The 53352-nt window shown below is 68.4% G+C and carries 54 protein-coding genes; 28 read left to right on the forward strand and 26 right to left on the reverse strand.

Going from position 1 to position 53352, the window contains the following annotated elements:
• Positions 1-324, reverse strand: a 324-nt coding sequence (locus VF536_RS05835) for a hypothetical protein (RefSeq protein WP_331613870.1), incomplete at its 3' end; no start/stop codon positions are given.
• Positions 325-357: 33 nt separating this feature from the next.
• On the opposite strand from VF536_RS05835, the gene VF536_RS05840 reads away from it, so the two are divergent.
• From VF536_RS05840 to VF536_RS05875, 8 genes are all read left to right on the forward strand, one after another.
• Entirely contained in the window at positions 358-744 is a 387-nt protein-coding gene (locus VF536_RS05840; protein ID WP_331613871.1) for a 2Fe-2S iron-sulfur cluster-binding protein, read from the forward strand.
• 322 nt (positions 745-1066) lie between these two features.
• On the forward strand, positions 1067-2611 hold the full coding sequence (locus VF536_RS05845; protein ID WP_331613872.1) for a methyl-accepting chemotaxis protein: 1545 nt from the start codon (positions 1067-1069) through the stop codon (positions 2609-2611).
• Positions 2612-2663: 52 nt separating this feature from the next.
• Positions 2664-4211: a protein adenylyltransferase SelO gene (locus VF536_RS05850; protein WP_331613873.1), complete on the forward strand. Its 1548-nt coding sequence runs from the start codon at positions 2664-2666 to the stop codon at positions 4209-4211.
• The gene (gene msrB, locus VF536_RS05855) at positions 4208-4663 is read left to right on the forward strand and encodes a peptide-methionine (R)-S-oxide reductase MsrB (protein ID WP_088409021.1); all 456 of its coding nucleotides are present in this window, start codon (positions 4208-4210) and stop codon (positions 4661-4663) included. Before VF536_RS05850 ends, msrB begins: the two co-directional genes overlap by 4 nt.
• Before the next feature lie 25 nt (positions 4664-4688).
• The gene (locus tag VF536_RS05860) at positions 4689-5336 is read left to right on the forward strand and encodes a septation protein A (RefSeq protein ID WP_331613874.1); all 648 of its coding nucleotides are present in this window, start codon (positions 4689-4691) and stop codon (positions 5334-5336) included.
• Between the two features lie 77 nt (positions 5337-5413).
• Positions 5414-5674: a BolA family protein gene (locus VF536_RS05865; protein WP_331613918.1), complete on the forward strand. Its 261-nt coding sequence runs from the start codon at positions 5414-5416 to the stop codon at positions 5672-5674.
• A 72-nt stretch (positions 5675-5746) separates the two neighbouring features.
• Positions 5747-6544 carry a peptidylprolyl isomerase gene (locus tag VF536_RS05870; RefSeq protein WP_331613875.1) on the forward strand — a complete coding sequence of 266 codons (798 nt, stop codon included), beginning with the start codon at positions 5747-5749 and terminating at the stop codon, positions 6542-6544.
• A 104-nt stretch (positions 6545-6648) separates the two neighbouring features.
• Entirely contained in the window at positions 6649-7209 is a 561-nt protein-coding gene (locus VF536_RS05875) for a DUF2062 domain-containing protein (protein WP_331613876.1), read from the forward strand.
• A 3-nt stretch (positions 7210-7212) separates the two neighbouring features.
• On the opposite strand, the gene VF536_RS05880 is transcribed toward VF536_RS05875, so the two are convergent.
• Positions 7213-7908 carry an ABC transporter ATP-binding protein gene (locus VF536_RS05880; RefSeq protein WP_331613877.1) on the reverse strand — a complete coding sequence of 232 codons (696 nt, stop codon included), beginning with the start codon at positions 7906-7908 and terminating at the stop codon, positions 7213-7215.
• On the opposite strand from VF536_RS05880, the gene VF536_RS05885 reads away from it, so the two are divergent.
• The 5 genes from VF536_RS05885 (at position 7907) to VF536_RS05905 (ending at position 13725) form a co-directional block, all read left to right on the forward strand.
• The gene (locus VF536_RS05885) at positions 7907-8611 is read left to right on the forward strand and encodes an arylesterase (protein ID WP_331613879.1); all 705 of its coding nucleotides are present in this window, start codon (positions 7907-7909) and stop codon (positions 8609-8611) included. The genes VF536_RS05880 and VF536_RS05885 overlap by 2 nt on opposite strands.
• Before the next feature lie 43 nt (positions 8612-8654).
• Positions 8655-10298, forward strand: a complete 1644-nt coding sequence (locus VF536_RS05890; protein WP_331613880.1) for a phosphoethanolamine transferase — start codon at positions 8655-8657, stop codon at positions 10296-10298.
• Positions 10299-10346: 48 nt separating this feature from the next.
• Positions 10347-11669: a divalent metal cation transporter gene (locus VF536_RS05895; protein WP_331613881.1), complete on the forward strand. Its 1323-nt coding sequence runs from the start codon at positions 10347-10349 to the stop codon at positions 11667-11669.
• 9 nt (positions 11670-11678) lie between these two features.
• On the forward strand, positions 11679-12779 hold the full coding sequence (locus tag VF536_RS05900) for a tetratricopeptide repeat protein (protein ID WP_331613882.1): 1101 nt from the start codon (positions 11679-11681) through the stop codon (positions 12777-12779).
• A gap of 157 nt (positions 12780-12936) precedes the next feature.
• Positions 12937-13725, forward strand: a complete 789-nt coding sequence (locus tag VF536_RS05905; protein WP_331613883.1) for a tellurite resistance TerB family protein — start codon at positions 12937-12939, stop codon at positions 13723-13725.
• Positions 13726-13743: 18 nt separating this feature from the next.
• On the opposite strand, the gene VF536_RS05910 is transcribed toward VF536_RS05905, so the two are convergent.
• Positions 13744-14598, reverse strand: a complete 855-nt coding sequence (locus VF536_RS05910) for an SPFH domain-containing protein (RefSeq protein WP_331613884.1) — start codon at positions 14596-14598, stop codon at positions 13744-13746.
• Between the two features lie 11 nt (positions 14599-14609).
• On the reverse strand, positions 14610-14792 hold the full coding sequence (locus VF536_RS05915; protein ID WP_331613885.1) for a hypothetical protein: 183 nt from the start codon (positions 14790-14792) through the stop codon (positions 14610-14612).
• Positions 14793-15331: 539 nt separating this feature from the next.
• Between VF536_RS05915 and VF536_RS05920 the strand changes: the two genes are divergently transcribed.
• The 4 genes from VF536_RS05920 to VF536_RS05935 all read left to right on the forward strand — a co-directional run bounded on the left by VF536_RS05920 (position 15332) and on the right by VF536_RS05935 (position 18839).
• A complete protein-coding gene (locus VF536_RS05920) occupies positions 15332-15514 on the forward strand; it encodes a hypothetical protein (RefSeq protein WP_331613886.1) in 183 nt (60 codons plus the stop codon).
• Positions 15507-17483, forward strand: coding sequence for an AAA family ATPase (locus VF536_RS05925; RefSeq protein WP_331613887.1), 1977 nt, complete (start codon positions 15507-15509; stop codon positions 17481-17483). Before VF536_RS05920 ends, VF536_RS05925 begins: the two co-directional genes overlap by 8 nt.
• A gap of 35 nt (positions 17484-17518) precedes the next feature.
• Positions 17519-17917 carry a GFA family protein gene (locus tag VF536_RS05930; RefSeq protein ID WP_331613888.1) on the forward strand — a complete coding sequence of 133 codons (399 nt, stop codon included), beginning with the start codon at positions 17519-17521 and terminating at the stop codon, positions 17915-17917.
• Between the two features lie 151 nt (positions 17918-18068).
• A complete protein-coding gene (locus VF536_RS05935) occupies positions 18069-18839 on the forward strand; it encodes a hypothetical protein (RefSeq protein WP_331613889.1) in 771 nt (256 codons plus the stop codon).
• A 39-nt stretch (positions 18840-18878) separates the two neighbouring features.
• On the opposite strand, the gene VF536_RS05940 is transcribed toward VF536_RS05935, so the two are convergent.
• Positions 18879-19763, reverse strand: a complete 885-nt coding sequence (locus VF536_RS05940; protein ID WP_331613890.1) for an IclR family transcriptional regulator — start codon at positions 19761-19763, stop codon at positions 18879-18881.
• Positions 19764-19891: 128 nt separating this feature from the next.
• Here VF536_RS05940 and VF536_RS05945 point away from each other — a divergent pair, with 128 nt between their 5' ends.
• From VF536_RS05945 to VF536_RS05970, 6 genes are all read left to right on the forward strand, one after another.
• A complete protein-coding gene (locus VF536_RS05945) occupies positions 19892-20845 on the forward strand; it encodes an MBL fold metallo-hydrolase (protein WP_331613891.1) in 954 nt (317 codons plus the stop codon).
• Between the two features lie 15 nt (positions 20846-20860).
• Positions 20861-22585, forward strand: coding sequence for an FAD-dependent oxidoreductase (locus VF536_RS05950; RefSeq protein ID WP_331613892.1), 1725 nt, complete (start codon positions 20861-20863; stop codon positions 22583-22585).
• Positions 22576-22821, forward strand: coding sequence for a DUF2783 domain-containing protein (locus tag VF536_RS05955; protein ID WP_331613893.1), 246 nt, complete (start codon positions 22576-22578; stop codon positions 22819-22821). Before VF536_RS05950 ends, VF536_RS05955 begins: the two co-directional genes overlap by 10 nt.
• Positions 22818-24182, forward strand: coding sequence for a homogentisate 1,2-dioxygenase (gene hmgA, locus VF536_RS05960; RefSeq protein ID WP_331613894.1), 1365 nt, complete (start codon positions 22818-22820; stop codon positions 24180-24182). The genes VF536_RS05955 and hmgA overlap by 4 nt, the downstream gene beginning before the upstream one ends.
• Before the next feature lie 55 nt (positions 24183-24237).
• Complete coding sequence (gene fahA, locus VF536_RS05965; RefSeq protein WP_331613895.1) at positions 24238-25560, forward strand: fumarylacetoacetase; 1323 nt, start codon at positions 24238-24240, stop codon at positions 25558-25560.
• Between the two features lie 82 nt (positions 25561-25642).
• Entirely contained in the window at positions 25643-26413 is a 771-nt protein-coding gene (locus VF536_RS05970; RefSeq protein WP_331613896.1) for a DUF481 domain-containing protein, read from the forward strand.
• 42 nt (positions 26414-26455) lie between these two features.
• Here the strand turns inward: VF536_RS05970 and VF536_RS05975 are convergent, their stop codons facing one another.
• Positions 26456-28522, reverse strand: a complete 2067-nt coding sequence (locus VF536_RS05975; RefSeq protein ID WP_331613897.1) for a DUF6600 domain-containing protein — start codon at positions 28520-28522, stop codon at positions 26456-26458.
• 206 nt (positions 28523-28728) lie between these two features.
• Positions 28729-29265, reverse strand: a complete 537-nt coding sequence (gene def / locus VF536_RS05980) for a peptide deformylase (protein ID WP_331613898.1) — start codon at positions 29263-29265, stop codon at positions 28729-28731.
• A gap of 54 nt (positions 29266-29319) precedes the next feature.
• On the opposite strand from def, the gene VF536_RS05985 reads away from it, so the two are divergent.
• Positions 29320-30327 carry an MBL fold metallo-hydrolase gene (locus tag VF536_RS05985; RefSeq protein ID WP_331613899.1) on the forward strand — a complete coding sequence of 336 codons (1008 nt, stop codon included), beginning with the start codon at positions 29320-29322 and terminating at the stop codon, positions 30325-30327.
• Positions 30328-30378: 51 nt separating this feature from the next.
• Here VF536_RS05985 and ntrC read toward each other — a convergent pair whose 3' ends face one another.
• From ntrC to VF536_RS06035, 10 genes are all read right to left on the reverse strand, one after another.
• On the reverse strand, positions 30379-31875 hold the full coding sequence (gene ntrC, locus VF536_RS05990) for a nitrogen regulation protein NR(I) (RefSeq protein WP_331613900.1): 1497 nt from the start codon (positions 31873-31875) through the stop codon (positions 30379-30381).
• 42 nt (positions 31876-31917) lie between these two features.
• Positions 31918-33042, reverse strand: coding sequence for a nitrogen regulation protein NR(II) (gene glnL, locus VF536_RS05995; protein ID WP_331613901.1), 1125 nt, complete (start codon positions 33040-33042; stop codon positions 31918-31920).
• 63 nt (positions 33043-33105) lie between these two features.
• Entirely contained in the window at positions 33106-33663 is a 558-nt protein-coding gene (locus VF536_RS06000) for a hypothetical protein (RefSeq protein WP_331613902.1), read from the reverse strand.
• 228 nt (positions 33664-33891) lie between these two features.
• A complete protein-coding gene (gene glnA / locus VF536_RS06005; RefSeq protein WP_331613903.1) occupies positions 33892-35310 on the reverse strand; it encodes a type I glutamate--ammonia ligase in 1419 nt (472 codons plus the stop codon).
• Between the two features lie 243 nt (positions 35311-35553).
• Complete coding sequence (locus VF536_RS06010; RefSeq protein WP_331613904.1) at positions 35554-36348, reverse strand: competence/damage-inducible protein A; 795 nt, start codon at positions 36346-36348, stop codon at positions 35554-35556.
• Between the two features lie 49 nt (positions 36349-36397).
• Positions 36398-37366: an EI24 domain-containing protein gene (locus tag VF536_RS06015; protein WP_331613905.1), complete on the reverse strand. Its 969-nt coding sequence runs from the start codon at positions 37364-37366 to the stop codon at positions 36398-36400.
• Positions 37366-38418, reverse strand: coding sequence for a sterol desaturase family protein (locus VF536_RS06020; protein ID WP_331613906.1), 1053 nt, complete (start codon positions 38416-38418; stop codon positions 37366-37368). Before VF536_RS06020 ends, VF536_RS06015 begins: the two co-directional genes overlap by 1 nt.
• A gap of 17 nt (positions 38419-38435) precedes the next feature.
• Complete coding sequence (locus VF536_RS06025) at positions 38436-39233, reverse strand: polysaccharide deacetylase family protein (RefSeq protein WP_414710293.1); 798 nt, start codon at positions 39231-39233, stop codon at positions 38436-38438.
• A gap of 107 nt (positions 39234-39340) precedes the next feature.
• Positions 39341-40369: a YncE family protein gene (locus VF536_RS06030; RefSeq protein WP_331613907.1), complete on the reverse strand. Its 1029-nt coding sequence runs from the start codon at positions 40367-40369 to the stop codon at positions 39341-39343.
• Positions 40370-40698: 329 nt separating this feature from the next.
• Positions 40699-41511: a TIGR00266 family protein gene (locus VF536_RS06035; RefSeq protein WP_331613920.1), complete on the reverse strand. Its 813-nt coding sequence runs from the start codon at positions 41509-41511 to the stop codon at positions 40699-40701.
• An 83-nt stretch (positions 41512-41594) separates the two neighbouring features.
• Here VF536_RS06035 and VF536_RS06040 point away from each other — a divergent pair, with 83 nt between their 5' ends.
• Positions 41595-42401: an IclR family transcriptional regulator domain-containing protein gene (locus VF536_RS06040; protein ID WP_331613908.1), complete on the forward strand. Its 807-nt coding sequence runs from the start codon at positions 41595-41597 to the stop codon at positions 42399-42401.
• Between the two features lie 147 nt (positions 42402-42548).
• Here VF536_RS06040 and phbB read toward each other — a convergent pair whose 3' ends face one another.
• The 3 genes from phbB to phaC form a co-directional block, all read right to left on the reverse strand.
• Entirely contained in the window at positions 42549-43286 is a 738-nt protein-coding gene (phbB, locus tag VF536_RS06045; protein WP_331613909.1) for an acetoacetyl-CoA reductase, read from the reverse strand.
• A gap of 118 nt (positions 43287-43404) precedes the next feature.
• Positions 43405-44592 carry an acetyl-CoA C-acetyltransferase gene (locus VF536_RS06050; RefSeq protein ID WP_331613910.1) on the reverse strand — a complete coding sequence of 396 codons (1188 nt, stop codon included), beginning with the start codon at positions 44590-44592 and terminating at the stop codon, positions 43405-43407.
• A 141-nt stretch (positions 44593-44733) separates the two neighbouring features.
• Entirely contained in the window at positions 44734-46506 is a 1773-nt protein-coding gene (gene phaC, locus VF536_RS06055; RefSeq protein WP_414710292.1) for a class I poly(R)-hydroxyalkanoic acid synthase, read from the reverse strand.
• A gap of 158 nt (positions 46507-46664) precedes the next feature.
• Between phaC and VF536_RS06060 the strand changes: the two genes are divergently transcribed.
• Positions 46665-47015 carry a hypothetical protein gene (locus VF536_RS06060; RefSeq protein ID WP_331613911.1) on the forward strand — a complete coding sequence of 117 codons (351 nt, stop codon included), beginning with the start codon at positions 46665-46667 and terminating at the stop codon, positions 47013-47015.
• Here VF536_RS06060 and pgeF read toward each other — a convergent pair.
• A complete protein-coding gene (pgeF, locus tag VF536_RS06065) occupies positions 46935-47618 on the reverse strand; it encodes a peptidoglycan editing factor PgeF (protein WP_331613912.1) in 684 nt (227 codons plus the stop codon). The genes VF536_RS06060 and pgeF overlap by 81 nt on opposite strands.
• A gap of 106 nt (positions 47619-47724) precedes the next feature.
• Positions 47725-48363 (reverse strand): maleylacetoacetate isomerase, encoded by a 639-nt coding sequence (maiA, locus tag VF536_RS06070; RefSeq protein ID WP_331613922.1) that lies wholly within the window; start codon positions 48361-48363, stop codon positions 47725-47727.
• 52 nt (positions 48364-48415) lie between these two features.
• Between maiA and VF536_RS06075 the strand changes: the two genes are divergently transcribed.
• Positions 48416-48964 (forward strand): NUDIX hydrolase, encoded by a 549-nt coding sequence (locus tag VF536_RS06075; RefSeq protein ID WP_331613913.1) that lies wholly within the window; start codon positions 48416-48418, stop codon positions 48962-48964.
• Here the strand turns inward: VF536_RS06075 and VF536_RS06080 are convergent, their stop codons facing one another.
• The 4 genes from VF536_RS06080 to VF536_RS06095 all read right to left on the reverse strand — a co-directional run bounded on the left by VF536_RS06080 (position 48965) and on the right by VF536_RS06095 (position 52205).
• A complete protein-coding gene (locus VF536_RS06080) occupies positions 48965-49255 on the reverse strand; it encodes a type II toxin-antitoxin system RelE/ParE family toxin (protein WP_331613914.1) in 291 nt (96 codons plus the stop codon).
• Positions 49252-49521 (reverse strand): hypothetical protein, encoded by a 270-nt coding sequence (locus VF536_RS06085; protein ID WP_331613915.1) that lies wholly within the window; start codon positions 49519-49521, stop codon positions 49252-49254. Before VF536_RS06085 ends, VF536_RS06080 begins: the two co-directional genes overlap by 4 nt.
• A gap of 109 nt (positions 49522-49630) precedes the next feature.
• Positions 49631-51559, reverse strand: a complete 1929-nt coding sequence (locus VF536_RS06090; protein ID WP_331613916.1) for a bifunctional diguanylate cyclase/phosphodiesterase — start codon at positions 51557-51559, stop codon at positions 49631-49633.
• A gap of 22 nt (positions 51560-51581) precedes the next feature.
• Positions 51582-52205: a transglutaminase-like cysteine peptidase gene (locus VF536_RS06095; RefSeq protein WP_331613923.1), complete on the reverse strand. Its 624-nt coding sequence runs from the start codon at positions 52203-52205 to the stop codon at positions 51582-51584.
• 219 nt (positions 52206-52424) lie between these two features.
• Between VF536_RS06095 and VF536_RS06100 the strand changes: the two genes are divergently transcribed.
• Complete coding sequence (locus VF536_RS06100; RefSeq protein ID WP_331613917.1) at positions 52425-53291, forward strand: HDOD domain-containing protein; 867 nt, start codon at positions 52425-52427, stop codon at positions 53289-53291.
• Positions 53292-53352: the final 61 nt, after the last annotated feature.

Consider the following 53352-nt stretch of genomic DNA (forward strand, 5'->3'; position numbering starts at 1 on the left):
GCCGGCGGCGGAGGCGCCCGGCGCGGCGCCAAGGGCGGCCTCGACGGCGGCCAGGTGCGCGCGCGTCGCGCCCAGCTTCTCCGGATCGGAGATGAAGGCCTTGTAGTCGGTCTCGGCGCGGCCGAAGCCCTCGTGGTCCTCGCTGGTGGCCATGTAGGTGGCCCAGAACAGGTCTTCCTTGCGCTTGTGGACCGCGACGTAGTCGCGGTTGAGCTGGTCGAAGAAGGCCTGGGCGGCCTGGACGGCCTGGACGGCTTGATCGGCTTGATCGGCTTGATCGGCGGACGCGCCGTTCCCCGGGGTGGCAGTGGTGACGTGAGGCATCGGGGAAGCTTAGCGCACGGCATGATGGCGACCATGGATCACGCCCATGACGCCGCCGAGGACTCCGGCGCGCCCTCTTCCCCCTCATCCCCCGCCGCCGCCGCGGTCTACGCCGTCGAGCTCCATCCCCAAGGCTGGCGCTTCGACGCGCCCGAGAACGAGACGCTGCTGCTGGCCGCGCTCGACCACGGCCTGCGCCTGCCGCATTCCTGCCGCAACGGCACCTGCCGCGCCTGCATCGCGAAGCTGGTGTCCGGCCGCGTCGACTACCGCATCGAATGGCCCGGTCTGTCCCGGGAGGAGAAGGACGAGGGCTGGATCCTCCCCTGCGTCGCCTGCGCGCGCTCGGACCTGGTGCTGGACCAGCCGCAGACGATCAACCTGTTCGATGTCCCGCCCCCGCCGGGGCCACGTTCCTGACCGCACCCCGGGCGATTTCCAGGCACTTCCCGCGCGATTTCCGGGCGATTTCCGGGCGATGTCGGACCGTCCGCGCATCCCCAGAATCCGACCGCATCTCGCACAAGTCGTGATCCCGCTGAGGCGTTAAACCCACATGCGGGTTCACGAAAACGCCTTCCGCGCTTTTGTTCACGGGGTACCCCGCATATCCACCGATCAGTTTTCACCTTCGACAGGCAGCATCCCGTCCGCGTATCAAACATTTCACTGCTGACATGACCGCCCGCCGGGTTCAAAGCCCTCCGGGGCCGGTCTGCCGCGAAGAAGAAGGACTCCCCACATGCTGAATCTGAATCGTTGGCGGCTGCGTAGCCGCGTCCTGGCCGGCTTCGCGCTGGTGATCGTGCTGATGGCCGTGGCCTCGGCGGTGGGCGTCATCCGCGTGTCGATGCTGCACCAGCGCATCGAGCGCCTGGTCGAGGTCGACATGCACACGCTGGAGATCTCGCGCCAGTGGTCGGGCCTGACCGAAGGCAACATCCAGCGCCGCATCGTGCAGCTGGTCGTCGACGACGAGAACTTCGTCAAGGCCTTCACCTCGCGGTCCAAGGAGCTGTCGGCGCGCATCGACAAGATCCAGAAGGAACTCGACGAGAGCATCACCGAGCCGGTGGGCAACAAGCTGATCGACGAGATCGGCGCAGCCCGCAAGAAGTACCAGGACGCCCGCGAGGCCGCCATCAAGGTCAAGGAAGGCGGCGGCGACATCAAGCCGATCGCCGCGTCGCAGCTGATCCCGGCGATGAACGACTACCTCGCCGCGATCGACAAGTTCGCCGAGCACACCCGCGACCTGCTGCAGGCCGCGCGCAAGGAAGCGCAGGCCGAGGCCGAAAGCACCCGCAACCTGGTCATCGCGCTGATGACGGTGGCGATCGTGCTGGGCGTGGGCATCGCGCTGGTGATCACGCGCTCGGTGACCGAGCCGCTGGCCGAGGCGCAGTCGCTGAGCCAGGCCATCGCCGACGGCGACCTGAGCCGCCGCGGCGCCGACGTGGAGGGCACCGACGAGGTCGCCGCGCTGCGCCGCTCGCTGCAGGAGATGCAGCAGCGCCTGGCAAGCACCATCGCCAGCGTGCGCTCGTCGGCCGACCAGGTCCGCCATGCGTCGTCGGAGATCGCCACCGGCAACGCCGACCTGTCCAACCGGACCGAGCAGGCCGCCAGCAGCCTCGAAGAGACCGGCGCCGCGATGGCGCAGCTCGGCGAAGGCGTGAAGCTCAATGCCGAATCGGCGCGTGAAGCGGACGGTCTGGCGCAGACCGCCTCGCAGGTCGCCGGCCGCGGCGGCGCGATGGTCGAGCAGGTCGTCGCGACCATGAACGAGATCCAGCAGTCGTCCAACCGGATCGCCGACATCATCGGCGTCATCGACGGCATCGCCTTCCAGACCAACATCCTGGCGCTGAACGCCGCGGTGGAAGCGGCGCGCGCCGGCGAACAGGGCCGCGGCTTCGCGGTCGTCGCCAGCGAAGTCCGCTCGCTCGCCCAGCGCAGCGCGGAAGCGGCCAAGGAGATCAAGTCGCTGATCTCGGCCTCGGTCGAACGCGTGGACGGCGGCTCGCGCCTCGTCGGCGAAACCGGCGCCACCATGCGCGAGATCGTCACCAGCGTCGAACGCGTCACCCGCGTCATCGGCGAGATCTCCGCGTCCAGCGCCGCGCAGTCGCTCACCCTCGGGGAAATCGGCCAGGCCGTGCGACAGCTCGACCAGATGACGCAGCAGAACGCGGCGCTCGTCGAGCAGTCGGCCGCCGCGGCTGAGTCGCTGAAGGACCAGTCGGCTCAGTTGGTCGAGACGGTCTCGAGCTTCAAGCTCGGTTGAGGCCCCCACCCCATGGTCCGCAGGGCCATGGGGGGCTCGGTAAACTGCCGCGATGAATGCGCCTCTCAACGCGGGCCTCCACGCGGACTTTCCAGGCGCCGAGCCTGAACGCTGGAGCCATCGCTTCGCTACCCTCGGGCCCGACTTCTTCACCGAACTCCCCGGCACCGGACTGCCCGACCCCCATTGGGTCGCGACCAGCCCGGACTGCGCCGCGCTGCTCGGCTGGCCCGAGGATTGGTCGACGCGCCCCGGTGCGCTCGACGCCTTCAGCGGCAACACCCGTCTCGCCGGCATGAAGCCGCTGGCCACCGTGTACAGCGGCCATCAGTTCGGCGTCTGGGCCGGACAGCTCGGCGACGGGCGAGCGCTGCTGCTCGGCGGCGTCGACGGCCCGAACGGCCACTTCGAACTCCAGCTCAAGGGCGCGGGCCTGACGCCCTACTCGCGTCGCGGCGACGGCCGCGCGGTGCTGCGTTCGTCGATCCGGGAATTCCTCTGCTCCGAAGCCATGGCCGCGTTGGGCATCCCGACGACCCGCGCGCTCGCGATCACCGGATCGACTGCCCTCAAGGTCCAGCGCGAGCGCGTCGAGACCGGCGCCATCGTCACGCGCGTTGCTCCGAGCTTCCTGCGCTTCGGCCACTTCGAGCACTTCACCCATCACGGCATGGAAGCCCGCACGCGCGAGCTGTTCGATTTCTTCCTCCGCCACCACGCGCCGGAATGCGCCGACGCGCCGAATCCGGTGACCGCCGCGCTGTCCAAGGTCGCCACGCAGACGGCCGAACTCGTCGCGCAGTGGCAGGCCGTGGGCTTCATGCACGGCGTGATGAACACCGACAACATGTCGATGCTGGGCCTGACCATCGACTACGGCCCGTTCGGCTTCATGGACGGCTTCGATCCCGGCCACATCTGCAACCACTCGGACCACCAGGGCCGCTACGCCTTCGCGCGGCAGCCGCAGGTCGCGTTCTGGAACCTGCATGCGCTGGCGCAGGCGCTGCTGCCGCTGATGCCCAACATCGAGACCGATGCGGAGGCCGCCGGCGACGAGTTGATCGAAGCGCTCGAGATCTACCGCGAACGCTTCGGCGCCGCGCTGCTCGGCGCGATGCGCGCGAAGCTCGGCCTGACCGCCGAGGTCGACGAACGCGGCGAGGACGGCCCGCTGATCGACGACTGGCTGCGACTGCTGGCCGCGCACCACACCGACTACACGATCGCGCACCGCCGGCTGGCGGGCTTCGATCCGGCGCAAGCACTGGAAGCGACGGCGAATGCGGGCCTCCGCGACCTGTTCCTGGACCGCGCCGGATTCGACGCCTGGGCGACGCGGTACGCAGCACGCTTGAAGATCGAGACGATGGACGCACTTGAGACCCGTGCCCGGCGGATGAACGCGGTCAATCCGGCGGTGGTTCTGAGGAATCACCTGGCCGAGACGGCGATCCAACAGGCGGAGGCCGGCGACTTCAGCGAGGTCCGTCGGCTGCTGGACGTGCTGCGCCGTCCGTTCGATGAGCCCGCGCTGGCATCCGACGCCGGTTTCCCGCCCGACTGGGCCCAAACGCTGGAGGTTTCCTGTTCATCATGAGCCGCTACGACAAGTTCATCCAAGACGCCACCGACCAGGACCGCGACCGCGACACCGCCTACCCCGTCAAGAAGACGGACGCCGAATGGCGCGAACAGCTGGACCCGACGCAGTACCAGGTCGCCCGCCACGCCGCCACCGAGCGCGCCTTCACCGGCAAGTACTGGGACCACTGGGAAGCCGGCAACTACAACTGCGTCGGCTGCGGCACGCCGCTGTTCAAGGCCGACACCAAGTTCGACGCCGGCTGCGGCTGGCCCAGCTACTACGAGCCGATCAACGCCGAGGTCGTGGAGCGCGTCGTCGATTCGACGCACGGCATGGTCCGCGTCGAGGTGCGCTGCAACCACTGCGGCACCCACCTGGGCCACGTCTTTCCCGATGGCCCGGAACCGACGGGCGAGCGTTTCTGCATCAATTCCGCCGCGATAGACTTCGAGCCCCAGCGCTGAGCGCGCCGCACTGATCCCCGACCGAATGAAGCTCCTGCTCGATTTCCTGCCGCTCCTGCTGTTCTTCGTCACGTTCAAGTACGCCGACGGACAGCCGGACTGGGCGGCGGCCTTCGCCACCGAGCACCTGGGTTTCCTGGTCTCCGGCGGCAAGGTCGGCCCGACCGAGGCGCCGGTGCTGCTCGCGACCCTGGTCGTGATGCTGGCGACGATCTCCCAGGTGCTCTTCCTGAAGCTGCGCGGCCGCAAGGTCGACCTGATGCTGTGGATCAGCCTGGGGCTGGTGGTCACGCTCGGTGCGGCCACCGTCTACTTCCATAACGAGACCTTCATCAAGTGGAAGCCGACGATGCTCTATTGGGCGTTCTCCGCGGCCTTCTTCGTGAGCCACGTCTTCCTCGGCAAGAACCTGCTGCGCAAGATGCTGGGCGCCGAACTGCCGCTGCCCGATGCCGCATGGACACGGCTCAACTGGGCCTGGGTGGCCTTCTTCGGACTGATGGGTTTTGCCAATCTTTACGTCGCTTACTCGTTCAGCACCGAGGCCTGGGCCAACTTCAAGGCCTTCGGATCGACCGGCCTGATCCTGCTGTTCACGCTGGGCCAGGGCGTCTACATGAGCCGCCATCTGCCGCACGAGGCCGAGGCGCCCGCCGAGGAACCCAAGCCGTGAGCGGCGACGGCGGACACGGGAATCCCCCGTCGGCATCGAGGGCCGCGCCCAATCCAGCGGCCACGCCCTCGGTCGAGATCGAGGCCCGCCTGCGGGCCGCGCTGGCACCCGAAGTGCTGCGTCTGCGCGACGACAGCGCACACCACGCGGGGCATGCCGGAGCACGCGAAGGAGGCCACTACTACCTCGAAATCGTGAGCGCGCGCTTTGCCGGTTTACCCAGGGTGCATCGGCATCGGCTCGTATATGATGCCCTCGCCGATCTGATGCAGAAGGGCATCCACGCGCTCGCCATCGACGCGCGCGCGCCCGACGAACAGCAGAAACCAGGTCTCTAGTAGCGCCGCCAGTCGGCGCTTTGTTTTGGAGCGCTCACGCTCACCCGAGAGTCGAAAGGCCCTTTACCCATCATGAAGAAGTTTGTGCTCGCCGCCACCGTGGCGGTCATCGGCGCCGTCGCCCTGCCGGCCCTGGCTCAGAACATCGCGATCGTGAACGGCAAGCCCGTGCCGAAGGCTCGCGCCGACCTGCTGATCACCCAGATCACCAAGGGCGGCCAGCCGCGCAGCCCGGAGATGGAAGCCAAGGTGAAGGAAGAGGTCGTCCTGCGCGAGATCTTCCTGCAGGAAGCCGAGAAGCGCGGCCTGAACAAGACCGACGACTACAAGAACCAGATGGAACTGGCGCGCCAGTCGCTGCTGATCCGTGAGCTCTTCGCCGACTACGCGAAGAAGAACCCGATCACCGACGTCGACGCCAAGGCCGAGTACGACAAGTTCAAGGCGCAGGCCTCGGGCACCGAATTCCACGCCCGCCACATCCTGGTGGAGAAGGAAGAAGACGCCAAGGCGCTGGTCAAGCAGCTCAACGGCGGCGCGAAGTTCGAGGACCTCGCGACCAAGAACTCCAAGGACACCGGTTCCGCCCAGAACGGCGGCGACCTGGGCTGGTCCGCGCCGGACGCCTACGTGCCTGAGTTCAGCGCCGCGCTGGCCAAGCTGAAGGCGGGCGAGATGACGCAGGAGCCGGTGAAGTCGCAGTTCGGCTTCCACATCATCAAGCTGGAAGAGACGCGCCCGGCGCAGTTCCCGGCCTTCGACGACGTCAAGGGCCAGATCATCCAGCGCATGCAGCAGCAGAAGGTCGCGGAGTTCCAGGAGGAACTGCGCACCAAGGCCAAGACCGACTTCAAGTTCTCGCAGAACTGATCGCCGAACCGAACAGTCTTTGCTGTACTGTTCAGAGCCCGCGCCGCTGCAGGTCAGCCGCGCGGGCTTTTCACATCTGACGCTTCCCGGATCCTGATGCCCCCATGACGGCTTCCCGACTTGCCCGCCGACTGCTGCCCTCGCCCGAGTCCCTGGAACAGACCAAGGGACTGAAGTGGCTGGGCCTCTACCTGCGGGAGCGGCCGTGGCTGTGGGTGGCGCACCGGCGCCGCGTCGCGCTGGGCGCGGGACTGGGTCTGGCGGTCGGCGTGATCCCCTTGCCGACGCAGATGCTGCTGGCGGCCGTGGTCGCGATCGCGTGCCGCGCCAACGTCGCTGCCGCCATCGCCGCGACCTGGCTGACGAATCCGTTGACCCTGGTGCCGATCTGGACGCTGGCGATCTTCCTGGGCCGCCAAGTGCTGGGCATCCACGGTCCGATCTCGGCCCCCAAGGAGCTGGCGCTGAACTGGAGCGATCCGAGCAGTTGGTGGCACGCCTTGAGCCAATGGCTCTCCGAACTGGGCACGCCACTGCTCGTGGGCCTGCCGCTCGCCGGGGTCATCCTGGGCCTGGCGCTCTATGTGATCGTCTACATCGGCTGGTGGGCCGTGATCCGCTTCGAGCGCAGAAGGCGCCTGCGCGAGCGCGCAGCGCGGGTCTGAGGCTCAGGCAGGCAGATCCGCCATCGTGATGTCCTGCAGGTGTCCTGCGGAGATCTTCAGTTGCCGCTCGCAGCGCGCCGCGATGCCCTGATCGTGGGTGACCATGACGAGCGTCGTCCCCAGTTCCCGGTTGAGTTCGAACATCAGCGCCATGACCTGTTCGCCGGTGGCGTAGTCGAGGCTGCCGGTGGGCTCATCGGCCAGCAGCAGCGCGGGTTGCTGCACGAACGCGCGGGCGAGCGCGACGCGCTGCTGCTCGCCGCCAGACAGCACGCGCGGGTAGTGCGACAAGCGCTGCCCTAATCCCACGCGTTCCAGCATCAGCTTGGCCAGCGCGCGTGCATCGCGTTCGCCGCGCAGCTCCAAGGGCAGCATCACGTTCTCCAACGCCGTCAGGTGCGACAGCAGCTGGAAGCTCTGGAACACGAAACCCAGGTGCGCGCCGCGCAGCGCGGCGCGGCCGTCCTCGTCGAGCGTGAACATGTCCTGCCCGCGCAGGCGCACCGTGCCTTCGGAGGGCGTGTCCAGGCCCGCGAGGATGGACAGCAGCGTGCTCTTGCCGGAGCCCGAGGCGCCGACGATGGCGACCGATTCCCGCGCCTGCAGCTGGAAATTGATGTCATGCAGAATGGTCAGCACGCCGTCGGCATCCTGGACCGACTTGCTGACGTGATCGACTTCGAGGATGTTCTGAACCATGAATCAACCGCAGATGCGCCGCCGTGAATGGATGCTGCACTGTAGCGCCTGTGTCGCGACCCTCGTCGCGGCGGGGGTCCTGGCCGGGCCTGTCGCGGCGCAAGGTCGCACCGAAGGCGGCACCGCGCCGGGCGCACCGGGGACGGCTGCGCGCCGCATCGTCGTGCTGGGCGACAGCCTCTCGGCCGAGTACGGCCTGGCGCGCGGCAGCGGCTGGGTGGCGCTGCTGGACCAGCGGCTGAAGGCGCAGAAGCTCGATGCCGAGGTCGTCAACGCCAGCATCAGCGGCGACACGACCTCGGGCGGACGCTCGCGGCTGCCGGCGCTGCTGAAGCAGCATCGGCCGACGCACCTGATCATCGAGCTCGGCGGCAACGACGCGCTGCGCGGCCTGCCGCTCAAGATGACCCGCGAGAACCTGAAGGCGATGGTGCAGGCCGGCAAGGAGGCGGGCGCGAAGGTGCTGCTGGTCGGCATGCAGATCCCGCCCAACATGGGCGCGAGCTACGCGCGCGATTTCGAGGGCAGCTTCAAGACCGTCGCGCAGGAGGAGAAGGTGCCGCTGCAGCCCTTCCTGCTGGCCGGCGTGGCCGACCGTCCGGACATGGCCGAGTGGTTCCAGGGGGACCGCATCCATCCGCTGGCCAAGGCGCATCCGGTGATGCTGGACAACGTGTGGAAGGTGCTGAAGCCGATGTTGTGAGCGGGTGCGTAGACTCCGCGCCTTCGCTCCCTTCTCCGGTCTGATGTCCGATTCCATTCTCAAGCGCCCCGCGATGCTGCGCTGGGGCGCCCTGGGCCTGCTCGCGCTCGCCTGTGCCGGCGCGGTGCTGGCGGGCCACGACAGCCGTCGTGCGGCCCAGGTCGGGCTGCTCGCCCTTCCCGCCCTGCTCTGGCTGCTGTGGCCCATCGAGCGCCCTGCGTGGCGTCGCGTCCGTTGGGCCGTGGCCTTCGTCGTGATCGGGGCGTTCCTCGTCGACGGCGCGGTGCGCGGCTTCCTGCAGCGCGACTACCAGGCGGCGCCGGACAGCTCGCTGGTGCTCGCCGCGGCAGCCAACACGACGCCGCGCGAGGCGATCGAATTTCTCACCTCGCAGCTGCCCGCGATGGCCTTGGCCGTCGCCGCGTTGATCGGGATGCTTGCGCTCACCGGCGTCGCGATCACGCTCGCCACGCGCGTGACCCGCGATCAGGCGGCGCTCTCGCGACACGCGCGCATCGCGCTGCTGGTGGTGCTCGCGATCTGCGCCCTCGCCCACTTGAGCAAGCCCTGGCGCCGGCATCATCCGCTGCTGTTCTGGCCCGCGTGGACGCAGCAGGTCGCGGCCCTGCGCGCCAACTGGGCCGACCAGCAGGTCCAGCGCGAGCAGTTGATGCGCAACGCCGGTGCCGCGGCACCCACGATGACGACGGACATGTCGTCGACGGTCGTGCTGGTGCTGGGCGAAAGCGTGAACCGCGACAACATGAGTCTCTACGGCTACGCACGCGCCACGACGCCGGAGTTGATCGCGCTGCGCGACGAGGAGCGGTCCCGGCTGCTGACGCTGCGCCACGCCTGGTCGGCGCAGGCGACGACGGTCGCGTCGCTCAGCGGCCTGTTCAGCTTCGGCGAGCGCGACGAGGACGACCCCGCCGGCCGCACGCAGCACCTCATCGCGCTGGCCAAGAGCGCGGGCTACAAGGTCTGGTGGGTGAGCAACCATGACGACGTCGCCGTCGACCAGCAGCATGCGCGACTGGCCGACGTGGTCGAGATGATCAACCGGCAGCCGGGGCGCTCGTCGGGCTCTCTGGACGGCGAGCTGCTCGACGAGGTCGAAGCGGCGCTGGCCGATCCGGCGCCGCGCAAGCTGGTGGTGGTGCATCTGCTGGGCGCGCATCCGCACTACCGGCTGCGCATGCCGCCGGGCGAGCATCCCTTCGACCACGACGACGGCGACGCCGTGGACAGCGCGATGGCGCGCGACGGTCGCGCCGCGTGGGTGCGCGAGTTCCGGCAGGACTACGACTCGGCCATCCACTACCACGACCGCATCGTCGCGCAGACGCTGCGGCTCACGCGCAGCCACCTGCCGGCCGGCGGACGCGGCGCGTGGATGTTCGTGTCGGACCACGGCCAGGAGGTCGGGCACAGCCTCGATCACGCCGGCCACAGCCCCGGCACGGCCTCGGGGTACCGCATCCCCGCGCTGATGTGGCGCAGCGACGCCCGCTTCGACGCGTCGGCCGGCTCCCGGCCGTTCCGGGCCGACTGGGCCGGATGGACGCTGGCCGAGCTGCTGAAGCTCCGCTGGCCGGGGATGCACGACGAGCGCAATGTGCTCCATCCCGCCTATGCGTGGCAGGCGCCGGCGCTGCCGGTGAAGGACCTGCGTTTCGAGCAATAGCCGGCAGGCATTGCGCTTGCCTGTGCTCCTGCAACCCAGGAGCCCGGCATGGATCGACTCGACAGTGACGCCGCGGCGCCCGCCGGAAAGCCGCCGATCAGCGCTCCCTGGTGGAGCAAGCTCGGCCCCGGCCTGATCACCGGCGCGGCCGACGACGATCCGAGCGGCATCGCCACCTATTCGCAGGCCGGCGCTCAATACGGCTACAGCGTCGGCTGGACCATCCTGATCACCTTCCCGCTGATGGTCGGCATCCAGCTCGCCAGCGCGCGCATCGGCCGCATCACCGGCAAGGGCCTGACCGAGAACTTCTCCAGGCTCTGTCCGCGCTGGCTGGTCGTCGGGCTCGTCTCGCTGCTGGTCGTCGCCAACGTCATCAACCTCGGCGCCGATCTGAGTGCCATGGGCGACGCGATGCACCTGGCCGTCGGCGGCCCGCCGGGCGCCTTCGTCGTCGCGATGGCCTTGCTCTCGCTGCTGCTGCAGATCTGGCTGCCCTACGCGCGCTACGTGATGCTGTTGAAGTGGCTGACGCTGACGCTGCTGGCCTACGTCGGCGTGGGCTTCGCGGCGCAGGCGGATTGGGCGCTCGCGCTGAAGTCGCTGGTGATGCCGGCCATGCATTGGGATCGCGAGTACACGACTACAGTCGTCGCGATCCTCGGCACGACGATCAGCCCCTACCTCTTCTTCTGGCAGGCCAGCCAGGAAGCCGAGGAGATCCGCCGCATCGATGCGGACCGACCGCTCGCCGTCGCGCCGGAACAGGCGACGGAACAGTTCCGCCGCTTGCGCACGGACACGCTGGTCGGGATGGGGTTCTCCAACACGATCGCGTTCTTCATGATCGTCGCCACCGCCGCGGCGCTGCACGCCCACGGCGTGCGCGACATCGAGACCACCGCGCAGGCCGCGCAGGCGCTCAAGCCAATCGCCGGCGACCTTGCGTTCGTGCTGTTCGCCGCCGGGATCGTGGGCACCGGTTTCCTGGCGCTGCCCGTGCTGGCGGGCTCGGCCGCGTACGCGGTCGCCACGCTCGCCGGTGTGCGGCGCGGCCTCGACCGCCCCGCCCATTCCGCCAAGGTGTTCTACGCCATCCTCAGCGGCGCGATGCTGATCGGGCTGGCGCTCAGCCTGTCGGGCTTCAATCCGATCAAGGCGCTCTACTGGTCGGCGGTCGTGAACGCGGTGATCTCGGTGCCGATCATGATCGCCGTGATGGTGGCCGCGTCGCACCGCAAGATCGTTGGCGAGCTGCGCATGCCGCCGCTGTGGCGCGTGCTCGGTTGGCTGGCGACAGGGGCGATGGCCGCGGCCACGATCGCGATGATCGTGCTGCAGACTTCCAGCACGTTCTGGGGCAGTCGCTAGACTGCCTCGATGACCGCACCCGCACCGCTCCACGACGCCTGGACCCTGCGCATCGACGATGTCTGGCGACGCGCGCCGGATCTCACCGGCTCGCAGCTGGTCGACGAGATCGACGCGCTCGCCGCCGAGCGCCCCGACGACGATGCCCGCGCCCTCTTCGAGCGGGCCTGCGCGCGCGACACGGCCGGGCTCGAAGCCGAGGCCGAGCTGCTGTACCGCGCCGCGCTCGAATCGGGCAGGCTCGACCCGTATCGCCGCACGCGCGCGGTCATCCAGCTCGGCAGCACGCTGCGCTGGCTCAAGCGTCTCGATGAAAGCGAGGCGCTGCTCGTCGGCGAGCTCGCGCATCACATGCAACCCGGCAACGATCGCCCGCTGCATGACGAAGCGCGATCGATTCTTGCGCTCACCTACGCCGCGCAAGGACGCGGCAACGAAGCCGCGGGACTGGCGCTGGCCGTGCTCGCGCCGCGGCTGTCGCGCTACAACCGCTCGACGATGGCCTGCGCGAAGCAGTTGGCAGGCGAGGTCTGGGATGACGGCGCCGTCGTCTCGCCCGGCACGCCCAGCGTCGAGTTGATCGAAGGCCGCTTCGCGCTGCGCCCCTACCGCCCCGCCGATCTGCCGGACTTCGTCGCCGCGGTCCGCGAGTCGCATGTGTCCATCGGCCGCTGGATGAAGTGGGCGCACGCGGGGTTCTCCGCCGCCGAAGGCGCGGAATGGCTCGACCACTGCGCGCGGGGCTGGCAGAGCGGTACCAGCTACGAGTTCGGCATCTTCGACCGCGAGACCGGCGACTTCGTCGGCGGCGGCGGGCTCAATTCGCTGCACGCGGTGCATCCGTTCTGCAACCTCGGCTACTGGGTGCGCTCGTCCTGGCAGGGTCAGGGAGCGGCGTCGGCGGCGGTGCGCGCGCTCAGCCGGCACGCATTCGGACAGCTCCAGCTGATGCGTGTGGAGATCGTGGTCGCGGATGGCAACGAACCCAGCCTCGCCGTGGCGCGGCGATGCGGCGCGCACTACGAAGGGCTGCTGCGCCATCGCATCCGGGGCGTCGACGGCCAGGCGTGGGATGCGCACATGTTTTCGATGGTGCCGGGCTCGGCGTGATGCTGATGCTGATGCTGATGGCCGCAGCATCGATAGCATCGCCTGCCTCGCCGAACAAGCCGGCCCGACCGAATCCATCGACAGGCCGAACGGACTGGGGATACCGTCCGGCGCCCTCACCTGACAGACTCTTCCACCGTGTTGAAAGGGGCTGGCGATGAGTGCGCATGGACTTCTGGATCAACTGCTGAGATCGGGGCGGGACCTGCTTCAGGGCGGCAGCGTGCCGGGCCGGGGCGGCTCAGGCGGGCTTGGCGGGCTCGGTGGGCTGGGCAATCTCGGCAACCTGGGGAACCTCGGGAATCTCGGCAACCTGGGCGGCCTCGGCAAGATCGGCGCGGGCGCCGGCGTGGCCGGTGTCCTGGGCGCGCTGCTGGGCAGCAAGCGCGGGCGCAGCTACGGCGGGAAGGCGCTGAAGTACGGCAGCATCGCGGCGCTCGGGCTGATGGCCTACAAGGCCTACACGGCCTGGCAAGCGCAGCAGCAGGCGCAAGGGGCGTCGGGTCAGGCGCATGCGCCGGGCTCGGCGCCGGCATCGCAAGCGCATCTCACGGCCGAGCCCCGCACCCTGGACCGCGTGCCGCAGGACGAGGCCGAGGAACACAGCCGCGCCGTGCTGCTGGCGATGATCGCGGCCGCCAAGGCCGACGGCCATCTGGACGACCGCGAGCGCGAGTTGATCGAGCAGGCGCTCAGCCGCGAGGAAGACGACCCCGAGCTGCGCCGCTGGCAGGAGGACGTCCTGCGTCGTCCGCTCGATCCGGCCGCAGTCGCGCAGGCGGCCACCACGCCGGAGATCGCCTCCGAGATGTACCTCGCGAGCCTGCTGATGGTCGACGAGACCAGCTTCATGGAGCGCGCCTACCTCGACGAGCTGGCCCGGCAGCTGAAGCTGCCGGACGGCCTCAAGTCGCAGCTCGAGGCGCAGGCGCTCGCGCAGACCTGACGAATCCGCGCCGACCCGTCAGCGTGCCGGGTTGGCGTTGACGATGCCCTTGAAGTCGTAAGGCACGACGATCGTCTGCACCTTGCCGGCGGCGACGCCTTCGGCGATCTTGAGCTGGGCCTGCGCGTTCATGTACTCGATCGCCTTGCTGTTGGTGTTCAGCGCGGCGATCCGCTCGGCTTCCTTCTTCGCCGTCTCCACCTCGATCTCCTTGGCGCGCAGCGCGTTCTGCGCCGTCACCACGGCATTGGCGGACGCGATGATGTCGTCCGCCGGCATCACCGTCCGCACCTGCACCAGCGAGACCGACAAGGCCGTCGCGAGCCCCTCGGACGCCAGCGTCTCCGTCACGATGCGCTTGATCTCGGACTCGATCTTCTGGCGGTTGTCCGCCACGGACAGCGCCTTGTACTCGCGCACCGCCTTGTAGGCCGCGTTGTTGGTCACCGTCGTCATGTAGCCGTGCATCAGGATCCAGTCGCGGTCGTCGCGGCTGAAGGCATGGAAGGTGCGGCTCTTCGTGGTCCACAGATCCGACACCGCCGACGGATTGATCGAGTAGACCAGCGTCATGTCGAAGTCCTTCAGCGTGCTGTTGTCGGACGTCAGCGGCTGCTTGTTCTCCAGCATGACCGCGATGTCGCGGACCGGGAAGGTCAGCACATCGCCGAACAGCGTCTGGTTGAAGCTGCCGGGCAGCAGTTCGGCGCCGCTGATCTGCTTGTCGACGCCGACGCGCAGGCCGACCTCGCCCGTTTCGATGCGGGTGCAGCCGCCGAGCAACGCGGCCACGGCGAGCACGCCCAGCGACAGGCGCGAAGAACGCGAAGAACGCGACGAACGCGACGAACGCGCGTGGATGGTGGTGTTCATTTTTCTTCTCCTCAGAACAGATAGATGGTGAGTGCCGCCAGCCCCAGCGCGAGCACCGCGCCGCCGGCCGCCCAACGCGCCACCTGGAACCAGGCCAAGGCCTGTCTGCGCGTCAGTGAACGCACCCAGACCACCAGACCCAGACAGGCCAGCCACAACACGATGAGCACCAACCAGGCGCGAATGAGAGCCATGTTTTTCTCCTCGGCGTGGATTGTGGGTCGACACCCATGCGAGACACGCGATTCCGAGGGGGGACACCCCTCGGAGGGAGAGGCGCGCGGCAAGCGCGCCACATCGCGACCGTCGCGCTTCGGTCGATCGAAGCGCCGTGCCAGGACTTGCCTGCTTGCAGCGATCGCGGCCGCATGACCACGCCCGAGCTCGTGGGCATCGTTGGCGCGCCGCAACGCGCCGCGGCATCGCAGACGAATCGCACTTGCGCGACGGGCCCTCGCTCAGCATCATCCGCGTCCACTGCTGAAGGCGCCCACGACAGCGCCCGCATTGACGGAGATCCCTCTTATGTCCTCCCTGTTCCTTTCGACCATCGACTGAACACGGTTCCCGAGCCCCGGCTGAACCGTGTCTGTTCACAGATACGGCCTCAGACCGCGCGGCATGCAAAGCCCCGCCGCCCTTGAGCCGGGGCTTTTGCTTTTCGGAAACCGCAATGAGTGCACAACTCCGTTCCCGCGCCCTCCAGGAGGGGCGGGTCAAGGCCCTGCGCCGCATGAAACAAGCCATGACGCTGGTGCTCGAGACGAGCCCCGGTGCGCGCGACCCCGTGGCGCGCGCGATGGCTCAACGTGGATTGCGCGGCGCAGGCCAGCACATCCAGAGCCGCGGCGCGCAACGCCGCGCCGACCGCGTGGCGCTGCAGGCGCTGCTGCGACGGGAGGATTGGGATGAATGATTCCCACGACCTGCGCGCGCAGCTGGCGCAGAGAAACCAGCAGCTGCACACCGTCGCCGCCCAGCTCAAGACCGAGCTGTTCGGCATCGATCCCATCATCGACCGCGTCATCGACGCGGTGCGCGCCTGGTACGTGATGCCCGAGCTCGTCTCGCGGCCCGTCATCGTCTGCCTCTGGGGCCTGACGGGCACCGGCAAGACGCAGCTCGTGCGCCGCCTGGCGCAGCTGCTGGGCTTCTACGACCGCTTCGTCGAAGTGCAGATGGACGGCTTCTCCAACGGCGCGGGGATGCGCGGCGCGCAGAGCATCTCCGGCATGCTGGCGAAATCCGGCGTGCGCGAGGGCGAGCCGGGCATCCTCGCGCTCGACGAGTTCCAGCGCTTCCGCACGATCAGCGCCAAGCGCGACGATCTGCGCGTGGAGCGCTACCAGGACGTCTGGGCGCTGCTTTCCGACGGCCGTCTGCCGCCGGCGCTCTCGCTGCTGGCCGACATCGAGTCGTCCATCGCGGAGGCGGCCTTCGACGCCGAGCGTGCCGATGCCGACGAGGCCAAGCTGCGCTTCAAGCTGCGCGCCTGGGAGGCGCAGGAGCTGCAGCGCACCCTCAAGCTCGACGAGCCGCTGATGGAGATCATGGCGTGGACGCCGGACCAGGTCCAGGCGCGCCTGCGCTCGTTCCGCGAGAGCGGCCAGCATCACTGGGAGACCGACTACAGCCGGCTGCTCGTCTTCGTCTGCGGCAACCTCGACGAGATGTACGAGGACCTCGCCACCAGCGTGGACGACTGCGACAGCGATGCCGACATCTTCCACGCGATGACCGGCAAGCTCAGCGTCATCGACGTCAAGCAGGCGCTCAACCAGCGTTTCAAGCCGGAGCAGGTGGCGCGGCTGGGCAACGAGCACGTGATCTACCCGTCGCTGTCGCGACGCGCGTACGAGCAGGTGATCGCGCACGGCTGCGCGCGATATGTCCGGGATTCGGAGGCGCGCTGCGGTCTGCGCTTCGAGCTGGCCGACAGCGTGCACGCGCAGATCTACGCGAACGCCGTGTTCCCCGCGCAGGGCACGCGGCCGCTGTTTTCGTCGCTGCACGCGATCCTCGGGACCGGGCTGGCCAAGGCGGCGCTATGGGCGATCGAGCGTGGCGCCGCTGCCGGCGACTGCGTGCGCCTGAGCGCCGATGGTCGCAGCCTGATCGCGCACTGGGGCGGCGCGTCGGGCGCGATCGCCGAGCCCTTCGAGATCAACCGCCTGCGCCAGCGCAGCAACGTCGACTTCCGGGCGCTGCTCGCAGTGCACGAGGCCGGCCACGGCCTGGTGCACGCGCTGCTGTTCGGCCTGGCGCCGCGCGAGATCAAGATCCATGTGGCGAGCTTCGAGGGCGGCTACAACGCGTACACCTCGCGCAAGGTGTGGTCGCGCCGGAACCTGCTCGATTCGATCTGCGCGAGCCTGGCCGGCCGCGCGGCGGAGCTGCTGGTCTTCGGCGCCGACATGAATTCCAGCGGCGCCGCGAGCGACCTGCGCAAGGCCACGCGGACGGCGGCGCGCATGCTCCGCCACCTGGGACACGGTGAGCGCATCGGTCGCACCGATGTGTCGACGGACAGCGATGAGCACGTCTGCACGGATGTGGAGCTCACCAACGCGGCGGTCGAAGCGCTGCTGCAGGCTGAGCACGCGCGCGCCACGGCGCTGATCGAAGCGCACCGCGAGGCGCTGCTGGCGCTGGTCGATGAACTGATCGCCGAAGGACAGGTGACGCCTGAACGCTTCGCGGTCGTGACGGGGCTGCCGCTGGGCAGGGCGGAGGATGCGCTGGATCCGTATGCGGAACGGCTGGCGGCCTTTCGCGCGGCCGGCGTGGCGCAGCTTGGAGCTTCGCGTGGACAGCGTCCGACGCAGACCGAGACACTGCCTCGAAATGGCGTCCTCGTGGGACACCACGCGGCGCAGGAGGCCTAGACTGCCGTGTGTCCGAACTCCGAAGCATTGACGTCATGCGAGTCCACGGTTCCTGCCACTGCGGCGCCATCAAGTTCACCGGCGAGGTCGATCCGACGCAGGTCGTCGTCTGTCATTGCGACGACTGTCAGATCCTGTCCGGCGCGCCCTATCGCGCGGTCATCTCGGCGCCGATGGCGACCTTCGAGATCTCGGGTTCGCCCAAGACCTATGTGAAGGTCGCGCAGAGCGGGAACCGGCGCGCGCAGGTGTTCTGCCCCGACTGCGGCACGGCGCTGTACGGCGCCGCCGCGGAGAACCCGACGCACGCGGTGATCCGGCTGGGCTGCCTGGAAGAGCGCGACCAGCTGCGGCCTTCGCGGCAGATCTGGACGCACTCCGCCGCGGCGTGGACCGGCGGGTTGACCGAGGTGCCCGCTTCGCCGCAGCAATGATCAGACCGGCTTGCCCGTCTGATCGTCTCCACAGCCCCCCGATGGGGTGAGACGCCTGCGCGCCATGCGCATGGACAATCGCGCCGTCCCGGGAGCCAAGAAGCCGCCATCGACGCTTCGCCCCGTCGGACGATCCAGGGAGAGAAACCAGATGTTCAAGAAGCTGTTCGGCGGCGGGGCCAAGACCCCCGCGCCGTCGCCCCGTCCTGCCCCACGTCCGCATTCCAGCGGCGAGCACCCCGCCACGACGGCCCTGGTGAACACCATCCGCGCGCAGAGCGCGACCGACCCGCACATCGGCGCCAAGATCGGCGCGCGCGAGGTCCTGCAACGCCTGCTCGAGGGACTGAGCCAGGGACCGGAACGCCGCGTCCATGCGGAATCGCTGCTCACCGCGCTCGGCGCTCTGGCCGGCTACGCCTGCCAGATGAGCATTCGCGCGCAATCGCTGCGGAAAGGGGCGCCGGAGTTTTCCGCGTTCATCACCATGGAGGCCGGCGGTCAGCGCTACTTCTTCGGTGATCCGCCCAATCAGCTGCTGCTGGAATCGGAGCACTCGGTGTGGAGCCTGGCGGCGGCGCAAGCCCAGTCGCTCGGGCTGGATCCCTTGCCCAAGGCCTCCGAGGTCGCGGGGCATGTGGCGTCGACCATCGGCACGCCGGCCTTCGGCATCCCGCGCCTGCCCGACGGCCATCGGCCAGGTGAGCGTCCGATCGACTACGTGCGCAACCTGTGGCCCGCGCTCTTCCCGACCGTCAAGCTGCTGTGCCCCGAGCCGACCTACTGGCCGCTGCTGTACGCCATCGCGGCGCAGCAGGCCATGGAGATGGCCAAGGCGACGATGACGGCCGACCTGCTGTATGCGCTGGTCATGGAAGCCGCGGCGCCGATGGCGAAGGTCGACCTGGATCGTCACCCCTGAAGCGACCAGCACCTGCGAGAGGACTCGTGCGGTGGGAGCTCACCCGGGAAAGCGCCCGCCGATCTCGCGCATCAGCTCGGTCGCCGCTCCCGTGAGCCCGCGCGCGACTGCGCCGTCCCACGCCGCATCAAAGGCCCCTGAGGGTCCGATCGCTGTCAGCGCCAGCGCCATCTGCGCATCGCTGTCGAAGACCGGCACGGCCAGCGCGCTCACGCCTTCGACGATCCCGCCCACCGAGCGGTGCATCACCCGGACGCGGATCTCCTCCAAGGTCGAGGAGAACGCGGCCCAGGTCGGCAGCTCGCGCGGCCGATCGTGCGGGCCCACGCGCGCCAGGTCCGCCGGACCCTTGCGACGCGCGTCGGCGAGCATCGCCTTGATCTCCGCCTCCGGCCGGTAGGCCGCGAACAGCGGCCCCGACGCGGTGTCCGACAGCGACACCACCGTCCCGTGCCGCATCGTCACGTGCACCGCCGCCGGCGACGCCGCCGTGCGCACGATGGTCGCGCCCTGCGAGCCCCACACCGCGATCGCCACCGTGTGGCCGATCTCCTCGGCCAGCGCCTCCAGCCGCGCCGTCGCCAGCCGGATCGGATCGATCTGCCGCATGCCGATCAGGCCCATCTCCATCGCCAGCGGCCCCAGACCGTAGTAACCCGTCGCGGCGTCCTGCCGCATCAGCCCGAGCTTGCAGAAACTCACCAGGTAGGGATGCGCCTTCGCCGGGCTCATCTCCGCCGCCTGCGACAGCGCCTTCAGCGGCAACGGCTGGCCGCGTGCCGCCGCCGCCTTCAGCAGACGACCGCCCACCTCGATGCTCTGGATGCCGCGCCTGTCCTCGCGGTCCTCCCGGTCTTCCCTGTCGACGGGGTCTTCGCGGTCATTGGCATCCGGCGCGTCGTCGGCGGTGTCTGGCATGGTCATTTCGCTATTGTTGAACGAATTCAGCGACACAGCTATATTCGCATCCAACAAACGAGTTCTGTTTTGCTGAATTTCTTCAGCACCCGCCCTCCCCATCCTTCCCCCTCAGCCAACGCCCGGGACACGCCATGACCAAGCAGTTCGCCAGCCACGCCGACGTCGAGGAGAAGCAGGTCTCCTTCGTCAAGCTCAGCGACAACGCCTATGCCTACACGGCCGAGGGCGACCCCAACACCGGGATCATCATTGGCGACGATGCGGTGATGGTGATCGACACGCAGGCCACGCCCGTGATGGCGCAGGACGTCATCCGGCGCATCCGCGAGGTCACCGACAAGCCCATCAAGTACGTCGTGATGAGCCACTATCACGCCGTGCGGGTGCTGGGCGCGTCGGCGTACGAGCCGGAGCACATCATCGCCAGCCGCGACACCTACGACCTCATCGTCGAACGCGGCGAGCAGGACAAGGCCAGCGAGATCGGCCGCTTCCCGCGGCTGTTCCGCAATGTCGAATCGGTGCCCGCCGGGCTGACCTGGCCGACCATCACCTTCCAGGGCGCGATGAGCGTCTGGCTCGGGAAGCTGGAGGTGCAGCTGCTGCAGCTCGGGCGCGGGCACACGAAGGGCGACACCGTCGCCTGGCTGCCGGAACAGAAGATCCTCTTCTCCGGCGATCTGGTCGAGTTCGACGCCACGCCCTATGCCGGCGACGCGTACTTCAGCGACTGGCCGCAGACGCTGGACAACCTCGCCGCGCTCAAGCCGAGTGCGCTCGTTCCCGGACGAGGCGCAGCGCTGACCACGCCCGAATCCGTCGCGCAGGGACTGGCCGGCACGCGCAGCTTCATCGCCGACCTGCATGACTCGGTGAAGGCCGGCGTCGCCGCGGGCAAGGAGCTCAACGCCGTCTACAAGGACACCTACGCCGTCATGAAGCAGAAGTACGGCCACTGGGTCATCTTCGACCACTGCATGCCCTTCGACGTCACGCGCTGCTATGACGAGGTCACGCAGTTCCGCGATCCGCGCATCTGGACCGCGCAGCGCGACCAGGAGATGTGGCAGACGCTCGAAGGCTGAGCGACGGAGACCGCCGTGCCGTCCGATGTCGACTATCAGCGCGTCGTCTACCCCTACCGCCGCAGCGCGGACCAGGACGCGCATGAGCGCGACCAGCCTGCGCGCCATCCCGTCGTCGTCGTTGGTGCGGGGCCGGTCGGGCTGACGGCGGCAATCGACCTCGCGCTGCAAGGCGTGCCCGTCGTGCTGCTCAACAACGACGGTCGGCTCTCCGTCGGATCGCGCGCGTTGTGCTTCGCGAAGCGGACGCTGGAGATCCTCGACCGCCTCGGCTGCGGCCAGCGGCTCGTCGACAAGGGCGTCTCGTGGAACGTCGGACGCGTGTTCTTCCGCAGTGAGCAGGTCTATCAATTCAATCTGCTCGCCGAGGCCGGCCACCAGCGTCCCGCCTTCGTCAACCTGCAGCAGTACTACGTCGAGGGCTTCCTCGTCGAGCGTGCACTCGAACTCCCGTTGATCGATCTCCGCTGGCATCACGGCGTGACCGGTCTGACGCAACACGACGACCACGTCGCGCTGCAGATCGAAACGCCCGATGGCCCGTACACGCTGCTGGCCGATCACGTCGTCGCGTGCGACGGTTCGCGATCGACCTTGCGCACGCTGATCGGCGAAGAAAGCCACGGTCGCACCTTCAAGGACCGATTCCTCATCGCCGATGTGCGCATGGACGCGCCCTTCCCCGCCGAGCGCTGGTTCTGGTTCGATCCGCCTTTCCATCCCGGACAGAGCGTGCTCCTGCATCGGCAGCCCGACGGCGTGTGGCGCATCGATTTCCAGCTCGGCTGGGGGGCCGATCCCGAGTTGGAGAAGCAGCCCGAGCGCATCCTGCCGCGCGTGCGAACGCTGATGCGCGAGGCCTCGATCGCCGCGGGCGGCGACGGCGTCGTGCCCGAGATCGAGCTCGTGTGGGCCAGCGTCTACACCTTCGCCTGCATGCGCATGGACAGCTTCCGGCACGGACGCATCGTGTTCGCGGGCGACGCGGCGCATGGCGTCTCGCCCTTCGGCGCCCGCGGGGCAAACTCCGGCATCCAGGACGCCGACAACCTCGCGTGGAAGCTGGCGGCGGTCATCCAGGGCCGCGCGCCCGAGGCGCTGCTCGACACGTATGCGCGCGAGCGCGAGATCGCGGCCGACGAGAACATCCTGAACTCGACGCGTTCCACCGACTTCATCACGCCCAAGAGCGAGGTCAGCCGGATGTTCCGCGACGCGACGCTCACGCTCGCCAAGGATTTCGATTTCGCGCGCCGCCTGGTCAACAGCGGACGGCTCTCGGTACCGACGGTGCGGTACGGCATGCCCGCTGCGGACGCGCCGATCCGCGTCGAGGATCACGACGCATGGCTGCTGCGCCAGATGCAGCCGGGCCGTTTCACGTTGATGGTGTTCGACGGAGACGACGAAGGAGGCCGGAGTCAACGAGCGTCTGTGGGGCCGGAATGGGGCTTGGGGGTCCAGGAGGGATCCCCCATGCCCCGTGGAGAGCCCGCGCTTGGCAACGCGGGGTCTGAAGCCGAGCCGCTGCTCATCCTCCACATTGACGCCCTCCTCGACGCACGCGGACTGGTCCGCCAGCGCTACGCAGCAGCCGCGGGGGCTGCCGTGCTGCTGCGCCCCGACCAGCACGTCTGCGCGCGTTGGCGCAACATGCCGACTGGGGAGGCGATCCGAGCCGCGATGCGTCGCGCGCTGGGCCACGACGTTTCCCATGAGGAGCTTGCGGCATGCCCTTGATCACCGCTGCGAATCTCGACGCCGGCGACGACTTCTACGAAGCGCTGCTGAGGGCGCATCAAGGCCTTGATGTCGAGGCGAGCCACGCCTTCAACGCGCGGCTGGTCCTGCTGCTGGCCAACCACATCGGCCGGCAGGACGTGCTGCTGGAGGCGCTGGCCGCGGCGGCCCGCGCAAATCCGGTTTCCATCGATGCCCCGACCCCGGGCGACGCTTCCCCACGAGGACAAGCATGAACGCACCAGAGACCCTTCTTCCGCCCGAGGCGGCCGACACGGCGCCCAGCGCGCTGAGCTACCAGAGCGGCTTCGGCAATCAGTTCGAGACCGAATCCGTCCCCGGCGCCCTGCCCAAGGGCCGCAACAGCCCGCAGCGCGCGCCGATGGATCTGTATCCGGAGCTGCTGTCCGGCAGCGCCTTCACCGCGCCGCGCGTCGAGAACCGCCGCACCTGGCTGTATCGTCGACAGCCGTCGGTCGTGACGGGCGCGTTCCACGCGTACGAGCAGCCGTTCTGGACGAGCGGCGCCGCGGGCGGCGTCGCGGCGCCGCCGGACCCGCTGCGCTGGCATCCCTTCCCGATGCCCGATGAACAGGCCGATGCGCCCGGCGTCGACTTCGTCGACAGCCTCAAGACCATCGTCAGCAACGGCGACCCCGACGCGCAGGTCGGCATGGCCTCGCTGATCTATGCCTTCAACCGGCCGATGACGCGTCGCGCATTGATGAACGCCGACGGCGAGATGCTGATCGTTCCTCAGGAAGGCGGGCTGCGCATCACCACCGAGATGGGCCTGCTCGACGTCGTGCCCGGCGAGATCGCGCTGATCCCGCGCGGCGTGACCTTCCGCGTCGAGGCGCTGGACGGCCCGGATACCCGCGCTCGCGGCTACCTCTGCGAGAACTACGGCGCCGCCTTCCGGCTGCCGGAGCTCGGCCCCATCGGTTCCAACGGGCTGGCGAATCCGCGCGACGTCCTCGCGCCGGTCGCGGCGCATGAGCCCGACGGCGCGCCGTACGAGGTGATCCGAAAGACCGGCGGCGCGCTGTGGCGCAACGCGCAGGCGGTGACGCCGTTCAACGTGGTCGCGTGGCACGGCAACCTGACGCCGCTGAAGTACGACACCAAGGACTTCATGACGATCGGCTCGATCAGCTTCGACCATCCCGATCCGTCGATCTTCACCGTGCTGACCTCGCCGAGCGACACGCCCGGGACCGCCAACTGCGACTTCGTGATCTTCCCGCCGCGCTGGCTGGTGCAGGAGGACACCTTCCGTCCGCCCTGGTACCACCGCAACGTGATGAGCGAGTTCATGGGGCTGATCTACGGCCAGTACGATGCCAAGCCCGAAGGCTTCCGGCCCGGCGGCGCGAGCCTGCACAACTGCCTGGTGCCGCACGGCCCCGATGCCGACGCCTTCGAGGCCACCAGCACGCGTACGCTGGCGCCGCAAAAGCTGGACCATACGCTGGCCTTCATGTTCGAGAGCCGCTGGCGCTTCCGTCCGTCGGACTGGGCGCTGAACGGCGGCGCGCTCGACACGAACTACGCCGCCTGCTGGGGCGGGCTCAAGGACAGGTTCAAGCCCGCATGACGACGAGGCACGCCGCGGCAGCGCCTCACCTCAACAGAATTCGAAAGGCTTCCCCATGACCGACATCGACCACACCCACGACCCCGCGCTGCGCAGCTGGCTCGCATCCGCCAACACGCCGGACACCGACTTCCCGATCCAGAACCTGCCGCTGGGCATGTTCCGCATGGCCGGCGCGACCGGCTCGTTCCGGCCCGGCACGGCGATCGGCGACCAGGTGCTGGACCTGATCGCCGCCGCCGATCTGGGCGCGCTGTCCGATGGGCTCGGCGCGGTGCTGCGCACCTGCGAGGGCCTCGGCCTCAACCCGCTGATGGCGATGGGCCCTGATCTGCGTCGGCAACTTCGGCATGAACTCGTCGCCGCGTTGAACGCGGACGCGGGACCGAAGACCTCGGAGCAACTCGCTCCGGCGCTCAAGCCGATGACCGACGTCGAGATGACGCTGCCCTGCCGCATCGGCGACTACACCGACTTCTACGCCGGCATCCATCACGCGACGACGGTGGGCAAGCTGTTCCGCCCGGACAACCCGCTGCTGCCGAACTACAAGTGGGTGCCCATCGGGTACCACGGGCGCGTGTCGTCCATCGGCGTGAGCGGGCAGAGCTTCCGCCGTCCCGTCGGACAGACCAAGGCGCCCGATGCGGACCTGCCGAGCGTCGGCCCGATCAAGCGGCTCGATTACGAGCTGGAGGTCGGCGCCCTCGTCGGCACCGGCAACGAGCAAGGCCGTCCGATCGCCATCGGCGATGCGGAGCGCCACCTCTTCGGCCTCGTCCTGCTGAACGACTGGTCGGCCCGCGACATCCAGGCCTGGGAATACCAGCCGCTGGGCCCGTTCCTGTCGAAGAGCTTCGCGACGACGCTGTCGCCGTGGGTCATCACGATGGAGGCGCTCGCGCCCTTCCGCCGCGCGTTCACGCGCCCCGACGGCGATCCGCAGCCGCTGCCGTATCTGGATAGCGAGACGAACCGCGATCGCGGCGCGATCTCCATCCGTCTGGAGGTCCACCTGCAGACCCGCGCGATGCGCGATGCGGGCGACGCCCCGGCCAAGCTGATGGCGTCGGACTTCGCGGACGCGTACTGGACCGTCGCGCAGATGCTCACGCACCACGCGAGCAACGGCTGCAACCTGCAACCGGGCGACCTGTTCGGGTCGGGCACGATGTCCGGACCTGAGGCGGGCCAGGGCGGCTCGCTGCTGGAGTTGACCCACGGCGGCAAGCAGGCCATCACGCTGCCCAATGGCGAGCAGCGCACATTCCTGCAGGATGGCGACAGCGTCGCGCTGGTCGGTCGCTGCGAGGCGCAGGGGCGCCGAGCCATCGGCTTCGGGGCCTGCGTGGGGTCGGTCTTGCCCGCCGTGGTCTGACGCAGCAGTCACAGACGGAAACACAGCTGGGATCGGAGGTTGCCAAGGCAGGCGCATGTTCACTCTCCCCAAAGGATTCGACATGCCGCCGACGCGCCTCCTTCCCCGCCTCGCCGCCGCCACCTGCCTCGCCGCCATTCCGCTCGCCAGCTTCGCGCAGGTCACCGTCAAGGACGACGGCCAGTGGCGCGCCCTGTTCACCGCCGGAGCGAGCGTCTCGTCGGGCAACAGTGACTCGACGACGGTCAACCTCAGCGGCGACGTCGTCAAGGCCACCAAGATCGACAAGCTGACGTTCAACGGCCGTGCGCTCTACGTGAAGAACGACGATGCGGACTCCGAGCAGCGCTACGCCTTCGGCACGCGCTATCAGCGCGACGTCACCGAACGCGTGTTCGGCTTCGGCCAGTTCGACGCGCTCAAGGATGAGCCCGCCAACCTGTCGTCCCGCTACTCCGTCGGCGCCGGTGCCGGTTATCACGTGATCAAGCGGGACGACGTCACCTGGGACGTGTCCACCGGTCTGGGCTTCACGCAGGAACGCTACGTCGTCCCGGCGCTCCAGGACGGCGTCCTGCGCAGCAAGTACAGCAACACGGAACTGCTGTTCGCCGAGGAGTCGAATCACAAGATCTCGGACAACACGACGCTCAAGCAGCGATTGGCCTACCTGCCCGACCTGCGCAACAGCGGCGAGTACCGCGCCACCTTCGACGGCGGCATCTCGGTCGCGATGACGCAACGGTTCAGCCTCACGGCCACCATCCAGCACCGCTACGACAGCAATCCCGGCGACGGCCTGAAGAAGAACGACACGCTGTTCGTCACCGGCGTGTCGTACAGGATCGATTGAGCGGGCCGAGGGGCTCGCGCCCCTCGATGTTCCTTCAACGCTTCAACGCTCCATCTGGCGGCCGGGGCCGTCGCTGCGGCGCGGTGGGTCGGCCGCTCGCGGCGGCTCGGCGGCACGAGGCGGCTCCGCACGCGGTGCCGGCGCGGGGCGAGGGGACTCGACGCGCGGCTGCGGCATCGGACGCGGCGCCTCGACGCGTGGTTGCTCCGCGCGGGGCGGCTCGAAGCGCGGTTGCGGTTGCGGTTGCGGCTGCTGCGGACGCTCGAAACGAGGCTGCTCTCCCCGGGGTTGCTCGAAGCGCGGCTGCTCGGCGCGCGGTTGTTGAGGCTGCTCGAAGCGCGGCTGCTCCACACGATCGGGACCGCGATGGCGCCATTCGTTGCGATCACCCTCGCGACGCTCCGACGGGCGCTGCACGTCGGGGCCGCGCTGTGGCAACGGCGTGGGCGGGCCCTGCTGCCCTTGCGGCACCTGCGGCCGCACCGTCGCGTTGTCGGGCTCGGGCCGGATCACACCGCGGACCGGGCGGCTCTCGCCAGGGCGCGTTTCATTCGGCGCATCCGGCCGGCCGTCGCCGTTGCGGTCCATGAAGGGACGCCCTTCATTGCGACCGTCGTTGCGGCCATCGTTGCGTCCGTCATTCCGCCCGCCGTTGCGCCCGTCATTGGGACCATCCGGCCGGCCATCGTGATTGCGGTCCACGAACCCACGTCCGTCGTTGCGCCCGTCGTTGCGGCCGTCAGGACGGCCATCCGGACGGCCGTCGGCCTGCCCGATCGGACGCGGCGGCCACGAACGCTGCGGCTGCAGCGCGGTCGCCGGCAGCGGCGTCGACACCGGCCGCTGCGTGTACAGCGCGCCATGGTCACGCTCGTTCCGGTAGACCGGCGGACGTTGTCCCGGTCGCACCACGGTGGCCGGATTCGCATCCGGGTTCACGCGGCGCCAGTAGGCCTGGCTGTAGCGGAAGCCCGGGGTCCAGGCCTCGCGCGGCGCCAGCGGCACCCAGCTGCCGTAGCGCGGCGGGGGCGGACGGCGGCCGCCGCCCACGACGACGCCCACGCCGATCGAGATCCCCGGCCCGACGCCGCCGACCAGCGCCGGCGCATAAGCGGGACGACGCACATACGGCCCCGGCACCCAGCACCAGCGCTCGCGGTAATAGGCCCAGCGGCCGTAATGGAAGGGCGCGAAGCCCCAGGGCATGTCGTCCACCCAGGTGTAGCCCCAGCGCGCGCTCCACATCCAGCGGCCGTAGCGGTACGGCGCCCAGTCGGCGACGACCACCTGCGGCACCCACACGGCGCCGTAATCGGAGCTTTGTTCCCAGGCGCCGTAACGCGCCAGGTCTTCAGCGCCGGTCATCTCCGGCGACACGTAGGGCACGCTGGTGCCGCTGCCGACCATGGGCTGCACCGCATCGCGGCTGTCTTCCAGGATCAGTCGCGCGAAACCATCCTGCTCCAGCGGTTGGCGCTCGGTGCGCGGGCCGTTGTCCCACCAGAACTCGGCCTGTTCGTTCGTGCCCAGCCAGACCGGCTGCGCGTCGGTCGCGCGCGAGTCGAAACGCAGCTTGCCCTGCCAGGCCTGCGCCTCGCTGCCGCGATCCAGCTGCGTCACGCGGTACAGGCCCTCGCGCTCGAAACCGAAGCGGCCTTCCAGCGTGCGCACCGTCCATTCGTCGGCCGACTCCTGGCCGCGCACCCGCAGGCCCACCGCGCCCTTCACGATCTGTACCGCGATGCGGTTGTCGGCCAGCGCGTTGAATTCGATCTCGCTGCGCTGGTCGATCCACAGCGTGGACGAGCCGATGGTGACCGTCGCGCCGCTGCCGTCGTCGGCGCGCAGTCGATCGCCCTCGCCCACGCTCTGGTTGCGGTGCATCTGCACCCATTCGCGCTCTTCGGCGTCGTACAGCCAGAGGGAGCCGGTCAAGTCCGCCACCCGTCCCGCGCGCGACGGCGCGTCCGCGAGCGCCGGGCCATGGGCCAGCAACGCGACCAGCGCGATCAGCACCAGCGAGGTCGCCATCCACCAGCGGGCCAGCGACCCGCGCCCCGGCGCAGGGTCCAACGAACGAGTCTTCGAGCGGGTCATCGAGTCAGTCATGGCCTTTTGCCTCCACCGGCATCCGGAGGAATGCGGGACGCGGAGTTCCGCGATCGTTTCTTAACGCCGCAGCGACGGCTCGGTGCACGCCTGCTTACAACTTGACGCCCTGTTGCTTGGAGGTCAAGCGGACGGCGTATGCCCCTGCGCGTGCGCGTCCGATCGTCGGGGCGCCCCCACGCTCCGGCACCCGGCGCGCCCGGGCCTCAATCGTCCGTGTTCGGGTCCAGGCCCGGAAACAGGATCTCGGTGAAGCCGAAGCGGCTGAAATCCTTGATCCGCATCGGATACAGCATGCCGACCAGGTGATCGCATTCGTGCTGCACGACGCGGGCGTGGAAGCCCTCGGCCTCGCGGTCGATCAGGGCGCCGAAGGCGTCGAAGCCGCGATAGCGGATGCGGCTCAGCCGCGGCACGACCCCGCGCAGGCCGGGCACCGACAGACAGCCTTCCCAACCCTCCTCGGTCTCGTCGGACAGCGATTCGATGGTCGGGTTGATCAGCACCGTCATCGGCACCGGCGGCGCGTCGGGATAGCGCTCGTTGCGCTGGAAACCGAACACGACGACCTGCAGGTCCACGCCGATCTGCGGCGCGGCCAGGCCGGCGCCGTTGGCGGCCTTCATCGTGTCGAACATGTCCTCGAGCAGCTGCTTGAGTTCCGGCGTGTCGAAGTCCTCCACCGGCTTGGCGTGGCGCAACAGGCGCGGGTCGCCCATCTTCAGGATTTCTCGAACGGCCATGGCAGTTTCCTTGTACGGTTGCGTCATTCTAAGAACCCGAGACGGAGACCGCCCGTGAGCGCCACCACCGCCCTGCCCCCGGCCCCGGCATCGCTGCCGACGTATCTGGAACCGCTGGCCCCCGGCGTTTTCGCCATCGACACGGCCTTCCAGCGCGACCACTTCGACGCGGCATTCCTGATCGTCGACGAAGGGCGCGCGGCCTTCATCGACACGGGGACGCGGCTGGCGCTGCCGCGGCTGCTCGGCGCGCTGGAAGCGCTCGGCGTGCCGCGCGACGCGGTGGACTGGGTGATCCCGACGCATGTGCACCTGGACCATGCCGGCGGTGTCGGTCCGCTGATGGCGGAGCTGCCGTCCGCGACGCTGCTGGTGCATCCGCGCGGACTGCGGCACATGGTGGATCCGTCGGCGCTGTGGGCCGGTGCGCTCGCGGTCTACGGCGAGGCGGAGATGCGCCGCTCGTACGGCGAGCTGATGGGCGTGCCGGAGTCGCGTGCGCAGGCGAGCAGCGACGAGCAGCGGGTCACCGTGGGCGGCCGCGTGCTGCGGCTGATCGACACGCCGGGGCACGCGCGCCATCACCACTGCGTGTGGGACGAGACCAGCGGCGGCTGGTTCACCGGCGACACCTTCGGGCTGTCGTACCGCGAGTTCGATGATCCCGAGCGCGGCGCGTGGATCATGCCGACGAGCACGCCGGTGCAGTTCGAGCCGGACGCGCTGCGCGCTTCCATCGCACGGATGATGGCGACGCGGCCGTCGCGGATGTACCTGACGCATTACAGCGTCGTGGGTCGTGACGCGGCGGATGTCGAGCGCCTCGCGGCGCTGCTGGTGGCGCAGATCGATGAGATGGAGGCGATCGCGCTGCGGTTGAAAGACGCGCCGGATCGCCACGTCACGCTCAAGCGCGAGCTGCTCGCGCTGTACCAGCGCCGCGCGATCGAACACTGCGGCGATCGCATGCCGCCGACGCGCGTGGCCGCGCTGCTGGCGATGGATGTGGAGCTGAACGCCCAGGGCCTGGGCGTGTGGCTCGACAAGCGATCGCGCCAATGAAAACGGCGGCCAAGGCCGCCGTCGTCGTCGAGTCACGCGGAGCGCGACGCGTCATGCATCCAGGTTGAGCTCCTGGATCTTCCGCGTGATCGTGTTGCGGCCGATGCCGAGCTTCTGCGCGGCTTCGATGCGGCGGCCGCGTGTGAGGTCCAGCGCGGTCAGGATCAGGCTGGCCTCGAAGCGGCGCGTCAGCACGTCCCACACGTTGGGCTCGCCGGCCGCGAGCAGGCGTCTGGCCTCGCGCGCCATCTCGGCCACCCACGCGTCCGGCGACGGCGGAATCGCCACCGCCGGCAACGGCATCGAGGTCGACGACGCGGAACTCGTCAGCCCGCTCGCCAGCGGCATGACCTCGGACGACATCGTCGCGGAGATCACCGAGGCATGCGCGCCCGGCTGCGTCAGCAGCTCCTGCGGCAGGTCCTTGGCCTCGACCACCAGGCTGGGCGCCATCACGCTCAGCCAATGGCAGATGTTCTCCAGCTGCCGCACGTTGCCCGGGAAGTCGAAATTCACCAGACGCTGCAATGCCGCTTCCGACAAACGCTTCGGTTCCCCGCCAAGCTCGCCCGCGCTGCGCTGCAGGAAGTAGCGCGCCAGCAGCGGCACGTCCTCGCGACGCTCACGCAGCGGCGGCAGGCGCAGCCGGATCACGTTCAGGCGATGGAACAGGTCCTCGCGGAAGCGGCCTTCCTTGACCAGCGTCTCGAGGTTCTGGTGCGTCGCCGCGACCACCCGCACATTCGCCTTCTGCGGGCTGTGACCGCCGACGCGATAGAACTGGCCGTCCGACAGCACGCGCAGCAGGCGCGTCTGCAGGTCCAGCGGCATGTCGCCGATCTCGTCGAGGAACAACGTGCCGCCCTCGGCCTGCTCGAAGCGGCCGCGCCGCGTCGCCTGCGCGCCGGTGAACGCGCCGCGCTCATGGCCGAACAGCTCCGACTCCAGCAGGTCCTTCGGGATCGCCGCCGTGTTGATCGCGACGAACGGCCCCTCCGCGCGCGGGCTGTGCTTGTGCAGCGCCCGCGCCACCAGCTCCTTGCCCGAACCGGACTCGCCGGTGATCAGCACCGTCACGTGGCTCTGGCTCAGCCGGCCGATCGCGCGGAACACGTCCTGCATCGCCGGCGCCTGGCCCAGCATCTCGGGCATCTGCACCGTCTCGGCCGCGCCGACCGCCTCGCGCTGGCTCTCTTCCTGCGCGCGCCGGATCAGCTCCACCGCACGCGGCAGGTCGAAGGGCTTGGGCAGGTATTCGAAGGCCCCGCCCTGGAACGCGCTCACCGCGCTGTCCAGGTCCGAGTAGGCCGTCATGATGATCACCGGCAGCCCCGGCAGCTGCTTCTTGATCGTGCTCAGCAACTCCAGGCCCGAGCCGCCCGGCATGCGGATGTCCGACACCAGCACCTGCGGCGTGTCCTCCTCCAGCGCCGCCAGCACCTCGCGGGTCTGGCTGAAGCTGCGCACCGGCAGCCCCTCGCGCGTCAACGCCTTCTCGAGAACGAAACGGATGGAATGGTCGTCGTCAACAATCCAGATCGACTTCATCTATGGCTCCCCTTTCCCTCGTTGTCGGCTTGTGGCCGCGGCTCAAGGCAAAGGCAGGGTGATTCGGAAATCGGTCCGACCCGGCTGGCTGTCGCAATCGATCATCCCTTGGTGCTGTTGGGCGATCGTCTGCGCCAGCGTCAGCCCGAGACCGGAGCCGCCATCCCTCCCTGAAACCAGCGGAAAGAAGATGCGGTCCTTGATCTCTTCGGGCACGCCCGGGCCGTTGTCTTCGATATGCAATTCCAATGCCAAGCGCCAGCGCTGCTTGCCGATGGTCACCTGCCGGGCCACGCGTGTGCGCAGCGCGATGACGGCATCGCCCGCGTCGATGCGCTCGTGCAGCACCTGCGCCGCGTTCTGGACGATGTTGAGCACCGCCTGGATCAACTGCTCGCGGTCGCCGCGGAAGTCGGGCAGCGAGATGTCGTAGTCGCGGACCATCGTAAGGCCGCGCGGATACTGCGCCAGCACCAGGGAACGCACCCGCTCGCAGACCTCGTGGATGTTGACGTCGCCCACCACCTGGGCGCGCCGGTGCGGCGCCAGCAGCCGGTCCACCAGCGACTGCAGCCGGTCGGCTTCGTGGATGATGACCTCGGTGTATTCCTCGAGTTCCGGCCACAGGTCCGTGGGCTCCAGCTCCAGCGCCAGCAGTTGCGCCGCGCCGCGGATGCCGCCCAGCGGATTCTTGATCTCGTGCGCCAGGTTGCGCGTCAGTTCCTTGGTTGCGTGGACCTGGTCGAGGTTGCGTTCCTCGCGGTCCTGGCGCGTCTGCTGCGCGTTCTCGATCAGCTCGATCACCAGGCGCTGCGGATCATCGGTCTGGCTGACGATCACATGCACCGGCAGCAGGTCGTCATGCGTGCGCGGACCGCGGCGGATGGTCGCGTCGAAGCGTGAGCTCGAGAACGCGTTGCGGCTCACCTCTTCGAGCGCCTCGACCACGCGGCCGGTGTCGAGGAACCATTCGAGCAGGTTGCTGCCCTGCACCGCGCGGCGCGGCAGGTTGAACAGCGTCTCGACGGCGGTGTTGGCGAACTCGCAGGTGCCGTCGGCGCGGACCACGGCGACCAGGGTCGCGAGCAGGTCGAAGCAGGCGTACTGCGCGTTGTGCGCGTTGTGCGCACTCTGCGCGTCGTGGGGCACAGGGGCGGGTGTCTTCATGGGGTGTCGCTCTCGTCGCCATCGACACGCGACACCACGGCGGCCCGGCCCGCCAGCCCTCGGTCAGAGGTTGGGCGGCGGCAGCTTGGCGAGCTCGCGCTTGATGGCCTGGACGTCGGCTTCCTGGCGCGACACGGACGCCTTGAGCTCGGTCGTGCGGTCCAGGTACTTCTGGAAGTTGCGCTCGTCGCCGCGGCGCTCGGGCTGGCCGTTGTTGTATTCCTGCTGGATCTTGGCGAGCTTGCCTTCCGCGTCGCGCAGTTCCTGCTCGAGGATGCGGCGGCGGTCGTCGTCGCGGACGCGCTGGTCCTTGACATCCACCTTGAGGTCACCACTCTGGCCTCCCGCACCGGAGCCCGCACCGGAGCCCGAAGCCGTGGCCGTCGGCGCACGCGGCTTGCTCGGCGCGATCACGGAGATCGGCGCGCCCTCGATGCTGCGGCAGCCCTTGTCGGCGGCTTCCTTGGCCGTCATCGCGTCGGTGTACAGCACCGGCGGACCGGGGCAGCGATACACCACGCCCTGCGCCCAGGCCTGCCCGGCCACCATGCCCAGCATGGCGGCCAGCATCGTCGCCCACCACGAAGGTCCCACCCGCTTCTTCTGCAGCGTCATCTGCATTCCCTGCTTCTAACTGACCAGAGTCGTCGGGCATTGTGACGCAATCGGTCACCCCCGGTCGAGCGCGTGCGCCCATGCGCTGTTGCGAGGTGTTCGAGTGTGGAAGGTCCGACACGGCGCTCCAGGGACTGCAAAAGAAAAGGGACGGCGCAAGCCGTCCCTGTGCGAGTTCTCGAACGTGCGGAGCGGGCCGTGCCGAAGCGGTCATGGCGCCCTCCGCGCGGACGATCACAGCGAGTAGTACATGTCGAACTCGACCGGGTGGGTGGTCATGCGGAAGCGCTGGACTTCCTGCATCTTCAGTTCGATGTAGGCATCGATGAAGCTGTCGGTGAACACGCCGCCCTTGGTCAGGAACGCGCGGTCCTTGTCCAGGTACTCCAGCGCCTGGTCCAGCGAGTGGCAGACGGTCGGGATCTTCGCGTCTTCTTCCGGCGGCAGGTGGTACAGGTCCTTCGTGGCGGCTTCGCCCGGATGGATCTTGTTCTCCACGCCGTCCAGACCGGCCATCAGCAGCGCGGCGAAGGCCAGGTACGGGTTGGCCGAGGGATCCGGGAAACGCGCCTCGATGCGGCGGCCCTTGGGGTTGGCCACGTACGGGATGCGGATCGAGGCCGAGCGGTTCTTGGCCGAGTAGGCCAGCTTCACCGGAGCTTCGAAGCCGGGCACCAGACGCTTGTACGAGTTCGTGCCCGGGTTGGTGATGGCGTTCAGCGCGCGGGCGTGCTTGATGATGCCGCCGATGTAGTACAGCGCGAAGTCGCTCAGGCCGGCGTAGCCGTCACCGGCGAACAGGTTCTTGCCGTCCTTCCAGACCGACTGGTGCACGTGCATGCCCGAGCCGTTGTCGCCGACGATGGGCTTCGGCATGAAGGTGGCGGTCTTGCCGTAGGCGTGCGCGACGTTCTGGATGATGTACTTCTGCAGCTGCAGCCAGTCGGCGCGCTGGACCAGCGAGCTGAACTTGGTGCCGATCTCCATCTGGCCGGCGTTGGCCACTTCATGGTGGTGGACTTCGACGGGGATGCCCATCTGTTCCAGGATCAGGCACATCTCCGAGCGCATGTCCTGGCCGCTGTCGACCGGGGGCACCGGGAAGTAGCCGCCCTTGACGGTGGGGCGGTAGCCGCTGTTGCCGTGCTCGTAGTCCTTGCCGGTGTTCCAGGCGGCTTCTTCCGATTCGATCTTGACGAACGAGCCGGACATGTCGACGTTCCAGCGGACGCTGTCGAAGATGAAGAACTCGGGTTCCGGACCGAAGTAGGCGGTGTCGCCCAGGCCGGAGGACTTCAGGTAGGCCTCGGCGCGACGGGCCAGCGAGCGCGGGTCGCGCTCATAGGCCTTGCCGTCGGTCGGGTCGATGACGTCGCAGCTCAGGATCAGCGTCGGCTCTTCGAAGAACGGGTCGATGTTGGCCGTGTTCGGATCCGGCATCAGCAGCATGTCCGAGGCTTCGATGCCCTTCCAGCCGGCGATCGAGGAGCCGTCGAAGGCGTGGCCTTCCTTGAACTTGTCTTCGTCGAAATGGGAGACGGGCACGGTCACGTGCTGCTCCTTGCCGCGCGTGTCGGTGAAGCGGAAGTCAACGAACTTGACTTCATGCTCCTTGACCAGGTGCATCACGTCGGCGACGGTCTTGGTGGCCATCAATCACTCCTAGAGGGGGCTGGATGAGAAAGAAAGAGTCGTGGGGCATCGGCCCAGCGCGGACGATTTAGCAGTTTGCATGCCAACAGATGGCGGCACGGTGACAGACAGGCGCCAGAGCGGTGCATGACGCGCAAGCCCTTGATGCCCAACGCGCCAGACGGGGGCGACGTCGGTCGATCAGAGAGAAGCGCTGTCAGGCCACGCGCGGCATCGTCCGGGCAGACTACCCGAAGCGGTGCATCATCGCACCAATTCAGTGCTTATCGAGGCACCAAACTGGACAACGCCCGCGCGCAGGGCGGCGTAGGCGGCGTCCATCGCGGCGGCGTCGCCCTTGACGCCCAGTTCGATGTGCCGGCCCCACTGCGGATGGTCGACGCTGGGCAGCGAGAAGACCTTGATGCCGGGGAAGTCGGACTCGATGCGTTCCATCAGCGGGGTGAGGCTGGCCTCCATCGCGCCCTGCACGATGAGCGAGCGCTCGCGCGTGCCGACCTCGCGATGCAGGTCCGCGTGCAGGTGGTCCAGGACCCACTCGATCATCGGATGCGCCATCACCGGGAAGCCGGGGACGAAGTAGGCACGACCGACGGAGAAGCCGGGGATCTTGTTGTACGGGTTGGGGATGATCGAGGCGCCCTGCGGGAACACGCCCATCTCCATGCGGCGCCGCGTGTCGGGGTGGTCGCGCTCGGGGGTCGTGCCCTGCTCGGCGGCCATCTGCTGGACGCGCTGCCAGATCAGGTCGGCGGCTTCGGGGTGCAACTCGAGCGGCCGACCGAGCGCGGCGGCCGCAGCCTGTCGCGTGTGGTCGTCCGGCGTCGCGCCGATGCCGCCGCAGCTGAAGAACAGGTCGCCGCCCTCAAAGGCCGCGCGGTACTCGCGGATCAGGTGCTCGCGGTCGTCCCCGAGGTACTTGGCCCAGGCGAGCGACAGCCCGCGGGCGCTCAACAGCTCGATCACCTTGGACAGGTGCTTGTCCTGGCGCTTCCCGGACAGGATCTCGTCGCCGATGATGAAGAGGCCGATGTTCATGCGGGGTTCCTGCGGAAACGTGGGAGTGGCAATCAGCGTGGGCGCGGGCTCAGAGCGGCGAGGGCTTGTTCTCGATGCGCGGGGCCGGCGCGGGTGCCGGGTCTTGCCTGTCGTCGACCTCCTCGACGTCATCGACGATGCGAGGCGGCGCGGTCGCGTAGTTCGCCGGCAGCGCATCCATCACCGGATCGGGCGCGCGGTCGGCGGCGGTGTCGGCGCGGCGCATCTCCTGCAGCGCGGCCAACGCGTAATGCGCGAACCACAACGAGCTGAACGCGAAGACCAGCGTGTACAGCCACACCGAGACCAGGATGAGCACCGGCGCGAAGGCGATCGTCAGCGCGCCCAGCGCCCAGATCGCGGCAGGTGCGGCACCGAGATACCCGGTCGCCAGGCCGAGCACCAGCAGCGGCATCCGATGCTCGCCGATCAGGCGGCGGCGCTCGGGGCCGGACGCGTGTTCGGCCAGCACGTCGAAGGTGAAGACGCGATATCCCAGCCAGCCCCAGATCAGCGGCGGCAGGATCAGCGCCAGCGGCGGGATCAGCCAGAACGGCAGCGAGGCGATCAGCAGCACGACGCACAGCACCGTGTGGCCCAGCGACCAGCTCAGGCTGGCGACGAAACCCGCGCCGCGCTTGCGCTCCAGCCCGGCGAAGCGCCGCTGCGCGACCAGGTCCACCATCGACGGCGTCATCAGCAGCGCCACCAGCAGCAGGCTCAGCACGACCAGCGCCGGCACGGCCATCGCCAGCACGATGATGGGCGCGAGCACGGTGCGGAACGACGAGGCGCCCAGGCTGTCCAGCCACTTCAGCATCCCGTCGATGAGGCTCCACGATTCCATCGTGGCGCGCACGCCGGCGACCGCGGCTTCCCAGAAGAAGTAGCCCAGGCCGAAGGCCAGCGCCGCCGACACGATCAGCGGCAGCAGCGACAGGCCGATCACCCGCGGATGCAGGCAGTACGCGGCCGCGCGCCAGAACGAGTCCGCGAGGCGGCTCATCGGCTTGATCATCAGTCGTTCCCTCCGGCCGGCGCGCGGCCGGCGATGTCCATGGGCGCGCCGCCGGACGGGGTCGATCCGTTCCCGGGCGCGGCCGCGATCTTGTCACGTCCGGCGAGCCGCTTGAGCCCCAGCCACTGCTGCGCCCAGAAGCCGCGGCCGTAGTCGCGGCCGCCCTCTTCCGGCAACTGGTCGCGCACGCCGGTCGGGTCCCAGCGGTCCTCGAAGTTGGCGGTGCGGAACAGCACGTCCCAGATCGGGAACATCACCGCGAAGTTGTGGCCGCCCAGCGTGCCGCGGCCGAAGTTCTCATGGCCGATGCCGATCGAGTGGTGCAGCCGGTGGAAGCGCGGACTCACCAGCAGCCGCTCGCCGATCAGGCCGAAGGTCAGGCGCAGGTTCGCGTGCTGCAGGTTCTCGAGCAGCTGCGAGATCGCCACCAGCGCGACGAACTGTCCGGGACCGACACCGATCAGCCGCGCCGTGATGGCGACCGCGCTGTCGATGATCAGGTCGTCGAGCAGGTGGTTGCGGCTGTCGCTCCACATCGTCATCTGGCGCTGGCTGTGGTGCAGCGAGTGCAGCGCCCACCACCAGTTCCACGAATGCTGCGCGCGATGCAGCCAGTACATCAGCAGGTCGAAGGCGACCAGGTAGATCACGAAGCTGACCCAGGCCACGTCGGTGACGCCGGGCCACAGCGCGTCGAGCTGGAAGGTCGGGATGCCGTGCATGCGCATCTCGCCGACGGCGCCGTCGAACAGCGGCTCCAGCGAGAAGAACATGACCAGCCGGAACAGCCCCAGGCGCTGGATCAGCGTGTAGACGATGTCGACGCGGATCGCGTGGCGGTCGGTGACGGCCTCGGCCGGACGCCAGCGCTGCAGCGAGCCGATCACCGCCAGCATCACGACGATCTGGATCAGGCCGACCAGCAGCCAGCCGGTCGCGTCGAACGCGTCCTCGAGCAGGTTGCCGTAGCCGAGGTTGAACACGATCGGTTGAATGACGCTCTCGAACAGCGCCTGCTGCGCCTGTCCGAACAGATCGGTGAACCAGTCCATCACGCCGTCGGTCCTCTCTAACGCTTGGCCATCGATTCCTGCGGTCGCCGCATCCATGCGACGTACTCCGGATGATCGCGCAACGGCGCGAAGCACATGCCCCGGTTTTTCAATCCCTGCAGCAGCGGCTCCAGCACCGTCGGCGCCCAGGGATCCTGCCGCGACCAGATGCCCAGGTGGGCCATCAGGATGTCGCCCGGCTTGACGCGCCGCAGCGCCTGCTCGAGCAGCGCCTGGTTGGGGAACTTGTCGCTCGGCAGTTCGTCGCCGAGGAAGCCCGAGGCGTTCCAACCCACGTGCCGGAAGCCGCAGGCTTGCGCCGCCGCCAGCAACGCCGGCGAGGTGCGTCCGGCCGGCGCTCGGAAGATCATGGACATCGGCCGGCCCGTCATCTCGAGGAAACGACGCGCGGGACGCTTGAGTTCCTCGCAGTACTCGGCCGCGCTCAGCACGACGTTCTGCGGCACCTGTTCGCCCGCGGCACGCTTGAAGCGGAACTTCCCGTCGGGCAGGTCCGCGGACCAGGCATCGTGGAACCAGGTGTGGGAGCCGAAGTCGTGGCCCTGCTCGGCCAGTTGCTTCCACCAGGGCGCCCACTTGTCGTCCAGCGTCTGGCCGCCGTCCATCGTCGGCTCCTGCGCCAGAAAGAACGTGGCCTTCGCGTCGAAGCGCTTGAGCGTGTCGACGATCAGCGGCGCGACGCCCATGTGCCCGGTGTCGAAGGTCAGGTAGACCGGCTTGTCGCAGGGCGCGGCGGTCGGAGCCGACGCGGACTGCGGTTGCGCCTGCACGACGGCGGTCAGCCCGACGAGCAGCGCCGCGCCATGGCGCAACGCGCCGCGCAGCACACGACGGCGCGAGGAGCGCGAGGCGCGCAAGTCAGGCGGGATATTCACGGGCAGCAGCCTGGGTCCGGTCGCGCTCACTGGCGCGGCATCTGGTCGAGCGTCCACACGCCGTGCGGCGACTTGCCGACCTTGACCTGCTGCAGGATCTGCTTGGTCTGCAGGTCCATCACCGTCAGCTTGCGGGCCCAGCGCGAGGTGAACATCAGCGTCCGGCCGTCGGTGAGGATCTCCATGTCGTCCGGGCCGCCGGGCGCCTTGAAGGTCTCGACGACGCTGAAGTCCGCCAGCGCGATCTTGCTGATCGTGTTGGCGGCGCGGTTGCTCACCAGCACATGCTTCCTGTCGCCGAGCGCGCGGAACGAGTGCGCGCCGTCGCCGGTCTCGATGCGCTTGACCAGCTTGGGTTGAGCGCCGGTGACGTCATAGACCTCGACGCTGCGCTCGCCGGTCAGCGCGACCAGCAGGTACTTGTCGTCGGGCGTCAGGTACAGGTCGGCCGGCAGCTTCCCGACGGGGATCTTCCAGCGCGGGGCCATCGTGTTCAGGTCGATCGCCAGCAGCTCGCTGCTGTCCTGCAGACTCGCATAAACGACGCTGCTCCTGCTGTCGATGGACAGATGGCTGGGCGTCTTCGGCGCGGAGAAGCGCTTGAACAGCACCATCGGCTGCGCCGCGTTCTGCGGCTGCCACTTGTAGATGTCGACGTGGTCCAGCCGGTTGCCGGCCAGCACCAGCCACTTCATGTCCGGCGAGAAGCGCAGGTGGTACGGGTCGGGGATGCCGCGGACGGTGCGCTGCACCTCGGCCGTCACCGGATCGAGGAAGGTCAGCGAATCTCCCAGCGCATTGGCCACGACCATGGTCTTGCGATCGGGCGTGAGGTAGAGGTGATGCGGCTCCTTGCCGGTCGGGATGCGCTTGAGCTCGCGGAAGTCCTTCGGATCGATCACGCTGATGTCGGCGTCCAGCGAGTTCAGCACGAAGATGGGACTGCCGGTGGACGCGAGGGCGGCCGGGGCCGCGGTCAGCGCGCCCACGCCGGCCACGGCCAGGGCGGAGACGGCCAGGGCGGCCCGCACGGGCCGCACGAGGGAAGACAGCATGGAGATCCTCAACAGGAGATGCGCGGCGCGCCCAGCGCCATGCAGCCCTCAAGTGTAGGCGGGTTCACCCTAGGGTCCGGCCGGAACAGGCCCGCGCAGGCCCTGCTGATGCGGGCTTGGGCGCCAGACGGGTCTGGTGCGTGAGCCGTTCTTGAGCGTTTCGAGGCGCCGGCTTCACGCCGGCCGACCCGGGTTCGACCCGGAGGGCCGATGCCGCCGTTTCGTTGCATTCAGTTGCGCCAGACTTGCCGCCAGGGTTGCAGCAAGTCTGCGCATGGCGAACTTTTTGGTGCGGCTTTCCTGGCGTTTTACTGACGCCTGCAGACGGCTTATTCGTCGTCCCCGCCCAGCAGGCCGCCCAGCAGGCCGCCACCGGCGATGCCGGTCAGCAAGCCCCCTTCTTCCCTGGAGCCCCCGCGCTGCGGGGCCGCGGCAAAGATCCGCGAGGCCAGGCGCGAGAACGGCAGGCTCTGCAGCCAGATCTCGCCGGGGCCGGTCATCTTGGCCAGGAACAGACCTTCGCCGCCGAACAGGGCGGTCTTGATCTTGCCTACGTACTGGATCTCAAAACTCACGCTGGGCGTGTAGGCGACGACGCAGCCGGTATCCACCAGCAGCGTCTGACCCGGCTGGAGCGTACGTCGAACCACGGTACCCCCCGCATGCACGAAGGCCAGCCCATCACCATCGAGCTTCTGCATGATGAACCCTTCGCCACCGAAGAAGCCTGTCGACAGGCGCTGCTGGAGAGCAATCCCCAGCGACACGCCCCGGGCCGCGCACAGGAACGCGTCCTTCTGGCAGATGAGCGTGCCCCCGAGCTTGCCGAGATCCATCGGCAGGATCTTGCCGGGATACGGCGCCGCGAAAGCGACCCGCAACTTGTTATGACTCTGGTTCGTGTAGACCGTGGTGAACAGCGATTCCCCGGTCACCAGCCGCTTGCCGGCACCCAGCAACTTCCCGAAGAAACCGCCCTGGTTGGCGGACCCGTCGCCGAACACCGTGTCCATGCCGATACCGGCATCCATGAACATCATGCTGCCGGCTTCACCGATCGCTGCTTCGCCGGGGTCGAGTTCGACCTCGACGAACTGCATCTCGGCACCCTTGATTTCGTAGTCGACAACATCCATGGCCATGGTCTTCACCTCTTGTCTCATCACTTGGAAACGGGCGCGATATTAACGTTTCGCGGCCTTCCTCTACTTCGGTCATGACGCCCATGTCTCCTGACGAAAGCGCAAACAACGTCTCCCTGAAGCCCGGCGACAGCTACGTGCAGTCCTTTGCACGCGGCCTGTCGGTGATCCGGACCTTCGACACCCACCACGCCCGGCAGACGCTGACGGAAGTCGCCAAGCGCTGCGGCCTGACGCGCGCCGGCGCGCGTCGCATCCTGCTGACGCTGCAGACGCTGGGCTACGTGAGATCGGAGGGACGCCTGTTCGAGCTGACGCCGAAGATCCTCGACCTCGGCTTCGCCTACCTGTCCTCGCAACCGCTGTGGCGTTTCGCCGAACCGGTGGCCATCCAGCTGGCCAACGACCTGCGGGAGTCCGTCTCCATCGCGGTGCTCGACGGCGAGGACGCGGTCTTCGTGCTGCGCGCGCCGCTGCGCAAGATCCTGTCCGACCCCATGGGCATCGGCAGCCGGCTGCCGGCCTGGGCCACGGCCACCGGCCGCGTGCTGCTGGCCTCGCTGACGGTCGAGGAGCGCGAGACCCGCGTGGCGCAGGTGCAGCTGGCGCGACGCGCGAGCAACACCGTGCGCTCGCACGAGGAGCTGCGCGCCGCGATCGAGCAGGCGCGACGTCAGCACTGGTGCCTGGTGGACCAGGAGCTGGAGGACGGCGTGCTGAGCGTCGCCGTGCCGATCACCGGGCGCGACGGCAAGGTCGTGGCCGCGATGAACGTCAGCACGCATGCGTCGCGCACGCCGCCGCAGATGCTGCTTGAACAGACGCTGCCCAAGCTCCAGGCCGCGGCGCAGAACCTGTCGCAGCTGCTGGTGTTGATGAAGAAGGACTGAGGCTGACGAGCGCTTCGCGCGCCCAGCAACGACGAAGGGCTGCCGAGGCAGCCCTTTTTCATGGTGTTCGCCCCCAGCCTGCGGACCGGTGGTCCGCAGTCGTTCGAAGGGCGTCGCTCAGTCCACTGGACTGAGCTCTGTCCCTTCTCACCCCATGTGCAGCCCACCGTTGCAGCTGAAGTCCGCGCCGGTGGTGAAGCCGGACGTTTCGCCCGCCAGCCAGCCGACGATGGAGGCGATCTCCTCGGGTTCGCCCAGGCGCTTCACCGGGATGCCCGCCACGATCTTCTCCAGCACGTCGGGGCGCACCGCCTTGACCATGTCGGTGCCGATGTAGCCCGGGCTGACGGTGTTCACCGTGACGCCCTTGGACGCGAGCTCCTGCGCCAGCGCCATCGTGAAGCCGTGCATGCCGGCCTTGGCCGCCGAGTAGTTGGTCTGCCCGACCTGGCCCTTCTCGCCGTTGACCGACGAGATGTTGATGATGCGGCCCCAGCCCTTGTCGATCATGCCCGGCACCACCTGCTTGGTGACGTTGAACATGCTGTTGAGGTTGGTGTCGATGACGGTGTCCCACTCGTCGCGGGTCATCTTCAGGAACATGCGGTCCTTGGTGACGCCCGCGTTGTTGACCAGCACGTCGATGGTGCCGTGCTCGGCGATCGCGATGTCGAACGCGGCGACGGTCGAGTCCCAGTCGGCCACGTTGCCGGCGGAGCAGAAGAAGCTGTAGCCCTGCTCGGCCTGCTCGGCCAGCCACTTGCCGCGGTCGCGGGTGGGGCCGCAGCCGGCAATGACCTTGAAGCCGTCCTTGTGGAGGCGCTGGCAGATGGCGGTACCGATGCCGCCCATCCCGCCGGTGACGTATGCAACTTTCTGACTCATGCTTGCCTCCTGTATGGCACCCCGGGGCGCCGCGTCCGCGGCCGGGGTGTCTGGAATGTCGAAACGGGAAAGACGCGAGAAAGTCTCAGGAAAAGACCCTGGGGAAAGCGGACCGGTGTCAGCGCTCGACGCAGAGCGCGACGCCCATGCCGCCGCCGATGCACAGGCTGGCGATGCCCTTCTTCGCATCGCGCTTGATCATCTCGTGCAGCAGCGTGACCAGGATGCGGGCGCCGGACGCGCCGATCGGATGGCCCAGCGCGATCGCACCGCCGTTGACGTTGACCTTGCTGACGTCCCAGCCCATCTCCTGATGCACCGCGCAGGCCTGCGCGGCAAAGGCCTCGTTGATCTCGAGCAGATCCAGGTCCTTGGGCTGCCAGCCGGCGCGCTGCAGCGCCTTGCGCGAGGCCGGCACCGGCCCCATGCCCATGGTCTTGGGATCGACGCCGGCGCTCGCGTACGACGCGAGTCGCGCCAGCGGCGTCAGGCCCAGCGCCTTGGCCTTGGCGTCGGTCATCAGCACCAGGCCCGCGGCGCCGTCGTTCAGGCCCGACGCGTTGCCGGCGGTCACCGACCCGGCCTTGTCGAAGGCCGGCTTCAGGCCCGCCAGCGCTTCGGCGTTGGACTTGCGGTTGATGAACTCGTCGGCCGAGAACACGACCGGATCGCCCTTCTTCTGCGGGATGGTCACCGGCACGATCTCGGCGGTGAAGCGGCCCGCGTCCTGGGCCGCCGCCGCCTTCTGCTGGCTGGCGAGCGCCAGTTCATCCTGCTGCGCGCGGCTGACGTGGTACTCCTTGGCCACGTTCTCGGCGGTGATGCCCATGTGGTACTGGTTGTACACGTCCCACAGGCCGTCGGTGATCATGGTGTCGACCAGCTTCCAGTCGCCCATGCGCTGGCCTTCGCGCGAACCCGGCAGCACGTGCGGCGCCAGGCTCATGCTCTCCTGGCCGCCGGCGATGATGATGTCCGAATCGCCGTCGCGGATCGCCTGCGCCGCCAGCATCACGGCCTTCAGGCCGGAGCCGCAGACCTTGTTGATCGTCAGCGCCGGCACGGTCACCGGCAGGCCCGCCTTGATGACCGCCTGGCGCGCCGGGTTCTGGCCGACGCCCGCGGTCAGCACCTGGCCGAGGATGACCTCGTTGATCTGGTCGGGCTGCAGGCCGCTTCTGCGCAGCAGCTCCTGGATGACGATCGCGCCCAGCTCGCTGGCGGGGGTCTTGGACAGCGTCCCTCCGAACTTGCCGATCGGCGTGCGCGCCGCGGCGACGATGACGATGTCTTGCGGTGAACTCATGACTCGCTCCTCTTTCGAAACTGCTGAACGACGGACGTCAGCGGGTGAATGCGGGATCAACGTGGCTCAATGAACTCTGCTGAACGGAATCTGCGGCATCAACTCTGAACCGGTTGGGTTCTCACTGCGCGGGAGTGGGTTTCACGCGCGCTGCTTCACATAGCGGCCCGGCGCCGGTTCGATGGCCTCATGGCCGCGACCGCCCGGCTTGCGAGGCGCCGCCTTCTGCGGGCCCGCGTGGCCGGCCAGCCACTGCGACCAGTCGGTCCACCAGCTGCCGGGATGCTCGGTGGCGGATTGCAGCCATTGCTGGTTGTCGGCCGGCAGCGCCGCGCCCTTCCCCAGCCAGTGGCTGCGTTTCTTCTTCTCCGGCGGATTGATGACGCCGGCGATGTGCCCGGACGCGCCGAGCACGAAACGCTTCTTGCCCTTGAATACCTGCGTGCTGCGATAGGCGGCGTCCCACGGGACGATGTGGTCCTCGCGCGAGCCGTAGATGTAGACCGGCGCCTGGATCGCGCCGAGGTCGATCTTCTCGCCGCAGACGGTCAGCTGGCCAGGGATGCGCAGCTCGTTCTGCAGGTAGGTGTGGCGCAGGTACCAGCAGTACATCGGGCCCGGCAGGTTGGTCGCGTCGCCGTTCCAGTACAGCAGGTCGAAGGCCGGCGGCGCGTCGCCCTTCAGGTAGTTGCCGACGACGTAGTTCCAGACCAGGTCGTTGGGGCGAAGGAAGCTGAAGGTCGTCGCGAGTTCCTGGCCCTTGAGCAGGCCCGGACCGCTGACGGCCTGGTCGCCGAGCGTCATCTCGCGCAGCTGCACGGCCTGCTCGTCGATGAACAGGTCCAGGATGCCGTTGCTGCTGAAGTCGATCAGCGTGGTCAGCAGCGTGACGCTCTCGGCCGGCTGCTCGCCGCGCGCGGCGAGCACGGCCAGCGCGGTCGCCAGGATGGTGCCGCCGACGCAGAAGCCCAGCGTGTTGATCGTGTCGGTGCCGGCGATCTCTCGCGTGACCTCGATCGCCTTGATCGCGGCCTTGCCGATGTAGTCGTCCCAGGTCCAGTGCACGCAGTCGGCATCCGGATTGCGCCAGCTCACCACGAAGGTGCGATGGCCCTGTGCCACCGCGTAGCGGATCAGCGAGTTCTCCGGCTGCAGGTCGAGGATGTAGTACTTGTTGATGCAGGGCGGCACCATCAGCAGCGGCCGCGCATGCACCTTCGCGGTGAGCGGCTTGTACTCGAGCAGCTGGAAGAACTCGTTCTCGAAGACGACGTGGCCTTCGGTGGTCGCGACGTTGCGGCCGACCTCGAAGGCGGACTCGTCGGTCTGCGACACGTGGCCGCGCCGCACGTCGGCCATCAGCAGTTGGAGACCGCGCGAGAGGCTCTCGCCTTGGGTGTTCAGCGCGCGCTGCTGCGCTTCGGGATTCAGCGCGAGGAAGTTGCTCGGCGACGACGCGTCGACGAACTGCTGCACCGCGAAGCGGACCCGCGCGCGGGTCTTGTCGTCGGCCTGCACCTGGTCGGCCATGCGCTGCAGTGTCTTCGCGTTGAGCAGGTAGAGCTGCGCGGTGAAGTGGGCGAGGCGGTTGTCGTTCCAGGACGCGTCGGCGAAGCGGCGGTCCTTCAACGGTGCCGTCGCAGCAGCGGGCGTCGTCGCGCCCTGCGCGGCGGCCTGCACCGCGGCCTGTGAATCACCGAGCGCGGCGTTCCACAGCGCACTGGCCTGGCTGATGTATTCCGACTGCAGTTGCGACCATGCGTCGGGCGGGATCTGCATCGCCTGCAATTGCTTGAAGGCGTCGCCGAACCCGTGCGACAGGCTGCTGGCCGCCTGCTGGGCCTGCTGAGCCCAGTGTTCGAAACCGTGGACCGATGTGCCGGGGAATCCGGCGGCGGCGTTGTTCGCGCTCATGTGTCTCCTCTGGCCGACCTGAGCAAGAAGCTTGCCACAGCCGACCACGCGGAAGACGCGGATCGACAGGGAGGCTTCGCATATGCTCAGGCGCTTTGTAGCCCGATCAGCTTACCCCCGCGTGACGCTGCTGTCGCGAAGACCCGAGGAAATCGTTGATGTATCTGGTGGCCATCGCGTGGATGTATGTGGTGCTGATGATGGCGGTCGTCGAGGCCTTCAGCTCGCAGGGCTCGGTGCTGGGCGCGCTCATCACCTTCGTGTTCTACGGGGTGGTACCGCTATCGATCGTCATGTACCTGATGGGCACGCCGGGGCGGCGCGCCGCACGCCGCAAGGCCGAAGCGTCCGGAAGTCCGCATGACGACGGGGAAGGCGCTGTTGCGCCGATGCCGACATCGACGTCGACAACGCCATCGACCAACGCGTCAGCGCAGTCGGATGACGGCGGCCATGCGCCCGCTGCGCAGTCCGTCGACGCGTTCGTGGCGGAACGAAAAGAATCGTGACGGCTCGCTGAGCGTGCACCAGCCGCCGCCGCTGACGGCAGCGATGCCTAGCGCTTCGAGGCGGCGTCGCGCGAGGCCGTAAAGATCGGCGCGCCAACGCGCCTCGCCGTGTTCGTTCCGTTGGAAGCGGAACATCGGTTGATCCTGATGGAGCGGATCGGCGCCAAAGGCCGCGAGCACGTCGGCGCCGACTTCGAACTGTTCCGGTCCGATGCACGCGCCCATCCAGGCGCTGATGTCGCGAGGCTCGCAATGCGCGACTTCGCACATTGCGGTGACGGTGTTCTCAAGCACGCCACCCCCGAGCCCTCGCCATCCCGCATGCGCGGCGCCGACCACGCCCGGTCCGGCAAACAGCACCGGCAGGCAGTCCGCGACCATGACCGCGCAGGCGAGCGCCGGATCGGTGCTGATCGACGCATCGGCGGGCTCGGGATCGGCGTCGGGCAGCGCGTGTTCGGCGCGCAGGCGCAACACGGTCGTGCCATGCACCTGCTTCAGGAAAACGGGATGCCCGCCGATCGCGTCAGCGACGCGACGACGGTTCTCGACCACGTTCGCGGGGTCGTCACCGACCGAACGCCCGAGATTGAGGCTCGCCAATCCGCGTTGCTCATCCCGCGCCTTCAAGCCTCCGCTGACGCCGCCAGTGCGCGTGGTCATGAAGGCGTCGACGTGCGACGCGGACCACGCGGGTCGCAGCCAGTCCTCATTCAGCATCGGGACAGGCGCTCGGTTGCGTCTTGCTGAAGGCGTCGAGCGCCATGCACTGCTCGAAGATCTTCATGACCGTCGGCACGTGGTCGAGCCGGCTGCCGAAGCGCTGCGCGTTGAAGATCTGCGGCACCAGCACGCAATCGGCCATCGTCGGTGCGTCGCCAAAACAGAAGCGTCCGGATCGCCCTTCCGCCGTCAGTCGATGCTCGACGACCGCCAGCCCGCTTTCGACCCAGTGATGGATCCAGCGGGTCTTGTTGTCATCGCCGACGCCGAGGTCTTTCACCAGGTAGCGCAGCACGCGCAGGTTGTTCAGCGGATGGATCTCGCAGGCGATGTCCTGCGACAGCGCGCGGATGTAGGCGCGGCTCAGCGCGTCGCCGGGCAGCAGCGGCGGCTCTGGATGAGTCTCATCGAGGTACTCGATGATCGCCATCGACTGCGTGACGAGCGCGTCGCCGTCCTTCAGCAACGGGACCAGCCGCGACGCGGACACGGCGGCGTAGGACTCGTTGAACTGCTCGTTCTTCGCGAGGTGGACGGACTTGTAGTCGAAGTCCAGGCCCTTGAGCGCCATCGCGATGCGGACGCGGTAGGAGGCGGACGAACGGAAGTAGTTGTAGAGCTCCATGGCCGACGATGATGCCACGGGGGCCGTGATGGAGGCCGGTACACTGCGGCCCATGTTTCAAGCGCGGCGCTTCCAGCATTGCCCCACCTGCGGCGGCCAGATCGAATACCGCATCCCGGCCGATGACAACCGGGAGCGCGCGACCTGCACGGCGTGCGGCGCGATCCATTACGAGAATCCGCTGAACGTCGTCGGCACCTTGCCGGTGTGGGGCGATCAGGTGCTGCTGTGCAAGCGCGCGATCGAGCCGCGGCTGGGCAAGTGGACGCTGCCGGCGGGCTTCATGGAACTCGGCGAGACCTTGGCTGAGGGCGCGGCGCGCGAGACCGTCGAAGAGGCCGGCGCCCAGATCGAGCTGCAGAACCTGTACTGCGTGATGAACGTGGTCCGCGTCGGGCAGGTCCACACCTTCTACCGCGCGAAGCTGCTGAGCCCGGACTTCGATCCGGGTCCGGAAACCCTCGAAGCCCAGCTGTTCCATGAGCACGAAGTGCCGTGGAACGAGATCGCCTTCCACACGATCCGCGAAGCGCTGCAGCGCTTCTTCGAAGACCGCCGCAGCGGCAACGGGTATCCGTTGCATACGGCGGATATCGACTAGTCACTGCAGATCGTGTTGGTGCGGCTCGTCGCGTGCGGCGTGCCACAGACGCAGCATGTAGACGTCTTCATCTTCGACGCGGTAGATCATTACGTAGTTCGGATGAGTGACCCACTCACGCGTCCCCCTCAAGACCCCCTCCCGGGCGATTTGAGGATGCTTGCTGAGCAGTCGTGCGTCCTTCTTGAACCGCTTGACCATCTCCAAGGCCGCCGACGGATTGCGCGCCGCGATGTATCCATAGATCCGCCGCACATCGTCACCGGCGCGTTCGCTCCAATGTGTGATCACTGGCCGCCTCCCACACGCTGACGAGCATCTTCAATCAACTCGTCGAAGACTTCATCCATCTGCGCCTCGCTCAGCACGCGACCTTCGCGAATGTCGTCGTAAGCCTCGCCGACGGCTTCGCGCAGCTCTTGCTCATACGGCGTGAGCGCCGACACATCAGCCGAAGGCAAACGGAAGTCGGGGAAGGCTGGGCATCGAAGCTGTGTCGACGACATCGACGCGGAAGTTTCGAGGCTCGTGATCAGGGGATCGGGCGCGCGCTTCATCGGGTACCTCTCCATCAAACACCAAGGGGAAAGGCGCGGATTCTCAGAGCTTCAAAACGCTTTGCAAGAGTGCTTGATGGAGGTCAAGCGATTCACCGACCTGGATGAGTCAGGGCTTGATTTCCTGTGCCGACGCCCACGGGCCGGTGATGCCGTCGAGTTCGCAGTCCCACAGCGCCTGTGCGTCGAGCGCATCGGTGACGCCTTCCGCATAGACCTTCAGAGAGAGACTGCGCAGCATGACCACCAGGCTGCGCACGAACGCCGCCCGGCCCACGTCCGCCGACACGCCGCTGACCACCGAGCTGTCGAGCTTCACGTAGTCCAGTCCGGCCTGGAAAAGACGATCAATTTGAGCCAGTCCGGCACCCGCGTGTTCGAGGCCGAGCTGCACGCCGAACGGGCGCAATTGACGGCCGAGTTCCTGCAGTGCTTCGAAATGCTGTGCCGCTGCCGGCTCGGCCAGTTCCAGACCGATCTGGCGTCGCACCGCTGCCGGGGCCGCCTGCACCAGCTCGCGGGCGCGGGCGATGAAGCTGCCGTCGTTGAGCGATGCCGGCGCCACGTTGACGCAGCGCATCCGCGTGTCGCGTTGCGTCGCCTGCAGCGCCAGCGCGAGGGCCTGCAGATCGGCCTCGGCACTCAGCCGATGGCGCAGCGCCAGCGGCAGCCAGCGCGCGGCCGGCTCGAATTCGCCGACCGGGTTCAGCTTCAGCTGCAGCGGACATTCCAGATGCAAGACCTGACGCTCGCGCCCGATCAGCGGGAACTCCAGCAGCCGGCTGCGTTGATGCGCCAGCGCGTCCGAGATCAATGCGCGCCACGCGCGCTCGCCCTGCGCGACCTCGTCCGAGGGCGGCGCCTCGCGCAGCTCCAGCACGACGCCTTCGCCCTGCTCGGCCTTGGCCAGCGCGGCATCGGCCGCGGCGAACCAGGCGCTCATCGGCTGGTCGCGCATCAGCTCGACCGCGCCCAGCGCGACGCCGACGCCCGATCCCAGGTTCTGCAAGCCGGCCCGCAATGCGTCGGCCAACGCCTGGGCGGTGTCGCCGACCACGTTCGGCGCCGGCAGCCACAGCGCGAAGTCCGAGCCGTTGAGCCGTCCCGCGAGGCAGCCGCGCACCTGCTCCGGATACACCCGCAGCGCCTGCGCGATCGCCATCAGCGCCTGGTCCGTCGCCCCGTGCCCGAGGCGCTGGTTCAGCCCCTGCAGGTCCCGCAGACGCACCAGCACCAGCCCCGCGCGCAACGGGCCGTCGTCGCGCTCCAGCGCCGAGTTCAACTCCGCCACGAACTGCCGCCGGTGCGACAGCCCGGTCAGCTCGTCGCACAGCAGCTGGTGATGCAGCGTGCGCAGCTGCTCGGCCTGGGCCTCGAACATCTGCCGCGTGCGTAGCACCATCGTGTTCATCGCGCTCGTCAGCTTACGCATCTCCGGCACGCGCGGTTCAAGCACGGTCTCGAAGCGCCCTTGCGAGACGCCCTCGGCCTGCCGCACCGCCGTGTCCAGCGGCCGGCGCAGCCGCGCCAGCACCGCCGCCGCCGCGATCCCCGTCGCCAACCCTACCGCCAGCAGCCACAAGGCCGTGCTGACGGTCGCGCGCCACAGCGCCTCGTGCACGTAGCCGGTCTGGCCGCGCAGCTCGATCTCGCCGGCGGTCTTCCAGCCGTCCGACACCTTGGCCACGCCCGGCGCCACGTCCAGCGGCAGCAGCGCCACGAACCAGCGCGGCGCATGCGAGGTCTGCGGCGTCTCCAGATGGCGCTCGAAGACCGGCTTGCCGCCGCCGTCGCGCCATCGCACGCTCTCGTAGGCGCCCGCGTCGAACTGCGCCGAGATCAGCAGCGACATCAGCTCCGCGTCGCCCTTCTGCTGCGACAGCGCCAGCGCCAGCGCGTTGGCGTTGTCCGCGTTCTTCAGCTGCGCCTGCGTCTGCAGCAGCTCGCGCAGCGACCAGGTGCTCACCGCGACGCCGCCCAGCGCCGAGGCCAGCACCGCGCCCAGGACCAGCCACCAGATTTGTCTTATCAGGGACATGTCGTGAATTCTCCGTCGCCCATCAGAAGCCCTCCGCCTTCGCCTTCGCCAGCAGGTCGCGCCACAGCGACAGCCGCACCAGCGGATTCCCCGCCGTGGTGGCGCCGACGCCGCTCCACAAGCCTTCCCCGTTGAAGCTGAACACGGGGGTCAGGTCGGGCCTCAGCGAAGCGGGCCGGATCTCCGGGTTGATATTGTCCAGAATCAAGGGCTCCGCCTCCGGCTGCGCATAGTAGGCCAGGACCATGTGCGCCTGAGGCCGGCCCTGGAACTGCGCCCGCACGTACACCATCCGCAGCTTGGACTGCGGCACGCCGGCACTGAGCAGGCTCATGTACTTGGCGATCGCGTAGTCCTCGCAGTCGCCCGCGCCCTTGTCCAGCAGCTCCAGCGGCGTGGCCCAGTAGTCGATCTGGCCCCACACCTCGATGTCGTCCTTGAACGCCACCCGCTGGTTGAAGAAGCTGTTGACCGTCGTCAGCCGGTCGCGCTCCTCGGGCATCGCCGCGGCGCGGTCCGCCATCTGGATCATGGCCTTGACCGCGGCCTGCGTCTTCGGCGAGAGCTTCGCCGCGGACTCGGTCAGCTTGTCCTTGTCCCAGCCCCAGGCCATCGCGGACCACAGGCCCGCCACACACATCAGCACCGCCAACGCCCGCTGCGCCGGCCGGATTGTCCGGCCTGCGCGTGACGCTGTACGAGTGACGAAACGTGACATGCGCTGCAATGTATCTGCCCCGGCCCTCCTTCGAGGGCGAAGTGCGACAGGCGATGCGCCCCCGGAGACGCGCCTTCGGACAAGCGGCAATTTGCCGCACCCCTTCACGCCCCGGGTCGGGGCGCATCGGGATAATCCGGCCCTCACATGAAGACCCAAGCCATCCGCCAGGAACTCGATCAGGCCCGCGCCACCGGCCCGCTGCGCCAGATCCAGATTCCGCCCTGCCCCGAGCTGCTGCAGCGCCTGCGCGCGGCGATGGCGCTGCCTCAACCCGACCTCAACGAGGTCGGCCGCGTCGCCGCCGCCGACGTCGCGATGTCCGCGACATTGCTGCGTGTGGCCAACAGTCCGTTGCATCTCGTGGCAGGCCACGTGCCCTGCACCACCGTCGGCCAGGCGATGTACCGCCTCGGCCTGGACGAGAGTGTCGCGCTGATGCAGGCCTTCCTGGTCCGTCACGCGATCCCGGTCAACAGCCCGCACCTGCTGCGCTTCTGGCAGCGCTCGACCAAGCGCGCGGTCGCGATGGGCTTCATCGCCGGCCAGCTGCCCGGCATGCGCGTGGACCTGGCGCAGAGCTACGGCCTGTTCTGTCACGTCGGCATGCCGGTGCTGCTGCAGAGCGTGCGCGGCTATGGCGCGACGATGGTCGAGGCCGGCGCCCGCATCGACCGCCCGTTCATCGCCACGGAGAACGCCAACCACCGCACCGACCACGCCGTCGTCGGCGCGCTGGTGATCAAGGTCTGGCATCTGGCGCCGGAGCTGATGACGGCCATCCGGCTGCATCACGACTTCGAGGCGCTGAAGGACGACAGCATCGAGCCGGAAATCCGCTCGCTGATCGCGGCCGGACTGATCGCCGAGCACCTGATGCGCCAGCATGAGGGACTGGACGAGGACGCCGACTGGGCTGCCAATCGCGAAGCCGCACTGGCTTGGCTGCACCTGTCCGAAGATGAGCTCGAGCAGTGGGACGACGCGTTGCGGCCGTTGCTGGACGAGGCCTGAGCTCGGCTTGCGGGGCCAGGGGGCCGGCCCTCATACGTGTCACATGTTCCACAAATCGGGC

It is taken from the genome of Roseateles sp. (genome assembly GCF_036486225.1).
Lineage (GTDB): Bacteria > Pseudomonadota > Gammaproteobacteria > Burkholderiales > Burkholderiaceae_C > Roseateles.

What these genes read in the sequence shown, in the direction of transcription:
- VF536_RS05840 (WP_331613871.1), top strand. Translation starts at nt 358, where the DNA reads ATGGATCACGCCCATGACGCCGCCGAGGACTCCGGCGCGCCCTCTTCC.
- VF536_RS05845 (WP_331613872.1), top strand. Translation starts at nt 1,067, where the DNA reads ATGCTGAATCTGAATCGTTGGCGGCTGCGTAGCCGCGTCCTGGCCGGC.
- VF536_RS05850 (WP_331613873.1), top strand. Translation starts at nt 2,664, where the DNA reads ATGAATGCGCCTCTCAACGCGGGCCTCCACGCGGACTTTCCAGGCGCC.
- msrB (WP_088409021.1), top strand. Translation starts at nt 4,208, where the DNA reads ATGAGCCGCTACGACAAGTTCATCCAAGACGCCACCGACCAGGACCGC.
- VF536_RS05860 (WP_331613874.1), top strand. Translation starts at nt 4,689, where the DNA reads ATGAAGCTCCTGCTCGATTTCCTGCCGCTCCTGCTGTTCTTCGTCACG.
- VF536_RS05870 (WP_331613875.1), top strand. Translation starts at nt 5,747, where the DNA reads ATGAAGAAGTTTGTGCTCGCCGCCACCGTGGCGGTCATCGGCGCCGTC.
- VF536_RS05875 (WP_331613876.1), top strand. Translation starts at nt 6,649, where the DNA reads ATGACGGCTTCCCGACTTGCCCGCCGACTGCTGCCCTCGCCCGAGTCC.
- VF536_RS05885 (WP_331613879.1), top strand. Translation starts at nt 7,907, where the DNA reads ATGAATCAACCGCAGATGCGCCGCCGTGAATGGATGCTGCACTGTAGC.
- VF536_RS05880 (WP_331613877.1), bottom strand. Translation starts at nt 7,908, where the DNA reads ATGGTTCAGAACATCCTCGAAGTCGATCACGTCAGCAAGTCGGTCCAG.
- VF536_RS05890 (WP_331613880.1), top strand. Translation starts at nt 8,655, where the DNA reads ATGTCCGATTCCATTCTCAAGCGCCCCGCGATGCTGCGCTGGGGCGCC.
- VF536_RS05895 (WP_331613881.1), top strand. Translation starts at nt 10,347, where the DNA reads ATGGATCGACTCGACAGTGACGCCGCGGCGCCCGCCGGAAAGCCGCCG.
- VF536_RS05900 (WP_331613882.1), top strand. Translation starts at nt 11,679, where the DNA reads ATGACCGCACCCGCACCGCTCCACGACGCCTGGACCCTGCGCATCGAC.
- VF536_RS05905 (WP_331613883.1), top strand. Translation starts at nt 12,937, where the DNA reads ATGAGTGCGCATGGACTTCTGGATCAACTGCTGAGATCGGGGCGGGAC.
- VF536_RS05910 (WP_331613884.1), bottom strand. Translation starts at nt 14,598, where the DNA reads ATGAACACCACCATCCACGCGCGTTCGTCGCGTTCGTCGCGTTCTTCG.
- VF536_RS05915 (WP_331613885.1), bottom strand. Translation starts at nt 14,792, where the DNA reads ATGGCTCTCATTCGCGCCTGGTTGGTGCTCATCGTGTTGTGGCTGGCC.
- VF536_RS05920 (WP_331613886.1), top strand. Translation starts at nt 15,332, where the DNA reads ATGAAACAAGCCATGACGCTGGTGCTCGAGACGAGCCCCGGTGCGCGC.
- VF536_RS05925 (WP_331613887.1), top strand. Translation starts at nt 15,507, where the DNA reads ATGAATGATTCCCACGACCTGCGCGCGCAGCTGGCGCAGAGAAACCAG.
- VF536_RS05930 (WP_331613888.1), top strand. Translation starts at nt 17,519, where the DNA reads ATGCGAGTCCACGGTTCCTGCCACTGCGGCGCCATCAAGTTCACCGGC.
- VF536_RS05935 (WP_331613889.1), top strand. Translation starts at nt 18,069, where the DNA reads ATGTTCAAGAAGCTGTTCGGCGGCGGGGCCAAGACCCCCGCGCCGTCG.
- VF536_RS05940 (WP_331613890.1), bottom strand. Translation starts at nt 19,763, where the DNA reads ATGACCATGCCAGACACCGCCGACGACGCGCCGGATGCCAATGACCGC.
- VF536_RS05945 (WP_331613891.1), top strand. Translation starts at nt 19,892, where the DNA reads ATGACCAAGCAGTTCGCCAGCCACGCCGACGTCGAGGAGAAGCAGGTC.
- VF536_RS05955 (WP_331613893.1), top strand. Translation starts at nt 22,576, where the DNA reads ATGCCCTTGATCACCGCTGCGAATCTCGACGCCGGCGACGACTTCTAC.
- hmgA (WP_331613894.1), top strand. Translation starts at nt 22,818, where the DNA reads ATGAACGCACCAGAGACCCTTCTTCCGCCCGAGGCGGCCGACACGGCG.
- fahA (WP_331613895.1), top strand. Translation starts at nt 24,238, where the DNA reads ATGACCGACATCGACCACACCCACGACCCCGCGCTGCGCAGCTGGCTC.
- VF536_RS05970 (WP_331613896.1), top strand. Translation starts at nt 25,643, where the DNA reads ATGCCGCCGACGCGCCTCCTTCCCCGCCTCGCCGCCGCCACCTGCCTC.
- VF536_RS05975 (WP_331613897.1), bottom strand. Translation starts at nt 28,522, where the DNA reads ATGACTGACTCGATGACCCGCTCGAAGACTCGTTCGTTGGACCCTGCG.
- def (WP_331613898.1), bottom strand. Translation starts at nt 29,265, where the DNA reads ATGGCCGTTCGAGAAATCCTGAAGATGGGCGACCCGCGCCTGTTGCGC.
- ntrC (WP_331613900.1), bottom strand. Translation starts at nt 31,875, where the DNA reads ATGAAGTCGATCTGGATTGTTGACGACGACCATTCCATCCGTTTCGTT.
- glnL (WP_331613901.1), bottom strand. Translation starts at nt 33,042, where the DNA reads ATGAAGACACCCGCCCCTGTGCCCCACGACGCGCAGAGTGCGCACAAC.
- VF536_RS06000 (WP_331613902.1), bottom strand. Translation starts at nt 33,663, where the DNA reads ATGCAGATGACGCTGCAGAAGAAGCGGGTGGGACCTTCGTGGTGGGCG.
- glnA (WP_331613903.1), bottom strand. Translation starts at nt 35,310, where the DNA reads ATGGCCACCAAGACCGTCGCCGACGTGATGCACCTGGTCAAGGAGCAT.
- VF536_RS06010 (WP_331613904.1), bottom strand. Translation starts at nt 36,348, where the DNA reads ATGAACATCGGCCTCTTCATCATCGGCGACGAGATCCTGTCCGGGAAG.
- VF536_RS06015 (WP_331613905.1), bottom strand. Translation starts at nt 37,366, where the DNA reads ATGATCAAGCCGATGAGCCGCCTCGCGGACTCGTTCTGGCGCGCGGCC.
- VF536_RS06020 (WP_331613906.1), bottom strand. Translation starts at nt 38,418, where the DNA reads ATGGACTGGTTCACCGATCTGTTCGGACAGGCGCAGCAGGCGCTGTTC.
- VF536_RS06030 (WP_331613907.1), bottom strand. Translation starts at nt 40,369, where the DNA reads ATGCTGTCTTCCCTCGTGCGGCCCGTGCGGGCCGCCCTGGCCGTCTCC.
- VF536_RS06035 (WP_331613920.1), bottom strand. Translation starts at nt 41,511, where the DNA reads ATGGCCATGGATGTTGTCGACTACGAAATCAAGGGTGCCGAGATGCAG.
- VF536_RS06040 (WP_331613908.1), top strand. Translation starts at nt 41,595, where the DNA reads ATGTCTCCTGACGAAAGCGCAAACAACGTCTCCCTGAAGCCCGGCGAC.
- phbB (WP_331613909.1), bottom strand. Translation starts at nt 43,286, where the DNA reads ATGAGTCAGAAAGTTGCATACGTCACCGGCGGGATGGGCGGCATCGGT.
- VF536_RS06050 (WP_331613910.1), bottom strand. Translation starts at nt 44,592, where the DNA reads ATGAGTTCACCGCAAGACATCGTCATCGTCGCCGCGGCGCGCACGCCG.
- phaC (WP_414710292.1), bottom strand. Translation starts at nt 46,506, where the DNA reads ATGAGCGCGAACAACGCCGCCGCCGGATTCCCCGGCACATCGGTCCAC.
- VF536_RS06060 (WP_331613911.1), top strand. Translation starts at nt 46,665, where the DNA reads ATGTATCTGGTGGCCATCGCGTGGATGTATGTGGTGCTGATGATGGCG.
- maiA (WP_331613922.1), bottom strand. Translation starts at nt 48,363, where the DNA reads ATGGAGCTCTACAACTACTTCCGTTCGTCCGCCTCCTACCGCGTCCGC.
- VF536_RS06075 (WP_331613913.1), top strand. Translation starts at nt 48,416, where the DNA reads ATGTTTCAAGCGCGGCGCTTCCAGCATTGCCCCACCTGCGGCGGCCAG.
- VF536_RS06085 (WP_331613915.1), bottom strand. Translation starts at nt 49,521, where the DNA reads ATGAAGCGCGCGCCCGATCCCCTGATCACGAGCCTCGAAACTTCCGCG.
- VF536_RS06090 (WP_331613916.1), bottom strand. Translation starts at nt 51,559, where the DNA reads ATGTCCCTGATAAGACAAATCTGGTGGCTGGTCCTGGGCGCGGTGCTG.
- VF536_RS06100 (WP_331613917.1), top strand. Translation starts at nt 52,425, where the DNA reads ATGAAGACCCAAGCCATCCGCCAGGAACTCGATCAGGCCCGCGCCACC.